At 65.7% G+C, this 55,723-nt stretch carries 54 protein-coding genes and 1 tRNA gene (2 of these 55 only partly in view); 26 read left to right on the forward strand and 29 right to left on the reverse strand.

The features are described 5' to 3' along the window. A protein-coding gene (locus tag AC0J5K_RS12240) for a FadR/GntR family transcriptional regulator (RefSeq protein ID WP_274565953.1) crosses the window boundary here: on the forward strand, positions 1-38 show its 3' end. 388 nt of this gene lie to the left of the window's left edge; only the last 38 of its 426 coding nucleotides appear in the window; its start codon lies off the left edge, out of view; its stop codon occupies positions 36-38. A gap of 4 nt (positions 39-42) precedes the next feature. Here the strand turns inward: AC0J5K_RS12240 and AC0J5K_RS12245 are convergent, their stop codons facing one another. Both AC0J5K_RS12245 and AC0J5K_RS12250 read right to left on the reverse strand, forming a co-directional pair. Continuing rightward, on the reverse strand, positions 43-972 hold the full coding sequence (locus AC0J5K_RS12245) for a DMT family transporter (protein WP_274565951.1): 930 nt from the start codon (positions 970-972) through the stop codon (positions 43-45). A 168-nt stretch (positions 973-1,140) separates the two neighbouring features. After that, entirely contained in the window at positions 1,141-1,890 is a 750-nt protein-coding gene (locus tag AC0J5K_RS12250; RefSeq protein ID WP_274565950.1) for a sulfite exporter TauE/SafE family protein, read from the reverse strand. Positions 1,891-2,102: 212 nt separating this feature from the next. Between AC0J5K_RS12250 and AC0J5K_RS12255 the strand changes: the two genes are divergently transcribed. Then, entirely contained in the window at positions 2,103-4,616 is a 2,514-nt protein-coding gene (locus AC0J5K_RS12255) for a cation:proton antiporter (RefSeq protein WP_274565949.1), read from the forward strand. Positions 4,617-4,735: 119 nt separating this feature from the next. Here the strand turns inward: AC0J5K_RS12255 and AC0J5K_RS12260 are convergent, their stop codons facing one another. From AC0J5K_RS12260 to AC0J5K_RS12270, 3 genes are all read right to left on the reverse strand, one after another. Beyond that, positions 4,736-5,905 (reverse strand): mandelate racemase/muconate lactonizing enzyme family protein, encoded by a 1,170-nt coding sequence (locus AC0J5K_RS12260; protein ID WP_274565952.1) that lies wholly within the window; start codon positions 5,903-5,905, stop codon positions 4,736-4,738. Between the two features lie 38 nt (positions 5,906-5,943). After that, positions 5,944-7,377, reverse strand: a complete 1,434-nt coding sequence (locus tag AC0J5K_RS12265; RefSeq protein ID WP_274565948.1) for an aldehyde dehydrogenase family protein — start codon at positions 7,375-7,377, stop codon at positions 5,944-5,946. 119 nt (positions 7,378-7,496) lie between these two features. Then, positions 7,497-8,924 carry a sulfatase-like hydrolase/transferase gene (locus tag AC0J5K_RS12270; protein ID WP_274565947.1) on the reverse strand — a complete coding sequence of 476 codons (1,428 nt, stop codon included), beginning with the start codon at positions 8,922-8,924 and terminating at the stop codon, positions 7,497-7,499. A gap of 295 nt (positions 8,925-9,219) precedes the next feature. Between AC0J5K_RS12270 and AC0J5K_RS12275 the strand changes: the two genes are divergently transcribed. Then, positions 9,220-9,969: a FadR/GntR family transcriptional regulator gene (locus AC0J5K_RS12275; protein WP_048532515.1), complete on the forward strand. Its 750-nt coding sequence runs from the start codon at positions 9,220-9,222 to the stop codon at positions 9,967-9,969. 80 nt (positions 9,970-10,049) lie between these two features. Here AC0J5K_RS12275 and ychF read toward each other — a convergent pair whose 3' ends face one another. After that, a complete protein-coding gene (gene ychF, locus AC0J5K_RS12280; protein WP_074838976.1) occupies positions 10,050-11,147 on the reverse strand; it encodes a redox-regulated ATPase YchF in 1,098 nt (365 codons plus the stop codon). A gap of 207 nt (positions 11,148-11,354) precedes the next feature. On the opposite strand from ychF, the gene trpA reads away from it, so the two are divergent. Continuing rightward, on the forward strand, positions 11,355-12,146 hold the full coding sequence (gene trpA / locus AC0J5K_RS12285; RefSeq protein WP_048532517.1) for a tryptophan synthase subunit alpha: 792 nt from the start codon (positions 11,355-11,357) through the stop codon (positions 12,144-12,146). A gap of 27 nt (positions 12,147-12,173) precedes the next feature. On the opposite strand, the gene AC0J5K_RS12290 is transcribed toward trpA, so the two are convergent. Both AC0J5K_RS12290 and AC0J5K_RS12295 read right to left on the reverse strand, forming a co-directional pair. After that, the gene (locus tag AC0J5K_RS12290; protein ID WP_274565946.1) at positions 12,174-13,544 is read right to left on the reverse strand and encodes an ATP-binding protein; all 1,371 of its coding nucleotides are present in this window, start codon (positions 13,542-13,544) and stop codon (positions 12,174-12,176) included. Positions 13,545-13,548: 4 nt separating this feature from the next. Beyond that, positions 13,549-14,094, reverse strand: a complete 546-nt coding sequence (locus tag AC0J5K_RS12295) for a heme NO-binding domain-containing protein (protein WP_074838974.1) — start codon at positions 14,092-14,094, stop codon at positions 13,549-13,551. Positions 14,095-14,228: 134 nt separating this feature from the next. On the opposite strand from AC0J5K_RS12295, the gene AC0J5K_RS12300 reads away from it, so the two are divergent. Continuing rightward, positions 14,229-15,395, forward strand: a complete 1,167-nt coding sequence (locus AC0J5K_RS12300; RefSeq protein WP_074838972.1) for an alpha-hydroxy acid oxidase — start codon at positions 14,229-14,231, stop codon at positions 15,393-15,395. Positions 15,396-15,500: 105 nt separating this feature from the next. Here the strand turns inward: AC0J5K_RS12300 and AC0J5K_RS12305 are convergent, their stop codons facing one another. Both AC0J5K_RS12305 and AC0J5K_RS12310 read right to left on the reverse strand, forming a co-directional pair. Beyond that, positions 15,501-16,100, reverse strand: a complete 600-nt coding sequence (locus tag AC0J5K_RS12305; RefSeq protein ID WP_274565945.1) for a GNAT family N-acetyltransferase — start codon at positions 16,098-16,100, stop codon at positions 15,501-15,503. Next, positions 16,090-17,247, reverse strand: coding sequence for an MFS transporter (locus tag AC0J5K_RS12310; RefSeq protein ID WP_274565944.1), 1,158 nt, complete (start codon positions 17,245-17,247; stop codon positions 16,090-16,092). The genes AC0J5K_RS12305 and AC0J5K_RS12310 overlap by 11 nt, the downstream gene beginning before the upstream one ends. A gap of 163 nt (positions 17,248-17,410) precedes the next feature. On the opposite strand from AC0J5K_RS12310, the gene AC0J5K_RS12315 reads away from it, so the two are divergent. The 3 genes from AC0J5K_RS12315 to AC0J5K_RS12325 all read left to right on the forward strand — a co-directional run bounded on the left by AC0J5K_RS12315 (position 17,411) and on the right by AC0J5K_RS12325 (position 19,254). Further along, positions 17,411-18,055 (forward strand): 50S ribosomal protein L25/general stress protein Ctc, encoded by a 645-nt coding sequence (locus AC0J5K_RS12315; RefSeq protein ID WP_074838965.1) that lies wholly within the window; start codon positions 17,411-17,413, stop codon positions 18,053-18,055. Between the two features lie 113 nt (positions 18,056-18,168). Next, positions 18,169-18,864, forward strand: coding sequence for an aminoacyl-tRNA hydrolase (pth, locus tag AC0J5K_RS12320; RefSeq protein ID WP_274565943.1), 696 nt, complete (start codon positions 18,169-18,171; stop codon positions 18,862-18,864). An 18-nt stretch (positions 18,865-18,882) separates the two neighbouring features. Further along, complete coding sequence (locus AC0J5K_RS12325; RefSeq protein WP_048532525.1) at positions 18,883-19,254, forward strand: DUF2237 family protein; 372 nt, start codon at positions 18,883-18,885, stop codon at positions 19,252-19,254. A 259-nt stretch (positions 19,255-19,513) separates the two neighbouring features. Here AC0J5K_RS12325 and AC0J5K_RS12330 read toward each other — a convergent pair whose 3' ends face one another. From AC0J5K_RS12330 to AC0J5K_RS12360, 7 genes are all read right to left on the reverse strand, one after another. Further along, complete coding sequence (locus AC0J5K_RS12330; RefSeq protein ID WP_274565942.1) at positions 19,514-21,397, reverse strand: acyl-CoA synthetase; 1,884 nt, start codon at positions 21,395-21,397, stop codon at positions 19,514-19,516. A 124-nt stretch (positions 21,398-21,521) separates the two neighbouring features. Beyond that, positions 21,522-23,315, reverse strand: a complete 1,794-nt coding sequence (locus AC0J5K_RS12335; RefSeq protein ID WP_048532527.1) for an ABC transporter transmembrane domain-containing protein — start codon at positions 23,313-23,315, stop codon at positions 21,522-21,524. A gap of 115 nt (positions 23,316-23,430) precedes the next feature. Next, a tRNA-Gly gene (locus AC0J5K_RS12340) sits at positions 23,431-23,504 on the reverse strand. Positions 23,505-23,587: 83 nt separating this feature from the next. After that, the gene (locus AC0J5K_RS12345) at positions 23,588-24,253 is read right to left on the reverse strand and encodes an SOS response-associated peptidase (RefSeq protein WP_274565941.1); all 666 of its coding nucleotides are present in this window, start codon (positions 24,251-24,253) and stop codon (positions 23,588-23,590) included. 5 nt (positions 24,254-24,258) lie between these two features. Continuing rightward, positions 24,259-25,455, reverse strand: a complete 1,197-nt coding sequence (locus tag AC0J5K_RS12350; protein ID WP_074838955.1) for a class I SAM-dependent methyltransferase — start codon at positions 25,453-25,455, stop codon at positions 24,259-24,261. A 121-nt stretch (positions 25,456-25,576) separates the two neighbouring features. Then, a complete protein-coding gene (locus AC0J5K_RS12355; protein WP_048532530.1) occupies positions 25,577-25,882 on the reverse strand; it encodes a DnaJ family domain-containing protein in 306 nt (101 codons plus the stop codon). A gap of 81 nt (positions 25,883-25,963) precedes the next feature. After that, complete coding sequence (locus AC0J5K_RS12360; RefSeq protein WP_274565940.1) at positions 25,964-27,523, reverse strand: bifunctional metallophosphatase/5'-nucleotidase; 1,560 nt, start codon at positions 27,521-27,523, stop codon at positions 25,964-25,966. A 186-nt stretch (positions 27,524-27,709) separates the two neighbouring features. On the opposite strand from AC0J5K_RS12360, the gene AC0J5K_RS12365 reads away from it, so the two are divergent. Both AC0J5K_RS12365 and AC0J5K_RS12370 read left to right on the forward strand, forming a co-directional pair. After that, positions 27,710-28,048 (forward strand): DUF952 domain-containing protein, encoded by a 339-nt coding sequence (locus AC0J5K_RS12365; protein ID WP_274565939.1) that lies wholly within the window; start codon positions 27,710-27,712, stop codon positions 28,046-28,048. After that, positions 28,045-29,103 carry a quinone-dependent dihydroorotate dehydrogenase gene (locus AC0J5K_RS12370; protein WP_074838948.1) on the forward strand — a complete coding sequence of 353 codons (1,059 nt, stop codon included), beginning with the start codon at positions 28,045-28,047 and terminating at the stop codon, positions 29,101-29,103. The genes AC0J5K_RS12365 and AC0J5K_RS12370 overlap by 4 nt, the downstream gene beginning before the upstream one ends. A gap of 208 nt (positions 29,104-29,311) precedes the next feature. Here the strand turns inward: AC0J5K_RS12370 and AC0J5K_RS12375 are convergent, their stop codons facing one another. After that, complete coding sequence (locus tag AC0J5K_RS12375) at positions 29,312-30,799, reverse strand: D-alanyl-D-alanine carboxypeptidase family protein (RefSeq protein ID WP_048532536.1); 1,488 nt, start codon at positions 30,797-30,799, stop codon at positions 29,312-29,314. Between the two features lie 371 nt (positions 30,800-31,170). Between AC0J5K_RS12375 and clpS the strand changes: the two genes are divergently transcribed. The 4 genes from clpS (at position 31,171) to hemF (ending at position 34,357) form a co-directional block, all read left to right on the forward strand. Beyond that, positions 31,171-31,503, forward strand: a complete 333-nt coding sequence (clpS, locus tag AC0J5K_RS12380; protein WP_139211506.1) for an ATP-dependent Clp protease adapter ClpS — start codon at positions 31,171-31,173, stop codon at positions 31,501-31,503. Positions 31,504-31,528: 25 nt separating this feature from the next. Continuing rightward, the gene (locus AC0J5K_RS12385; RefSeq protein WP_274565938.1) at positions 31,529-32,503 is read left to right on the forward strand and encodes a class I SAM-dependent methyltransferase; all 975 of its coding nucleotides are present in this window, start codon (positions 31,529-31,531) and stop codon (positions 32,501-32,503) included. 38 nt (positions 32,504-32,541) lie between these two features. Next, the gene (locus AC0J5K_RS12390) at positions 32,542-33,342 is read left to right on the forward strand and encodes an SDR family NAD(P)-dependent oxidoreductase (RefSeq protein ID WP_048532540.1); all 801 of its coding nucleotides are present in this window, start codon (positions 32,542-32,544) and stop codon (positions 33,340-33,342) included. Positions 33,343-33,463: 121 nt separating this feature from the next. Then, positions 33,464-34,357 carry an oxygen-dependent coproporphyrinogen oxidase gene (gene hemF / locus AC0J5K_RS12395; RefSeq protein WP_274565937.1) on the forward strand — a complete coding sequence of 298 codons (894 nt, stop codon included), beginning with the start codon at positions 33,464-33,466 and terminating at the stop codon, positions 34,355-34,357. 152 nt (positions 34,358-34,509) lie between these two features. Here hemF and AC0J5K_RS12400 read toward each other — a convergent pair whose 3' ends face one another. Next, a complete protein-coding gene (locus tag AC0J5K_RS12400; RefSeq protein WP_074838938.1) occupies positions 34,510-35,058 on the reverse strand; it encodes a pseudouridine synthase in 549 nt (182 codons plus the stop codon). Continuing rightward, positions 35,055-35,504: a nucleoside deaminase gene (locus AC0J5K_RS12405; RefSeq protein WP_274565936.1), complete on the reverse strand. Its 450-nt coding sequence runs from the start codon at positions 35,502-35,504 to the stop codon at positions 35,055-35,057. The genes AC0J5K_RS12400 and AC0J5K_RS12405 overlap by 4 nt, the downstream gene beginning before the upstream one ends. A 51-nt stretch (positions 35,505-35,555) precedes the next feature. Between AC0J5K_RS12405 and AC0J5K_RS12410 the strand changes: the two genes are divergently transcribed. The 12 genes from AC0J5K_RS12410 (at position 35,556) to dtd (ending at position 47,198) form a co-directional block, all read left to right on the forward strand. Beyond that, positions 35,556-36,341: a pseudouridine synthase gene (locus AC0J5K_RS12410; RefSeq protein ID WP_274565935.1), complete on the forward strand. Its 786-nt coding sequence runs from the start codon at positions 35,556-35,558 to the stop codon at positions 36,339-36,341. A gap of 95 nt (positions 36,342-36,436) precedes the next feature. Beyond that, positions 36,437-37,255, forward strand: coding sequence for a TerC family protein (locus AC0J5K_RS12415; RefSeq protein WP_074838933.1), 819 nt, complete (start codon positions 36,437-36,439; stop codon positions 37,253-37,255). A gap of 52 nt (positions 37,256-37,307) precedes the next feature. After that, a complete protein-coding gene (locus AC0J5K_RS12420) occupies positions 37,308-37,490 on the forward strand; it encodes a hypothetical protein (RefSeq protein ID WP_048532548.1) in 183 nt (60 codons plus the stop codon). Next, the gene (locus AC0J5K_RS12425) at positions 37,490-38,368 is read left to right on the forward strand and encodes a 5-bromo-4-chloroindolyl phosphate hydrolysis family protein (protein WP_048532550.1); all 879 of its coding nucleotides are present in this window, start codon (positions 37,490-37,492) and stop codon (positions 38,366-38,368) included. The genes AC0J5K_RS12420 and AC0J5K_RS12425 overlap by 1 nt, the downstream gene beginning before the upstream one ends. 34 nt (positions 38,369-38,402) lie before the next feature. Continuing rightward, positions 38,403-39,602, forward strand: coding sequence for a toxic anion resistance protein (locus AC0J5K_RS12430; RefSeq protein ID WP_274565934.1), 1,200 nt, complete (start codon positions 38,403-38,405; stop codon positions 39,600-39,602). A 4-nt stretch (positions 39,603-39,606) separates the two neighbouring features. Next, positions 39,607-40,569, forward strand: a complete 963-nt coding sequence (locus AC0J5K_RS12435; protein ID WP_053083368.1) for a DUF2927 domain-containing protein — start codon at positions 39,607-39,609, stop codon at positions 40,567-40,569. A gap of 43 nt (positions 40,570-40,612) precedes the next feature. After that, a complete protein-coding gene (locus tag AC0J5K_RS12440) occupies positions 40,613-41,731 on the forward strand; it encodes an SPFH domain-containing protein (protein WP_274565933.1) in 1,119 nt (372 codons plus the stop codon). 541 nt (positions 41,732-42,272) lie between these two features. Then, positions 42,273-42,662 (forward strand): hypothetical protein, encoded by a 390-nt coding sequence (locus tag AC0J5K_RS12445; protein ID WP_048532554.1) that lies wholly within the window; start codon positions 42,273-42,275, stop codon positions 42,660-42,662. 93 nt (positions 42,663-42,755) lie between these two features. Beyond that, complete coding sequence (locus tag AC0J5K_RS12450) at positions 42,756-44,363, forward strand: hypothetical protein (RefSeq protein ID WP_274565932.1); 1,608 nt, start codon at positions 42,756-42,758, stop codon at positions 44,361-44,363. Between the two features lie 79 nt (positions 44,364-44,442). Beyond that, a complete protein-coding gene (locus AC0J5K_RS12455; protein WP_274565931.1) occupies positions 44,443-45,561 on the forward strand; it encodes a TFIIB-type zinc ribbon-containing protein in 1,119 nt (372 codons plus the stop codon). Between the two features lie 285 nt (positions 45,562-45,846). Beyond that, positions 45,847-46,758, forward strand: a complete 912-nt coding sequence (locus AC0J5K_RS12460) for a carbohydrate kinase family protein (RefSeq protein WP_074838916.1) — start codon at positions 45,847-45,849, stop codon at positions 46,756-46,758. Then, entirely contained in the window at positions 46,755-47,198 is a 444-nt protein-coding gene (gene dtd / locus AC0J5K_RS12465; RefSeq protein WP_074838914.1) for a D-aminoacyl-tRNA deacylase, read from the forward strand. Before AC0J5K_RS12460 ends, dtd begins: the two co-directional genes overlap by 4 nt. A gap of 39 nt (positions 47,199-47,237) precedes the next feature. Here the strand turns inward: dtd and AC0J5K_RS12470 are convergent, their stop codons facing one another. The 9 genes in view from AC0J5K_RS12470 to AC0J5K_RS12510 are tightly spaced (at most 55 nt apart) and all read right to left on the reverse strand, a layout consistent with a single transcriptional unit that may run on beyond the window. Then, complete coding sequence (locus tag AC0J5K_RS12470; protein WP_274565930.1) at positions 47,238-48,827, reverse strand: alkaline phosphatase family protein; 1,590 nt, start codon at positions 48,825-48,827, stop codon at positions 47,238-47,240. A gap of 4 nt (positions 48,828-48,831) precedes the next feature. Next, on the reverse strand, positions 48,832-50,127 hold the full coding sequence (locus AC0J5K_RS12475) for a TRAP transporter large permease (RefSeq protein ID WP_274565929.1): 1,296 nt from the start codon (positions 50,125-50,127) through the stop codon (positions 48,832-48,834). After that, a complete protein-coding gene (locus AC0J5K_RS12480) occupies positions 50,127-50,645 on the reverse strand; it encodes a TRAP transporter small permease (protein WP_048532564.1) in 519 nt (172 codons plus the stop codon). The genes AC0J5K_RS12475 and AC0J5K_RS12480 overlap by 1 nt, the downstream gene beginning before the upstream one ends. Further along, positions 50,645-51,661 carry a type 2 periplasmic-binding domain-containing protein gene (locus tag AC0J5K_RS12485; RefSeq protein ID WP_274565928.1) on the reverse strand — a complete coding sequence of 339 codons (1,017 nt, stop codon included), beginning with the start codon at positions 51,659-51,661 and terminating at the stop codon, positions 50,645-50,647. Before AC0J5K_RS12485 ends, AC0J5K_RS12480 begins: the two co-directional genes overlap by 1 nt. 55 nt (positions 51,662-51,716) lie before the next feature. Continuing rightward, positions 51,717-52,529 (reverse strand): glutathione S-transferase family protein, encoded by an 813-nt coding sequence (locus AC0J5K_RS12490; protein WP_274565927.1) that lies wholly within the window; start codon positions 52,527-52,529, stop codon positions 51,717-51,719. 12 nt (positions 52,530-52,541) lie between these two features. Next, entirely contained in the window at positions 52,542-53,477 is a 936-nt protein-coding gene (gene kce, locus AC0J5K_RS12495; protein WP_274565926.1) for a 3,5-dioxohexanoate:acetyl-CoA acetone transferase, read from the reverse strand. A 10-nt stretch (positions 53,478-53,487) separates the two neighbouring features. Further along, positions 53,488-54,504, reverse strand: a complete 1,017-nt coding sequence (locus AC0J5K_RS12500; protein ID WP_048532568.1) for a branched-chain amino acid ABC transporter permease — start codon at positions 54,502-54,504, stop codon at positions 53,488-53,490. Next, positions 54,501-55,364 carry a branched-chain amino acid ABC transporter permease gene (locus AC0J5K_RS12505; protein WP_048532569.1) on the reverse strand — a complete coding sequence of 288 codons (864 nt, stop codon included), beginning with the start codon at positions 55,362-55,364 and terminating at the stop codon, positions 54,501-54,503. Before AC0J5K_RS12505 ends, AC0J5K_RS12500 begins: the two co-directional genes overlap by 4 nt. A 1-nt stretch (position 55,365) precedes the next feature. Continuing rightward, positions 55,366-55,723, reverse strand: the 3' portion of a protein-coding gene (locus AC0J5K_RS12510) for an ABC transporter ATP-binding protein (RefSeq protein WP_074838895.1). The gene runs 350 nt beyond the window's last position; the window shows 358 of its 708 coding nt (coding positions 351-708); its start codon lies beyond the right edge, outside the window; its stop codon occupies positions 55,366-55,368.

Raw genomic sequence — 55,723 nt, forward strand, 5'->3', positions numbered from 1 at the left:
GACAGGCGATCAGGGCCGCCTCTTCCGGCCCGGACTGAGCGATCAGCGGGCGCGGATGCGGCGGCTGCGGCGGCGGCCCGGCGCGATGCCGGGGCGGTTGGCCGGCAACCGCTCGCGCCAGAAGACATAGAGCCCCGAGCCCAGGATGATGGCAATCCCGACCCAGGTCCAGAGGTCGGGGAAATCGCCAAAGACCAGATAGCCCGCAGCCGTGGCGCCGACGATCTCGAGGTACTGGAACGGCGCCAAGGTGCCGGCCTCGGCCCGGCGGAAGGCCTCGGCGATCAGAACAAAGCTGGTGGCGGCAAAGGCCCCGGCGCCGAGGATCGCCATCCAGCCGGCGGGCGGCAGGGCCGCGAAACTCGCCGTGACCGCCCCTGCGGACCCGAAGACAAGCGTCAGCCCGCCCATACCGAGACAGGCATAGAAGGTGGCGCCGCATTGCACCGTCAGGGCCGAGCGCAGCTTCGAGGCGCGGCGCAGCACGATCATGTTCAGCGCATAGGCGACGGCGGCCAGAAGCGGCAGCAGGGCCGCCGCGCCAAATCCGCCTCCGGGGCGGATCACGATCACCGCGCCAATCAGCCCGATGCCCACCGCCGCCATCCGGCGTGCGCCGACCTTTTCGCCCAGAAGCGGCCCGACCAGCGCGGTCAGGATCAGCGGCTCGACAAAGAAGATGGCAATCGCCGTGGCGATCGGCATCACCGAGAAGGCCCAGATCAGGCTGCCCAGCGTCACCATCACCAGGCCGCCGGACAGGGCGACAACCGGCGAAAACATCGGCCCGCGCAAGCGGTGGCGCAGCAGCAGCGCCGCCGGCACGAGAAACAGCGCCTGCGCCAGCAACCGCGCCAGCGTCACTTCGGCCGGGTGCAAATCGGCGGTCAGCACCTTGGCAAAGGTGTCGCCAATGGGCAGCAGCAGCATGGCCAGGGCCATGAAGATCATCCCGAGTGTCGAGTCGGACATGGATCACCTCACGAATGACAGGCCCGCAAGCGGGCCGAATGTCCGGGCGTTCAGGACGGAGAATACGGGCTTTGGACGCGCGACTGCGGCGGCGACGCCATCGCGCGCCTCGCGGCTTTCTGTCTGTCTAGGGGCCGCGGCGCGACGGATCAACCCGCGCGGCCGCTGTCATAGCGCAAAGAACACGACGGTCAGCACCGCGCCGATGGCGACGATCAGCAGCCGCAACAGATCCATGCGCCGGATGCGCCGTGCCTGGCGCGCGCCGATATAGCCACCCAGCGTCGTCGCCAGCGCCAGCACCACGGCCGATTCCCAGGCGATCAGCCCGGCGGTGGCATAGGTCGCCACCGACACCAGCGACAGCACGGCCGACAGCAGGTTTTTCAGCCCGTTCATGTTGTGCAGGTTCTCGAAGCCGATCAGGCTGAAGGCGGCGAGCAGCATGATCCCCAGCCCGCCGTTGAAATAGCCGCCATAGCCCGCCACCAGAAGCAACGCCGCGGCCGACACCAGCGGGCCGATCACCGCGTGGCCCCGCGCCCGCACCGCCGCCACCAGCCGCGGCCCCAGTGCAAAGAGCAGCGTCGCGGTGAGCAGCAGCCAGGGCACGATGCCGACAAAGGCGTCGCCAGGCGTGATCAGCAACAGCCCCGCCCCGGCCAGGCCGCCCAGAGCCGAGACCAGCACGATGGCCCGCAACGGCAGGCTGCCCTCGGCGCGGATGTCGTGCCGGTAGGCCCAGGCGCTGCCGATATAGCCGGGCAGCGCCGTCAGGGTGGCGGTGGCATTGGCCATGATCGGCGGCACCCCCAGCCAGACCAGCGCCGGAAAGCTGAGCAGCGTTCCACCGCCGGCGATGGCGTTGATCATCCCGGCCAGAAGGCCCGCGATGACAAGTACGGCATAAGACAGCATTCCAGGCTCCTCGCGTCGACGTTTCCGCCCTATGCCGCAGATGGGATTGGTCTGCAAATTGGTTCGTTCGCGACCACGGGGCCCCGCCCTCATTTTCCGGCTCTGCCATTCGATGAACCACGCATGCCGGTTTTCTCGCTGAAGACGCCAGTGCCGGGCAGAAATGCCAAAATCTCGCGTGCGCCCCGGAATGCTTCTGATATTCCATAGACATGGATATCGTATTGATCACCACCATTATCGCATCGCTGTTCCTGGTCATCGGCGCGGCCGAGCCCTTGGCGGCGCGATTGCGCCTGCCCTACAGCGTGATCCTCGCGGTGCTCGGGGTGATGATCGGCCTTGGTGCCACGTTTTTCCTGCGCACCCAGCTCACCGATGCGCTCAATCCGGTGGCCGAGGCGATCCTCGGGCTGCCCATCCGCTCGAATGTCTTTCTTTATGTCTTTCTGCCGACGCTGCTGTTTCAGGCGACGCTGGGGATGAACCTGCGCCGGATGCTGGACGACTGGGTTCCGATCCTGGTGCTGGCGGTGGTGGCGGTGGTGGTGGCCACCTTCAGCGTCGGATACGCGCTGGCTTGGGCCAGTTCCCTGCCGCTGGCGGCCTGCCTGCTGATCGGCGCCATCGTCTCGACTACCGACCCCTCGGCGGTGGTCTCGATCTTCCGCTCGATCTCGGCGCCGCGCCGGCTGGCGCGGATCATCGAGGGCGAGAGCCTGCTGAACGACGCCGCCGCCATCGCGCTCTTCGGGCTGTTCATGGGCTTTGTGATGCTGGGCCTGCCCGATCCCGAACTCGGCGAGGCGCTGGCCCGGTTTCCGATGCTGATCGCCGGCGGTGCCTTTACCGGCTGGTTCGCGGCGCGGGTCGCGGTCTGGGTCATGGCGCTGTTCAGCCGGCACGAGCTGGCGCAGATCTCGATCTCGGTCGCCCTGCCCTACCTTGCCTATATCGGTGCCGAACAGATCGTCGGCGCCTCCGGGGTGATCGCCGTGGTTGCCGCCGGGCTGACAATGAACCTGACCGCCCCTGGTCGCCTGCCGCCGCAGGCCTGGGCCAACCTGCGCGAGCTCTGGGACGTGCTCGCCCATTGGGCCGGGGCGCTGATCTTCATCCTTGCCGCGCTGCTGATCCCGCGGCTGCTGGAAGAGGTCAGGTTCGCCGATTTCCTGCTGGTCGGGGTGGTGATCCTCGCCGCCATCGCCGCGCGTGTGGTGATCCTGTTCGGGCTGCTGCCGCTGCTGTCGCGGCTCAAGCTGTCGCCGCCGGTCGACCGGCCCTACCGGGTCGCGATCCTCTGGGGCGGGCTGCGCGGCGCGGTGACCCTGGCGCTGGCGCTGGCGGTCACCGAAAGCTTCCGAGTGCCCGACGGCATCCAGCGGGTGGTGGGTATCCTCGCCACCGGCTTCACGCTCTTTACCCTGATCGTGCAGGGCACGACCCTGCGCTGGATCATCGGCCGGCTCGGCCTCGACCAGTTGTCGCCGATCGATCAGGCGCTGTCGCGGCAGGTGGTCGCCGTGGCGCTTCAGACCGTGCGCGAGGACGTGGCGCGCACCACCGAGAACTACGACCTGAGCCGCGACATCGTGCGCTCGGAAGCCAAACGCTTTGGCGAACGGCTCGACGCGGCGGTCAGGACCGCCGAGGACAGCGCCGACATCCTCGACCGCGACCGGATTGCCCTGGGCCTGATCGTTCTTGCCGGCCACGAGCGCGACACCATCCTGCACCGGATGCGCGAACGGACGATCTCGGCCAGGATGGCGGAAAAGGTGCTTTCCGATGCCGACCGGCTGATCGAGGGCGCGCGGTCACAGGGCCGCAGCGGTTACCAGCGCGCCGCGCGGCGCAGCGTTGCCTATGGCCTGGCGTTCCGCGCCGCGGTCGCGCTGAATGCCCGGATCGGCCTGGCGGCGCCGCTGGCCAGGATGACCGCCGACCGCTTCGAGCTGCTGCTATCGCAACGGCTGATCCTGCGCGATCTCGGCGGCTTTATCGATGGCCGCATTCGCCGGATTCACGGCCGCCGCGTGGCCGAGTTGCTGAACGAGCTGCTGTCCCGGCGGATCGAATCGGTGGAAACCGCGCTCGAGGGGTTGCGCCTGCAATATCCCGGCTATGCCGAAAAGCTCGAGCGCCGTTTCATCCGCCGCACCGCGCTGCGGCTCGAAGAGCGCGAATATATGATGATGCGCGAAGACGGGCTGATCGGCGCCGAGGTCCATACCGCGCTGATGCAGGAACTCGCCGCACGCCGGGCCGCCGCCGAAACCCGCCCCCGGCTCGATATCGCGCTGCAAAGGACGACGCTGGTCCGGCAGTTCCCGCTGTTCGCCGAGTTCGAGGAAAGCGCGGTAAAGCGGCTCGGGCGGGTGCTCGAGACCCGCTATGTCAATGCCGGCGAAGTCGTCATCCACAAGGACAGCGCCGCCAAACGGGTGTTCTTCATCGCCTCGGGCGCGGTGGAGTTGAAGTCCGCCGGCCAGTCCTGGCGGCTGGGGCGCGGCGAGATGTTCGGCCAGATGGCGATCCTGACGCAGAGATCAATCCGCGCCGAGGCCCATGCCATCGCCCCCACCACGCTGCTGGTGCTGGACGAGGACCGCTTTCGCCGGCTGATCGTGCGCAGCAAGGCGCTGCGCAAGGCGGTGCGCGCCAGCGCCGAAAAACGCGGCATCGAACCGGCGGGACTGTTGCCGGACGCGGACAAAGGCTCCTAAGTCGTTTCGGGGAATACCTGAGCCATTAAGCATCACCAAAAGCCCGAGAGCGCCGAAGGCGTGGCAGGGTTTTGGTGATTCAAGGTTTTCCCGAAACGCTCTAGCCGTCGGGCCGGCGGCTACCCTTCAATCTCGTAGGCCTCGATGAAGCCGCGGTCGGGCTCCACCCCCAGCCCCGGCCCGGTGGGCACCGCAATCAGCCCGTCGTTGCGTTTGACCTGTCCCTGAATATCCAGCGGTTCCGCCAGCAGGTGATCGCGAAAGCGGTTCTCGGTGGTGTCGAACTCGAGCCAGGGCTCGCGCGGGAACAGCCCGCCGGGCATCGGCGGCATGGCCGCCAGCAGGTGCAGGTTGGTCGCCACGGCGATGGCCGAGCCCCAGACGTGGTTGAACACCGGCGTGAAATGCGCATGGCACAGCGCCAGCACCCGCAGGTATTCGGTGATGCCGCCCAGCGCGCAGACTTCGGGCTGCGCAATGTCCAGCCCGCGGCTCTCCAACAGCGCCCGCCAGCCCCAGCGGTTGAACTCGGCCTCGCCGCCCGAGATGTTGACCTTGAGCCCGGCGCGCAGCTCGCGGTAGCCATCGAGATCCTCGGGGGCGATCGGCTCTTCGAACCAAAAGGCGCCCAGCTCGTCCAACGCCCGGCCGACGTAGAAGGCGTCAGAGGTTGTATAGGCGTGGTTGGCGTCGGCCATGAAATCGAAATCTTCACCCACCCCGCGCCGCACCGCCTCGGCCAGTTTCACATCGTCCTTGGCGCCAAGGCCGATCTTCATCTTGGTGGCGGCAAAACCCATGTCGCGGATCGCCGCCGCCTCATCGACAAAGCGCGCGACGTGATCGGCGGTGCTCTCGCGTTTCAGCATCATGCCGTAGCCATAAGACCGCACATGGCTGCGATGCGCGCCGCCGATCAGCTTGTGGATCGGCTGGCCCGTCACCTTGCCGGCAATGTCCCAGAGCGCGATATCGACGCCCGAGAGCGATTGTAGCGGCATCCCCTTCTGTCCGTGATCGCGCAGCAGGTTGTAGACCCGGTGCCAGATCACGTCGCGGTCCATCGGATCCATGCCCAGCACCAGCGGCTGGATCACCTCTTCCACGATCGCCTTGTTGGCCAGCGCGACATTGCCCGGGCCAAAGCATTCGCCCCAGCCGGTGATCCCCTGATCGGTCTCGACCTCGACGATATGGGCGGTGCGTTTCGAATAGTATTGCTGCGAATAGCCCAGCTCCTCGGGCATATCACATTGAAGAACGTGGCTGGTGATCCTGGTGATCTTCAGCGGGCGGGCGATTGTTTCGAGTTTCATGAAATCCTCCATCAGATCAGCCCCCGGCTGATACGCTTGACGACGAGATAGTCGTTCAGGGCAAGCCGCGAGCAATCGTGCCCGATGCCGGATTGCCCGATCCCGCCATGCGGCAGGTAGATGTCGTATTTGACGCCGTTGATCTGCACCTCGCCATAGCGCAGGCGCTTGGCGACCGCCTCGGCCAGCGCCAGATCGGCGGTGAAGATGTAGGAGGCCAACCCGCCCTCCTCGCCGTCATTGGCGCGGTCGAGCACCGCCTCGCGGTCGTCGAAGGGGATCAGGCTGACCACCGGGCCAAAGATCTCGTCCTGGTAAATCCGCATCTCGGGGGTGACCTGATCGAGCACCGTGGGCGCCAGAAAATGCCCCGTCTCCAGCCCCTCGGGCCGGTCGCCGCCGGCCAGCAGCGTCGCGCCCTTTTCGACCGCCTCGTCGATCAGCCCCTTGACCCGGGCCCAGGCCCGGCGGTCGATCATCGGGCCAGTGAGGATATCGGCCTCTCTGTCAAAACCCACCTTGGCGGCCCTGGCCCGCGCCACCACCTTGTCGCGGAAGGCGTCATGGACCTCGCGTTCCACGAAGACCCGGTTCGGGGTCACGCAGATCTGGCCCGCGTTGTTGAATTTTAGCGTGGTGACGATCTCTGCCGCCAGGTCGAGGTCGGCGTCGCGATAGATCAGCACTGGTGCATTGCCACCCAGCTCCATCGAGAATTTCTTGATCGAGGTCGCGCCCACCTTCATCAGATGCCGGCCCGTCTTGGTCGAGCCGATCAGGGTGATCAGGTTGGGAATGGTCGAGGCGGCCAGCGCATCCGAAGGCCCGTAGCCATCGGTTGTCAGGATATTGACCACCCCCGCCGGCAGGCCGATTTCCTGGCACAATTCCCCCACCGCATAGGCCGAGACCGGGGTCGCGGCCGAGGGGCGGATGATCACCGGACAGCCGGCGGCCATTGCCGGGGCGATCTTGTAGGCGAGGTTCAGGAGCGGGAAGTTCCACGCCAAATAGGCCACCGCCACGCCGACAGGCTCATAGACGATGCGATGTTCGTGAGTGCCGTCGAGATCGCGCAGCGTTTCGTCGTGAACGCGCTGGAATTCCTCGGCATAGAATTTCAGCGACCGCTCCAGCAGGTCGAAATCCTCCTGCGTGCCGCCCCAGGGCTTGCCCATCTCCTGATGGATGCACTCGCGCAGCATCTCTTGATTGGCGATCACCGCGCCGCGCAGTTTCAGCATCCAGCGCTGGCGCTCGGCCACCGGCGTCGCGGCCCAGCCGGGCGCGGCGGCCCGGGCGGCCTTCAGGGCCTTGTTCACGTCGTCCAGCCCGGCAGCGGCGACCGTGGCCACGCAATCCTCGGTGGCCGGGTTCACCACGTCGAGGCGGGCCTGCCCCTCCACCAATTCACCGCCGATATACATCTTCTTGTGCCGGACCATGGGCGTCTCCGCAGGCTGTAAGTACATTCATAATATGTTTAACATTCGCCGACACAGGAGTCGACCCCGATCCCGCGTCGCCGGACGATGATGCATGCAAGTCCTGATTTCGGTGATTGTCATTGCCTCAACGCCGGATTGAGATGTTGCTGATGGTCGTGTTGTTCCTGCGCCGGGCGACCGTCGATATAGCTGCCTACCGGCAGGTGATAGCCGCCAAAGGCCAGCGCATCGCCCTCGGCCTGCATCCAGTCGAACAGCCGGGTTTTCAGCCGCGCCTTTTCCGCCTTCAGCGCCGGATCCTCCGCCCGGTTGATGCGCTCCTGCGGGTCGGTCTCGAGATCGTAGAGCTCTTCGAGGTCATGCGGGCTCCAGGCGTATTTGTAGCGCGCTTCGCGGATGCCACGGAATTTGAACTGCCGGCCCTGATAGGCGTCGTAGCCATAAGTCGCGTGGTCATGCGCGGTGGCGTCAAAGCTGCGCCCGGCCTCCTCCGGCGTCAGCAGACCGGCCGCATCACTTTCGGCCAGCAGCGTCGGAAAGAGGTCACGGAAGCCCACGAACCCGGCGTTGACGGCACCGGCCCCCTGCCCCGCCTCGCGGATCAGCATCGGGATGCGCATCACCTCCTCGTAAAAAAACGGCCCCTTGTCGAACCAGCCATGCGCGCCCAGCATCTCGCCGTGATCGGCGGTGAAGGCGAGGCTGGTGGTCTCGTCCAGCCCCAGCGCCGTCATCTCGCGCCGGAACCGGCCAAAGAGATCGTCGATGAAGGAGCAGAAGCCAAAGTAATGCTGCGCGGTGCGGCGCCAGTCCTGCTGGTCGAGGCCACGGGTGTCCTGACAGGGCCAGTAATGCGCGCCTTGGGCCTGCGGCTTGCCCGCTTCGGTGAATTGCGGAACGAAATTCTCGGGCATGTAGTCGTCGGGCAGATCGTCATACATCCCCACCCATTCCGCCGGCACGTGATGCGGGAAATGCGGCCCGGGGAGCGACACGATCAGGCAGAAGGGCTTGCCGCTGGCCGAGAGGCTCTCGAGCTTTTCAATCCCCGCCATCACCCGCTTTTCGTCCATGTGGGTGCCTTTGGTGATCGTGCCGTAGAACGGCGTCTTGCGCGGCGTGGCGAACTCCAGATCATTGGCCGGGATCAGCGGCTCGCTGCCGCCGTCCGACAGTTGGGCGTCGATGCCGCGATCCGACAACGTGCCGGCGCCAAGATGCCATTTGCCGATGAAGGACACGTCGTATCCCGCCTCCTGCAACCGCTCCATATAGGTCTTGTGGCTGGGGTGGAGCTTGCCCTGCGGATAGAAGGAGGAGCCCTGCACATTGTCCATGGTGCCGGTCTGATGCGGCCATTTTCCGGTAAAGAGACTGCCGCGCGCCGGCGTGCAGAGCGGCACCGAGGTGAAGGCGTTGACGTGGTTCGTGGCCTCGTCACGAAACGCCTGAAGATGCGGCAGCTTGCAGGGATGGCCGGGCTGGTTCAGCGTGTCCCAGCGCCATTGATCGGTGATGAAGAGGATGATGTTTTTCGCGGTCATGCGGATACTTTCAAAGTGGTTTCAGGGGGTCGCGCGCGGGCGTTCGATCCACCAGATCGCCAGGCCCGAGGCCGCCACGCCCTGTTTGAAATTCGTCATCCTGTCCTCCCTCCGGTTAACGTTGTCTCTGGTACTGCCGCGGGGCCATAAAGTCAAACATATTATGTTTGTGCAAGTTTCGGTCGGGCAGGATTGAGATGCAAGTTTTCGGGCTCGCCGCGCCAAACGCGGCGCAAACTCGCGTTGAACTCTGCAACAAACGTATTATGATTAATCAAAAAGGAGTATCCGCATCGTGCCCGCCTCTGACACAGACGTCCTGAACCCCGCGTCGGCCACCCTGTCCCGTTCGCTCTCGGGCCAGATCTCGCGCAAGCTGGGCGAGCGCATTCTCGACGGCCAGCTCTTGCCCGGCCAGCTCCTGCCGGACGAGAACGCGCTTTGCGATGAATTCGGAGTCAGCCGGACGGCGGTGCGCGAAGCGGTCAAGATGCTGGTCGCAAAGGGGCTTCTGGAGGTGCGCCAAAGGATCGGCACCCGGGTGCAGGACGTCAGCCACTGGCAGATGCTCGATCGCGACGTGCTGATGTGGCACCAGTCGCTGACCATCGAGGACGAGCGGCTGATCAGCCTGATGGAACTGCGGCAATCGATCGAACCCGACGCCGCCTATTACGCCGCCAGCCGGCGCAGCGCGGCGCAGCTCGCGGCGATCCGCGACGCGGTGGACCAGATGCAAGCCCATACCGGCGAGAACAGCGAATATGTCCTGGCCGACGCGCGATTTCACATCGCGGTGCTGCGCGCCACCAACAACCGCTATCTCGAAGCGCTGGAAAACGCGATCTTTGCCGGGCTCATGCTGTCGATCCGGCTGACCAATCCCGAGGAGCGGCTGAACCGCCAATCGGTGCCGCTGCACCGCGCCATTGCCGAAGCCATCGAGGCGCAGGATGCGGAGGCGGCGTATGACAGGATGAAGGACCACCTGGCCGATGCCGCAAAGCGGCTCTCGGCGGTGGTGAAGCTCGACCCGCCGGCCTGAGCACGCCGCGCCGGCCGGGCCGTCTTTCGGCGGAAACAGCGCGGACCGGGTGTCCGTGCTCGCCCGTCAGATGACGGGGGTCAGGTGTTGAACAGGAAATGCATGACGTCGCCGTCCTGCACCACATAGGTCTTGCCCTCGGCGCGCATCTTGCCCGCCTCCTTGGCCCCCTGCTCGCCATTGCCGGCGATGTAATCGTCATAGGCGATGGTCTCGGCGCGGATGAAACCCTTTTCGAAATCACCGTGAATGACCCCGGCGGCCTGCGGCGCACGGGTGCCTTCGCGGATCGTCCAGGCACGGGCCTCCTTGGGACCGACGGTGAAATAGGTTTCGAGGTGCAGCAGGTCATAGCCGGCGCGGATCAGGCGGTCGAGGCCGGCCTCTTCGAGACCCATCTCCGCCAGGAACATCTCGGCCTCTTCGGCGTCGAGCTGGCTGATTTCCTCTTCGATCTGGGCCGAGATGATGACATGGCCGGCGCCCTGCGCGGCGGCCATCTCGGCCACCTTGGCGGAATGTTCGTTGCCTTCGGCGGCGCTGCCCTCGTCGACATTGCAGACATAGAGGATCTTCTTGGCGGTCAGAAGCTGAAGATTCTTCCAGGCCTTGCGGTCTTCATCATCGACCTCGACCAGCCGGGCCGGCTTGCCATCCTCGAGCATCGCCTGGGCGGCGGCCAGCAGCCGCTCCTGCTGGGCGGCCTCCTTGTCACCGCCCTTGAGCTTGCGCACCAGACCGGCGCGGCGCTTCTCGACGCTTTCGAGATCGGCGAGCATCAGCTCGGTCTCGATCACCTCGGCATCGGCCACCGGATCGACGCGGCCCTCGACATGGGTGACGTCGCCATCCTCGAAGCAGCGCAGCACATGGGCGATGGCATCAACCTCGCGGATGTTGGCGAGGAACTGGTTGCCAAGCCCCTCGCCCTTGGAGGCGCCTTTGACCAGGCCGGCGATATCGACAAAGGTCATCCGCGCCGGGATGATCTGCTTGGACTGGGCGATCCCGGCCAGCGTGTCGAGCCGCGCGTCGGGCACCGCCACATCCCCCACATTGGGTTCGATGGTGCAGAAGGGAAAATTCGCGGCCTGTGCGGCCGCGGTGCGCGTCAGCGCGTTGAATAGCGTCGATTTGCCCACGTTGGGCAGCCCGACAATCCCCATCCTGAAGCCCATGGGAGCCGCTCCTTTGTCTCATGTCGGGGCGCTTCTATTGGCGCTGCGGGTCAAAGGCAAGCGGTGGCCGGCGCCGGTGGGTTGCAAACCCACCCTACACGCGCCCGTAGGGTGGGTTTGCAACCCACCGCCCGGCCGGACCCGATCCCCATTGCCAAGACGGCGTAAATTCGGCACATGGCTAGGACGGAAACGAAGGACAGCCCCATGACCCGCATCGACGCCAAATTCGCCGCTCTGAAAGACCAGAACCGCAAGGCTTTCGTCGCCTATGTCATGGCCGGCGATCCCGATTTCGACACCTCTCTGGCCCTGGTGCGCGGCATGCCGGGCGCCGGCGTCGACGTGATCGAGCTCGGCCTGCCCTTCACCGACCCGATGGCCGACGGCCCGACGATCCAGCTGGCGGGGCAGCGCGCGCTCGAAGGCGGCATGACGCTCGACCGCACGCTCGAGCTGGCCCGCCGCTTCCGCGAAGACGACGACACGACGCCGATCGTGATGATGGGCTATTACAACCCGATCTATTCGCGCGGCGTCGATACCTTTCTGGAGCAGGCCCGCGCCGCCGGCATCGACGGGCTGATCGTCGTCGACCTGCCCCCCGAAGAGGACGAGGAGCTTTGCCTGCCGGCACAGGCCGCCGGGCTCAACTTCATCCGCCTCGCCACGCCGACCACCGATGACAAGCGGCTGCCCAAGGTGCTGACCAACACCTCGGGCTTTGTCTATTACGTCTCGATCACCGGCATCACCGGCGCGGCCGAGGCCCAGGCGGCCGATGTCGGCCCCGAGGTGGCGCGGATCAAGGCGGCCTCGGATCTGCCGGTGATCGTCGGCTTCGGCGTGAACTCGCCGGACAAGGCGCAATCGGTGGCCTCGGTGGCCGATGGCTGCGTCGTCGGCTCGGCCATCGTCAAGCGGATTGGCGACGGCGAAAGCGTCGACGACGTGCTGGCCTATGTGGCGACCCTGGCCGCAGGTGCGCACCGGGCCTGATGGCCGCCTTGCTCCCGGGCGAGCCCCTCACCCCGCCGCACCCCCGGCGCGCAGCAGATCGGCCATGCGCTGCACCAGCACCTCGCGTTTGACCGGCTTGGCGACATGGCCATCGATCCCGCGCCGCAGATATTCCTCGACCTGATGAGTCATGGCATTGGCGGTCAGGGCGATGACCGGGCATCGGGCACGCCCGGTTTCGGCCTCATGCGCGCGGATCAGCGCCACCGCCTCGAGCCCGCCCATCACCGGCATGTTCACATCCATCAGCATCAGGTCGAACCCGCCGCCCCGCCCCTCTGCAACCGCCTCGGCGCCGTTCCCGACCATGGTCAGCTCGAGCGGATAGGGCTTGAGCAGATGGTGCAGCACCAGCCGGTTGGTCCTGTTGTCCTCGGCCGCGAGAACCCGCCAGGGTCGGGCGCGCAATACGGCCTCGGCCTCGCGCGGGCCGAGCAGGCCGGTGGTCTCGGGGGCATCGGCGGCGACAAGACGGAACGAAGCGACAAAGACGGCACCGCCGTCCGGCGGGCTGTCAAACACCAGGTCGCCCGCCATCAGCGCGCAGATTCGCCGGGCGATCCACAGGCCCAGCCCGGTGCCGCCATGGCGGCGGGTGATCGAGGCATCGGTTTGCGAGAACGGCTGGAACAACCGGTCGCGCTTGTCGGCCGGCACCCCGGGACCGGTGTCGCTGACCCGCACCTCGAGCCGCGCGCACGCTTCCGCCGATGACAGCACCCGTGCCTCCAGCCGCACGCTGCCGCGCAGGGTGAATTTGACGGCATTGGACACCAGGTTCGAGATCACCTGCCGCATCCGCGTCGGATCGGACACCACCCGCCGGTCGCTGCCGAACTCGAAGCTGCGCTCGAAGCTCAGCCCCTTTTCCTCGGCCTTGAGCGCATGGAGCCGGCAGACCCCTTCCAGCAGCTCGTGCAGGTTGAAGGCGATCTCCTCGATCTCCATCTGCTCGGCCTCGATCTTGGTGAGGTCGAGAATGTCGTTGACGATCGACAGCAGTGCCTGGCCCGAGGCGGTCATCACGTCGAGCATGTCCTTCTGCGCCAGTTCCAGCCCGGTATCGTTCAGCGCCTCGGCCATGCCGAGCACACCGTTGAGCGGCGTGCGGATCTCATGGCTGATCATTGCCAGAAAGGCGGTCTTGGCGGCATTGGCGCGCTCGGCCGCGGCGGTGGCGCGGGTCAGCTCGGCGGTGCGCGCGCGCACCTGATCCTCCAGCGTGGCCGCCTGCTCGCGCAGCGCCGCATTGGCGACAAAGAGTTCGCGGCTTTTCTGGTCGAGCAGGGATTCCGCCTCTTCGCGGGCCTTGCGCTCGCGCAGGTAGCGCCGGCGCGAGACCGGCGCGGTGTCCGATCTGGGCGGATCGCCGTCCACCCGCCTACCCGGTCAGTTGCACGTGAAAACGTGCCGCGCGGGCGTGATCATCGCCGATCTCGGTCACCGTGATCTCGGCCGGCTGCCTGAAATGCGCTACGCAGGCCTCGATCATGCCATGGCAGAAGGGCACCAGCGGCCGGTCCGAACGATAGGTCATGGTCAGCGCGCGCATCCCGTGCCACTCGGTCTCGAACGTCGGAAGCTCGGCATCGGGGTAGAGCTTGCGCACCTCGACATGCACCTCGTTCTCGATCGCGTCGAGCATGGCCAGGGCATTGGGTTTGTCGGCGAAAAACGCCGGATACCCTTCAACGAACCTTCCATGAACCCATTGGCCGAAGCGGCGTTGCAACTCCGGCACCGGAATCGCCGTATGGTCGCTGATCGCGCCGACAATGCGCATCAATTCGCCACAGGAATAATTGCCCACCGCGCTGTAGGCGCCGTCATTGTCCAGTGCCAGCCCGTCGAGGATATCGTCGACCGCCGCTTCGCCGAGCGCATGCTCCGCCATGCTCAGCAATTCGGTGAAAACCATGCCTTTCATCTGCCGTCTCCTTGGCTGCTGGATCCGGTCTAGCCCAGAGAAGTAAAAAGGCGCTTAAACTCCGTCGCAGGCCACTTGCGAGAAAATCGGCAAACTGGTAAGGAAAATTTACCAATCCAGCAAATGAGCCGCTCATGCCCGTGATCACCTCCATCGACGACCTCAAACGACTCTACAAATCGCGGGCGCCGCGGATGTTCTACGACTACTGCGAATCCGGCAGCTGGACCGAGCAGACCTTTCGCGAAAACAGCTCGGACTTCGACCAGATCCGCCTGCGTCAGCGGGTGGCGGTGAGCATCGACAACCGCGCCACCGCCAGCCGGATGATCGGCGAGGATGTGGCGATGCCGGTGGCGCTGGCGCCGGTGGGCATGACCGGCATGCAACATGCCGACGGCGAGATCCTGGCTGCGAAAGCCGCCGAAAAATTCGGCGTGCCCTTCACCCTCTCGACCATGTCGATCTGTTCGATCGAGGATGTGGCCGAGGCCACAAGCAAGCCTTTCTGGTTCCAGCTCTACACCATGAAGGACGAGGATTATGTGCGCCGCCTGGTCGAACGCGCCCGGGCCGCAAGGTGCTCGGCGCTGGTGATCACCCTCGATCTGCAAATCCTCGGCCAGCGCCACAAGGATCTGAAGAACGGCCTGTCGGCCCCGCCCAAGTTGACCCCGGCCGTGATCGCCGATCTGGCGACCCGCTGGCGCTGGGGGCTGGGCATGTTGCAGACCCGGCGGCGCGAGTTCCGCAATATCGTCGGCCATGTCAAGGACATCTCCGACCCCGCTTCGCTCATGGCCTGGACCAACGAGAATTTCGACCTCACGCTGGACTGGGGCAAGATCGCAAAGCTCAAGGAGCTGTGGGGCGGCAAGGTGATCCTGAAAGGCATTCTCGATGCCGAGGACGCCCGGATGGCGCTCAAGGTCGGCGCCGATGCCATCGTGGTGTCGAACCATGGCGGACGGCAGCTCGACGGGGCGCTGTCCTCGATCCGGGTGCTGCCGGAAATCCTGGATGCGGTGGGCGACGAGATCGAAGTGCATCTCGACAGCGGCATCCGCTCGGGCCAGGACGTGCTCAAGGCCGTCGCCATGGGCGCCAAGGGCACCTATATCGGCCGCGCCTTCATCTATGGTCTCGGGGCCATGGGCGAGGCCGGCGTGACCCGGGCGCTGGAGGTGATCCACAAGGAGCTCGACGTCTCGATGGCGCTCTGCGGCAAACGCGACATCAAGCAGGTGAACCGCGATATCCTGCGGGTGCCGGAGGATTTCGGCGGCCGCTGGCAGCGCTGAGCGCCACCGGGGTTGATGGCCGCCCGAAGCGGAAAAAGGGGGCGCTGCCCCCGCCGCCTGCGGCGCCTCGCCCGCGGGTATTTGTGAACAGAAGAAGACCGGGGATCAGGGGCGGAAAATCGGCACATGCGACCCGGCCTCGGGCGGCAGATCGCCGGTGAGACGGGGGTCGTCGCTGACCTCGACGCTCTGGCGGACCGGAGTAAAGCCCGCGCGGCGATAGAACCCTAGCGCCTGCGGGCTGTCGAGCTGGCAGGTGTGGACGTGGAACCGGGTGATGGGCCGGGAAAAGGCCCGCTCGATGGCGAAATTCATCAGGGCGCGGCCGACGCCCTGGCCGATCAGCGCCGGGGTGAGGCCGAAATAGGCCAGTTCGCAGCTCTCCCCGTCGCGGCTGTCGAGTTCGAGCAGGCCTTCGGCACGGCCCTGGCATTCGACCGCATAGACCTCGACACCGGGGTCGGTGATCGCGGCGGCGAGCGCGGCCTCGGACAGCCGCAGCCGCGAAAACCACAACCAGTCCGCGCCGCCGACGCGCAGAAACAGAGCGCGATACCAGGCTGGATCGGGATCGGTGACGTGGCGGATGGTGCAGCCCTCGGGCATGGCACCGCCGCGCGCGGGCGGCGGCCGGCGCATTTCCAGATAGGTGGTGACCTCGACCACCTTGCCGGGGGGAATGTCGTGGGAACCGTCAGCCAGCATGGCCTCTCCTGTGATGGGTTGCGAGCAGCGGCGCGAGGACGAAGGTGATGACCAGCAGCGCCGCGCCCATCGCCGCGAAGGACCAGCCGAGGCCGATGGCCTCGGAGACGAAGCCCATGACCGGCGGCCCGATGAAAAATCCGGTATAGCCGATCATGGAAATCTGCGCGATGACACCTGTGCGGGCGCGGTTGCCGACATTGCGGCCGACATAGGAAAACGCCATCGGCGCCACCACCGAGACACCCAGCCCCAGCACGGCAAATCCGGCATAGGCCATGGCGAGGCTCTCGGCAAAGGCGGCCGCAAAGGCACCCGTCGCCGACAGCGCCGCGGCCAGCGCCAGAACGGTAACCTCGCTGAACCGGGTCACCAGCGCCTGACCGCCCAGCCGCCCCAGCGCCATGGTTCCGCCGAGGATCGCCGGGCCCATCGCGCCTTCGGCCGCGCCACCGCCGAGAGACCGTTCGAGGTGCAGGGCCGACCAGCCTTCGGTGGCGTTTTCCGCCATGAAGCCGATCAGGATCACCAGTCCGCCGAGCCAGATCAGCCCGCCCGCCGCCGGTGCCCCTGCGCCGGCCGCCTCGTCGAGCGGCGCGGCGCGGTCGCTGAGCGCCACGCGTACCAGCGCGAGGATGGCCAGCGCGATCAGCGCAAAGACCGCCACCGGCGGCCAGCCGGCTTCGCGCAGCAGCCCGGCGGTCAGGGCCGAGACCGCATAGGCCATGGAAAACACCGCATGGGCAAAGTTCATCAGCGGCCGGCCGCGCCGCGCCTCGACCCCCGAGATCCGCGCATTCATCACCACGTCGAGCGCGCCGGTGGTGCCGGCCGCGACCAGAAGCAGCGGCGCAAAACCCAGCGGCCCGGTCGCCAGCCCCGGCAGCAGAAACAGCACCGCGGCCGCCAGCGCCAGCGCCGGCAGGGTGCGCTGCTCCAGCCGCGCGTCGAGACGCGGCGCCAGCCACATCGCGACGATAGTTCCCAGCGCCGCCACCAGCAGGCAGAGGCCGAAGACGCCGTCATTGACGTCGATCCGTGCCTTGATGCCGGGCACCTGCGCGGCAAAGGCGCCCCAGAGCAGACCCAGCGTCAGAAAGCAGGCCAGGGGCGCGCGCGCGGCGCGGATATCGTCACGTGAAATCATCGCCAAGCCGTGCCATGACACGGCCGCGCTGGCAATCGGCAAAAACGCAGGCCCGGCTCTGCCGGAAATGGGGTTTCCAAACTTCGCAATCCGGTCTATACGCGCGCCTTCACGCGGGGATACAGCCTTGGAGGATTCCCGCCTTGTTTTAGGAGAAAATGACATGGCTGGTGAGATCCCAGATCTTATTGCCCAGGAACGCACGGGGACAGGCAAGGGCGCCGCTCGTCAGGCACGCCGCGACGGCATGGTTCCGGGTATCGTTTTTGGTGGCGACGTTGATCCGCTTCCGATTCAGGTTCCGTTCAACGAGCTGTTCAAGCGCCTGAAGGCAGGCCGCTTCAAGTCGACCCTGTTCAACCTCAAGGTTGACGGTCATGACGACGTTCGGGTGATCTGCCGCGACGTGCAGCGCGATGTGGTCAAGGACCTGCCGACGCACCTCGACCTGATGCGCCTGCGCCGTACCACCAAGATCAACCTCTTCATCCACGTCGATTTCGTGAACGAAGACGCGGCCCCCGGCATCAAGAAGGGCGGCGTTCTGACCGTCGTTCGCCCCGAGGTCGAGTTGGTGGTGACCGCCGGTGACATCCCCGATCACATCACCGTCGACCTGACCGGGATGGAAATCGGCGACATCGTGCACATCTCTGACGTGACCCTGCCGGAGGGCGCCAAGCCGACCGTCGAACGGGATTTCGTGATCTGCAACATCTCTGCCCCCTCCGGCCTCAAGGCCGCCGACGAAGAGGAAGAGGATGTGGATGCCGACGAGGTTCCGGCGACCGAGCAGACCGAAGACTGATCTTCGCTGCCCCAGAATTGATGGAGAGCCCCGGGCGCAGGTCCGGGGCTTTTTGCATTGAAGCCCGGGCCGGAAAGCGGGCACAAGGAAACAGAGCCAGAGGAGCGGAGCAGATGCAGATTTTCGTGGGTTTGGGCAATCCCGGCGGGCAATATGCGGGCAACCGGCACAACATCGGCTTCATGGCGGTCGACCGGATCGCCGAGGCGCACGGCTTCGGCCCGTGGAAATCCCGCTTTCAGGGGCGTGTCGCCGAAGGCCGGCTGGGCGGCGACAAGCTGCTGCTGCTCAAGCCCGACACCTTCATGAACCGCTCCGGCCAGGCGGTGGGCGAGGCGATGCGGTTCTACAAGCTCGCGGCGGAGGACGTCACCGTGTTTCACGACGAGCTTGACCTGGCGCCGGGCAAATGCCGGGTCAAGACCGGCGGCGGCCATGCCGGCCACAACGGGCTGCGTTCGATCCACGGCCATATCGGCGAGGCCTATCACCGGGTGCGGCTGGGGATCGGCCATCCCGGCCGCAAGGAGCTGGTCTCGGGCTATGTGCTGCACGATTTCGCCAAGGCGGATGGCGACTGGCTCGAGCCGTTGCTGACCGGCATCGGCCAGGGCGCCGACGATCTGGCGCGCGGCGATCGGTCGAAGTTTCTCAACGCCGTGGCGCTTCAGGTCGCGCCGCCGCGCAGCTCCACTTCATCCGCGTCCGGGGCGAAGACGCCCCCCCCGGCCAAGGCCGCAGGGCCGGCTGCCGCGCCGGAGGAAGACAGCCGGTCGCCGTTGCAGAAGCTGGCCGACAAGTTTCGCTGAGGCGGGAAAGGACACATCATGGACAAAGACCCTGCGATCAACGTGCTGGGAGAGACCCTTGCGCCCTGCTCCACCCGGCCGCTCACCGGCTATTTTCGCGATGGCCATTGCAACACCTGCGCCCAGGACCGCGGCAACCATACGGTCTGCGCGGTGATGACGGCCGAGTTCCTGGCCTTTTCGAAATATGTCGGCAACGATCTCTCGACGCCGCGCCCGGATTTCGGCTTTGCCGGGCTGGCCCCGGGCGATCACTGGTGCCTCTGCGCCGGCCGCTTCCTTCAAGCGCATGACGAGGGCTGCGCGCCCAAGGTCAACCTGGCGGCAACCCACCGCAAGGCGCTGGAGATCGTCTCGCTCGAGGTGCTGCGGGAGAACGCGCTCGGCTGACGCCCCGCCCTCCGCGCCGGGGCCGCGCGGGCGGCGCTATTCGGGCCAAAACTTCCGGCAATGCGACCGGCCCGCCAAGAGGCCCCGGGTCACGCCCGGGGCGCGGGGACGCGTGAGGCACGCCGCAAGCCACCCCCCGTCCCGGCCACCGGCGCCGGGACCTCCCGGCTCGCCCACCACGCCCCAGAATGAACGGCAGCGCCACAGGCCCGCCAAGAGGCCCCGGGTCAAGCCCGGGGCGCGGGCCGGTTCTGGCGGCTTACTCGGCCCATTCCCAGGGCCGGGTATAGGCGCCGAGAACATGGCTCACGTCCTCCTCCCTTGCCGTGCCAGATTTGGAAATACGCGCCACCAGGCCGCGTTTCTTGTCGTCGATCACCTCGGCGACATGGGCATCCACCCCGCGTTCGGCCAGCGCCGCGTCATAGACCCGGGTGATCGCCATCTTGCGCAGGTCGGGTTTGAACACCTTGCCCACCGCGGTCTTCGGCAACTCGTCGAGGATCGTCAGATGCTTGGGGATCGCCGCGCGTTCGTGCACATTGGCGCGGCAATGCTCCATCAGCGCCTCCTCGGTGACATTGCCTCCCGCCACCAGCTCGACAAAGGCGCAGGGCAGCTCGCCGGAATGCGCGTCGGGTTGGCCGATGGCGCCTGCCATGGCCACCGCCGGATGCGACAGCAGCGCATCCTCGATCTCGGCCGGATCGATATTGTGACCGCCCCGGATGATCAGATCCTTGGCGCGGCCGGTGATCCAGAGATAGCCATCCGCATCGACCCGCCCGAGATCGCCGGTGCGCAGGTAGATGTCCTCGTGGAACAGCTCGTGGTTCTTGTCTTCCTCGGTATAGGTCGAGCCGGCATAGACGCCGGGGTTGGCCACGCAGATCTCGCCGATCTCGTCGACCGCGCATTCCTCGGGGCCGTTGCCCGCGTGTTTGACGATCTTGACGTGGCAATAGGGCAGCGGGATGCCGACCGAGCCGACCTTCTTTTCGCCCTCGGTGGGATTGACCGACACCAGGCAGGTTGCCTCGGTCAGCCCGTAGCCTTCGATGATCTGCACGTCCGAGGCGCTCTCGAACCGCTTGAACAGCTCCAGCGGCATCGGCGCCGAGCCGGAAAAGGCGGTCTTGACCGAAGAGATATCGGCATCCACCGGCCGTTGCATCAGCGCCGAAACGGCGGTTGGCACGGTGATGATGAAGGTGATCTGCCAGCGTTCGATCAGCTTCCAGAAATTGTCGAAGACACCTTCGCCGCGATAGCCCTGCGGTGTCGGAAAGACCACCTGCGCCCCGGAACTGAGCGCCGCCATCAGGATCACATGCACCGCAAAGACATGGAACATCGGCAGCGGGCACATGATGCTGTCGGTCTCGTCGAACAGCAGCCGGTCGCCCAGCCAGCCATTGTAGATCATGCCGGAATAGAGGTGCTGCGCCACCTTGGGCATGCCGGTGGTGCCGCCGGTGTGGAAATAGGCGCCGACGCGGTCCTTCTGCACGTCCTCGAAATCCAGCGACGTGTTGTGGCGTGCCAGTTCGGTGACAAAGTTCCGCACCGTGGCGCGGTGCTGGACCGGGTTCTTCGGCCGCACCAGCGGCACGATCCAGCTCTTGGGCGGCGTCAGATAGCGGTTGAGGTCGATCTCGAGCACATCGGTCACCTCGGGCGCGTGGCGCACCGCCTCGGCCACCTTCTGCGCCACCTCGGTCTTGGGAAAGCTTTTCAGCGTGACCACGACCTTGGCCTTGGTCTCCCGCAGGATGGCGGCGATCTGCTCGGGTTCGAGCAGCGGGTTGATCGGGTTGACGATGCCGGCGACCATGCCGCCGAACAGCGCATAAGAGGTCTCGAGGCAGTTGGGCAGCACGAAGGCCACCACATCGGTCTCTTTCACCCCGAGGCCGCGGAACAGGTTGGCAGCCTGGCAAACCTTGCCGTGCAGCTCGGACCAGGAGACCGTCTGCGCCGGATCACCGGACCCCGACATCAGCTGATAGCTGATGGCCGGCCGCTCCGGAAAGCGTGTCTTTACCTTGTCGAGCAAGCCATAGATCGTGACCGGCACGTCGCGGTCGCTCCACGGCATTTCGTTTTCGATCGCGTCGCGGTCGGCAACCGATGCAAATCCCATAAATCTCTCTCCCCTGACCCGTCTTCTGCGGGTTTTTGACATGGCCGACAGGATGCGGGCGAAGCGCGGTTCACGCAAGAGTGACGCACGGTAGCATCAGGCTGAACGCTGCGTCCTTTTGGTGTTATTCTGCCGCGATCCCGTCGGTGAACTGCATCCGCGCCAGCCGCGCATACAACCCGTCCTGCGCCACAAGCTGATCATGTGGTCCGATGGCGACAATGCGGCCCTGGTCCATCACCACGATCCGGTCGGCCTTTTTCACCGTCGCCAGCCGGTGCGCCACGATCAGCGTCGTGCGGTCGCGACTGAGCGCATCGACCGCCTGCTGCACCGCCCGCTCGCTTTCGGCATCCAGCGCCGAGGTCGCCTCGTCCAGCAGCAGCACCGGCGCGTCGCGCAGGATGGCGCGGGCAATGGCGATGCGTTGTTTCTGCCCGCCCGAGAGCATCACGCCACGTTCGCCCAACCCGCTGTCATAACCCTCGGGCAGTTTCGAGATGAAGTCATGCGCGGCGGCGGCGCGGGCGGCGGCCTCGATCTCGGCGTCGCTGGCCTCGGGGCGGCCAAAGCGGATGTTCTCGCGCGCCGAGGCGGCAAAGATCACCGGATCCTGCGGCACCAGGGCGATGGCACGGCGAAAGGCGTCGCGGCGCATGGCCGCAATATCCACCCCGTCCAGGGTGATCCGTCCCGAAGCCGGATCATAGAAGCGCAGCAGCATCTGGATGATCGTCGTCTTGCCGGCGCCGGAAGGGCCGACCAGCGCAACCGTCTCGCCCGGTGCGATGTCGAGCGTGACGTGATCCAGCGCCGAGACATCGGGGCGCTGCGGATAGGTAAAGCTGACCGCGTCGAAGGAGATCGCTCCGCTGACCTTTTCCGGCAGCGGCAGCGGGTCTGCGGGATCGCTCACCGCGTCCTCGGCGTGCAGCAGTTCGACAAGCCGTTCGGTCGCCCCGGCGGCGCGTTGCAACTCGCCGAAGATCTCCGACAGTGCCGCCACCGATCCCGCAACCATCACCGCGTAGATCACGAATTGCACCAGGCTGCCGGCGCTCATCTCGCCGGCGCGCACGTCGCGGGCGCCGATCCAGAGCACGCCGACCACGCCGGTAAAGACCAGAAAGATCACAATGGCCGTCATCAGCGACCGGGTGGTGATCCTGCGTTTGGCCGCGTCGAGCGATTTGTCGGTCACCTCGGAAAAGGCCCGCCGGGTCAGCACCTCATGGGTAAAGGCCTGCACCGTCTGCACCGCGCTCAGGCTCTCCGAGGCGCTGCCCGAAGAGGCGGCGATCCAATCCTGGTTTTCGCGGCTCAGCACCCGCAACCGGCGGCCGAGCGTCAGGATCGGCACCACCACGGCGGGCACGATCAGCAGCACCAACCCGGTCAGCTTGGGTGAGGTCAGCAACATCAGCCCCATGCCGCCAAAGAAGATCAGCACGTTGCGCAGGGCGATCGAGATCGACGAGCCGATCACCGACAGGATCAGCGTGGTATCGGTCGTGATCCGGCTGACCACCTCGCCAGTCATGATCTTTTCGTAGAACGCCGGCGACAAGCCCATCACCCGGTCAAAGACCGCCTTGCGGATGTCGGTCACCACCTGTTCGCCCAGCCGGGTGACCAGCGCATAGCGCAGCGCCGTGCCGATGGCGAGCGCGGCGGCAATGCCCAGCGCCGCACCGAAATAGAGATCGAGAAGCGCGCCATCCTCGGCGCGGAAATTGTCGACCACCCGGCGCACGGCGAGCGGCAGCGTCAGCGAGATGCAGGCGGTGGCCACCAGCGCCAGGATCGAGGCCAGAAGGAGCCCGCGATAGGGCCTGAGAAACGGCCAGAGCGCGCCCAATGCGCCGATGCGTTTCGACTTGTCCCGCTCTTCCTGCGGCTGGCCCAATCCACGCGGCATGTGGCGCTCCTAGCTGTTCCGGCAAGGGTGTATTGAATAGCACGACAAGGGGCAAGAGAGCCCGGGCGATCTGTCGCGCCTGGCAGGACGGGTCCGGAGCGTGTCGGGAATTCTTTGGAGCGGGCGACGGGAATCGAACCCGTATCTCTTGCTTGGAAGGCAAGGGTCTTACCATTACACAACGCCCGCTCGGCAGGAGTGGTGATTAAATCACCCCGGCAGACAGGTCAACCGGAACCGGCAAGAATATCTCGCGCCCGGCCACGGGCCGCTCAATCGTCAAACGGCTCGATCAGCTCCGGCCCGCTGGCGCGGTTGGAATTGACCTTCGGATCAATGCGATAGAACTCCAGCATCGCGTCATCGGCCGGCTGCATCAGCGGCGCCGCACCCTTGCCCGCCTCGCCCAGCCAGAGCGGCCAGTCGGCCGGCTCGAGCACCACCGGCATCCGGTGATGGATCGCCTGCATCTTGGTATTGGCGGCGGTTGTCACGATGGCGCAGGTCCGCAAGGCCTCGCCGTCGCGCGCCCAGTCCTGCCAGATGCCGGCAAAGGCCAGCGTGTCGCCATCGGCCCGCCGGATGTACCAGGGCAGCCGGTTGCCGTCGCCGTCCTTGGTCCATTCATAGAAACCGGTGGCCGGGATCAGGCAGCGCCGCGCACGACAGGCGGCACGAAAGGCCGGCTTGTCGGCGATGGTCTCGGCGCGGGCGTTGATCAGCAGCGGGCCGTCGGTCGGGCTCTTGTACCACTGCGGCAGGAAGCCCCAGCGCATCGGCGCCAGCCGCCGCTGGCCTTCTTCGGCCCGCACCGTGGCGATCCGGGTCGTCGGGCAGACGTTGTAATCGGGCACCTCGGGCAGGTCGTTCGCCGGCAGAGCATCGAACAGCTGCGCCATGGCATCGGTCGGAAGGGTCACGGCGAAACGGCCACACATCGCGGCTACCTCAGGAAATTGGAATAGAGCAGCAGGCCCCAGCGCGTCAGCCCCTCGGTTGCCCGCGCCCAGAGCGCCGCGAACCGCGCGTCGTCCAGCCCCGCACTGCCGGCGATCTCGCCCAGGGCCCGCTTGCCGTTGATCTGCGCCAGAAGCTGCGCCGCCTCGCGCGGCAGCTTCAGCTCGGTCCGCGCCCCGCCGGACGTCACCGGCACCGGTCGCCCCGCGGCCACCGCCTTGGCCAGGGCCCCGGGCGCCACCCCGATCAGATGCGGCACCAGCGCCGGGTCACGGCCGTCCGCCACCCGGCCCGCGGCCGTGCCCGCGGCCACCGCATAGGCGATATGCACCCGCATGGTGCCCGCCAGCTTCTCGGCCAGCGCCATCCGCGCCACCGGGTCCATCGCCTTGGGCACCGGCGCGAACCGCCCTGGATCATAGGCCGCCGGCGGCGTGAAGGACGACAGCGCCCAGCCGGTCCGCTCCAGCGTCGCCACCAGTTCGGCGACGTCATAGGCCCGATCCTGCCCATGCAGCAGCAGGTCGTAGAACCCGGCGTCCGACGCCCGGTGATCACCCAGATGCGGGTTTCGTTTGAACGGATGGCCCTCGGGCAGCCGGTCAAAGGCCGCCCGGGCTGCCTTCAGCCGCTTTCTCGGCGGCAGATCGGCAAAGAGCGCCGCAAAGGCCTCTTGCAGGGGGTACACCCCGGTTCGGCCGTAAGGCGCATAGACCATGAAGCCCATGCCGCCCCCAGGTGCCAGCGCCGCGCGCAGGGCGCGAAAGCCGGCATCGGGATCGGGCAGATGGTGCAACACCCCGCAGCAATCGATGTAGTCGAAGGCGCCAAACTCTGCCGCATCGAGCAGGCTGCCGGTGTGAAAGGTGATCGAGGTCAGCCCCCGCACCCTGGCCCGCGCCTCGGCCACCCGGCGCGAGGCTGTCGAGAGATCGAGGTAGACGATCTCATGCGGGCGCCCCAGCAGCTTCAGATAATGGCCGATCTGGATCAGCCCGTCGCCGGTGCCGCCGCCCGCCACCAGCACCCGCAGCGGCTGACGCCAGTCGCGCTTGCCGGCAAAGACATAGTGATCCAGCTCCACCGGATGCGATGGCGATCCGGTGATCAGCCTTGTGCGCTCTTCCGCCGGGTCCCGTTCGGGATAGGGAAAGGCCTCGTATTGCTCTTTGACGGTGACCATGTCTGCCCCTGCTTGCCCGCACGTCCCGGTTTGCCCCGCCACAGAGATTTTCTCAAGCCCGCTTCGACGGGCGCCCAGGCCGGCGACCGGGGTTGGCAGTGTCTTTGAAAGGGACGCCCGCCTAGCGATACGCCTTGCGGGCCAGCTCGATGCGGGCTTCCATCATCGACATCTCCTTGAGGATGTCCTGCCGCCGGCTGCGGTCGCCGGTGTCGCGCAGTTCCGCGCGCAGCCGCGACAGCTCGCGCGAGAGATTGACGAATTCCGGCGCGCCGCCGCTTTCCTTCACCAATCGATTGAGCAGTGCGTTTTCGGGATCGTCGCAGGGCGGTAAGGGCTTGCCCGCGCCCGGCAGGTTGTCGAAGGCGCCCTGCGCCTCGGCCTCGCGGATGCGGGCGGAAATCAGATCGATCAGCGGATGGTCCATCACCGAAGTTTCGCCCATCCGGCAGGCCCCCGCAAGAGGGCACGGCAAGGGGTGGCGCCGGTGAGGGCGCCACCCCGAGGCTCATTTCGCCGTGATACGCCCGTCGGTATAAGGCGTGTAAGGGCCCTGCTCCGCCAGGTACTCCGCCGTCACGTCGGCCAGGTCGGGGCCGTAGTCATAGGCATTCTCGGCATCGACGAACATCCGATAGCCGTCGCCGCCATTGCGCACGTAGTTGTTGGACACCACGCCATAGGTCTTGTCCAACTCGATCGGCGCGCCGCCGACCATCACGTCGGACACCCGCTCGCCCGCCGGGGCGGCAGCGTCGAAGGCAAAGGTCAGCCCCGCAACCTGCGGGAAGCGGCCGGCGCCTTCCTCGATCTGGCTCACGCCGTTTTCCAGCGCCTCGACCATAGTCGCGCCGGTGACCTGGAAGGTCGACAGCGTGTTCTGGAACGGCAGCACCGTCAGCACCTCGCCCATGGTCACCTCGCCGGCGTCGATCGAGGCCCGCAGTCCGCCACTGTTGGCAATGGCGATCTCGATGCCCTGATCAGCCACCCGGTCCAGCATCGCATCGGCGACCAGATTGCCCATCGGGCATTCCATCGCGCGACAGACCGACCGGTCGCCCTCGATGGCCTCGGCGGCCTCGGCCACCACCTTGTTGCGGATTTCCTCCAGCGGCAGGGCGGCCTCGGCGATGCGCGCCGCCACCGCCTCGTCGGCGGTGACCGAGGCATCCATCAGCAGCGGGTTGCCGCTGGCCTCGGTGACATTGCCCGCGTCGTCGAAGGTCACGTTGAGCTCGCCCAGGTATTTGCCATAGGCATAGGCCTGCACGATCTGCACCCCGTTGACGACCGTGGGGTACGGCCCGTCTGCATTCTCGTCGTCATTGGCGAGATAGGTGTTCGAGTGGCCGCCGACGATCACATCGACGCCGGTGGTGTTCTCGGCCACCTGCTGGTCGACCTTGTAGCCCGAATGCGACAGGACGATGATCTTGTTCACGCCCATCTCGGTCAGCTTGTCGACTTCGCCCTGGACCGCATCGGCGGGCGGGGTGAAGGTGATGTTCGGGCCGGGGCTCGCCAGTTCGTGGGTATCCTGCGGCGTCAGGCCGATAAAGCCGATCTTCTCGCCGCCCTGCTCGATCACCGTGGATTTCTGCAAGACATCGGCCAGCAGCGGCTCGCGGCTGACATCGGCGTTGGACATCAGGATCGGAAAGTCGATCGCGTCCATGAAGCCGCGCAGCACCTCGGGACCGTCATCGAACTCGTGGTTGCCCACGGTCATCGCGGTATAGCCCATCTGGTTCATCATCTCGGCGGCGAGCTTGCCCTTGTAATAGGTATAGAACAGCGTGCCCTGGAACTGGTCGCCGCCATCCACCAGCACCCAGTTGTTGCTGCGCGCCTTGGCGTCGTTGATCGCGGTCATCAGCCGCGCCGAACCGCCGAAGCATTTGCCCTCGGCGTCATCCTCGGCCGAACAGCCGCTGTCATACTTGCTGATCGGCTCGAATCGGGCGTGGAAATCGTTGGTGTGCAGGATGGTCAGCGCATATTCCGCGCTGGCGACACCTGCGCTCAGGGCAAGCGCGGCGGCGCTTGTCAAAAGACGAACAGACATGACTTGGAACCTCTCCGTTGGTTTTATGCGATGATGCTGCATCGGGACCGGGGCCTTGTCAAAGCCTACGCAGGGCCACCCGGTTACGGCAGCACCGGATGGCGCATCCATTGCGCCGAAATGCGACAGGCGGATGACAGCGCGAGGCTCTTGACCCGGCGCACCCGGCGCGGGATATGAGCGGCCATGCTGATCTATAAAATCTTCCGGGCCGATGAATGGGCCGCTCTGGTGCGCGACGGAGAGACCTCCGGCGCGCCCATCGATGTGGCCGACGGCTACGTGCATTTCTCGACCGCCCGGCAGGTGCAAGAAACCGCTGCCAAACATTTCTCGGGCGAGCAAGGCCTGCTTCTGCTGGCTTGCGACAGCGCCGCGATGGCCAAGGATATCACCTGGGAGCCGTCCCGCGGCGGCGCGCTTTTCCCGCATCTTTACAGAAAGTTGCGCCAATCCGACGTGCTCTGGCACCGCGATCTGCCCTGGCGCGACGGCGGACATGTCTTCCCGGAGGACCTGGCGTGAGCCTGCTCGAGACGCTGGGCCTTCGGGCGCTCTACCGGCTCGATCCGGAAACCGCCCACGGGCTGGCGATCCGCGCGCTGCAACTGGGCGTGACGCCCGCCCCCGGGCCGCTGAGCGCGCCGCGCCTGCGCACCGAGCTTGCCGGGCTGGCGCTGCCCAACCCGCTGGGCCTCGCCGCCGGATTCGACAAGAACGCCACCGCGCTGGCCGGGCTCGCCCGCGCCGGCTTCGGCTTTGTCGAGGTGGGCGCCGCAACCCCCCTGCCCCAGCCCGGCAACCCCAAGCCACGGCTGTTTCGCCTGACCGAGGACGGCGCGGCGATCAACCGCTTCGGGTTCAACAATGACGGTATGGAGGCCATTGCCGCGCGGCTTGCGAAACGGCCGCAGGGCGCGGTGATCGGCCTCAACCTCGGCGCCAACAAGACCTCCGAGGACCGTGCCGCCGATTTCGCCAAGGTGCTGGGCCATTGCGGCCCACATGTCGATTTCGCCACCGTCAATGTCAGCTCGCCCAACACCGAACGGCTGCGCGATCTGCAAGGCCGCGCGGCGCTGATGGCGCTGCTTGCCGGGGTGATGGAGGTGCGGGCCGCGCTGGCGCGCCCGATCCCGGTGTTCCTCAAAATCGCCCCCGATCTCGACGATGCGGCACTGGCCGAGATTGCCGACGTCGCCACCGCCTCGGGAATCAGCGGCATCATCGCTACCAATACCACCCTCGATCGCGATGGGCTGCGGTCGCCGCATCACGGCGAACAGGGCGGTCTTTCCGGTGCGCCGCTGTTTGCCAAATCCACCCGCGTTCTGGCGCGGCTGGCCGATCTGACCGAAGGCACGGTTCCCCTGATCGGCGTCGGTGGCGTCGCCTCGGCCGAACAGGCCTATGCCAAGATCAAGGCAGGCGCGAGCGCGGTGCAGCTTTATACCGCGCTGGTCTTTGGCGGGCTGTCGCTGGTGCAGGAGATTGTCACCGGACTGGACCGGTTGCTCGAAAAAGACGGCTTCGGCAATGTCTCGGAGGCCGTGGGCAGCGACATTAAGACCTGGCTGTAAATTCTGTGAGTAAGTCGCATATGATGTCCGAATAAGACAAGCATATGGTGAAACCTGTGTGTAAAACGAATTTCTCTGTACGATATCTCTGCGCAATTCGCGCGTTGCAATCCGTATATCCGCCGATATCAATTGCTTAAAGCCCTGTCACAACAGGGCTTTGCAAACCTCTGAAATCAAACCTGTATCCCGCCCTGGAAAAAGTCCGTCAGGACGGGCCGATCATGAAGCAGGAGATATTGCGCGCTTGCAGCCGCCGGCAGGCAAGATCGGCGGTTTCACGCGAGAGCCCCATGAAGTTGGCGTCAAAGCCGGAGCTCCGCCGCACCACCTTGCGCAGCGCGCCGTCGAGAGTGGACATTTCGGTCAGCGCGGTTTTCAGCAAGACCTTTTCCGCCGCAAAACTCGAGCCGTAGCGGCCGATGTTGATGCCCCAGTGCCGGCCGCCCGAGGTCGAAACGCGGGTGATGATCTCCTGCACCTGTTCGCGCACCACCGGATCAGGGGCCGGGGCGGCGACGGCGCCTGCGCTGGCCAGGACAACCGGCCGCGGTTCGGGGCGCACGGCGGGCGTCTCGGCGATATCGGCCAGTGACGCCTTGGCTACCTTGGCCGCGGTGGCTTCGGCAACCGCGTCGGCCACCCCCTCCTTGACCGCGGCGACGATGGTCGCCTCGGGGATCTTGATCGCCGCGCCGGGCCGCGCCCGGGGCCGCAGGCTGCGCACCACGGCGAGCTTGACGGCAATGGTCTTGCCGGCGGCGGGCCGCGCGCCATTGCCAAGCGAGGCGACGGCGACATCGTTGCCGCCGGTGACCAGCCCCTGATTGCCGCGATATTGCGGTCGTCTGGGTTTGTTCAGCGCCACACGGGTCGGCGCGCGATTGAACCCGAGGTCCAGCAGCTCGGCAACGCGGGCGTTGCGCGTCGTGGTCGAGCGGCCGCCAAAGACCGTGGCGATCACCCGTTCGCGGCCGCGTTCGGCCGAAGCGACAAGGTTGAACCCGGCGGCGCGAGTATAGCCGGTCTTGATGCCATCGGCGCCCTTGTAGGCCGACAGCAGGCGCGAGTTCGTGTGGCTGACGTTCCGCACGCCTGCATCCGCCGTCTTGCGGCTGAACAGATTGTAATACATGGGAAAATCATAGATCACATGCCGCCCGAGGATGGTCATGTCGCGGGCGGTGCTCAGGTGGCCGTCTTCGGTCAGCCCGTGGGCGTTCTTGAAGGTGGTGCGGGTCATGCCCATGGATTTCGCCGTGCGGTTCATCCGCAGCGCAAAAGCCGCCTCGGAGCCCGAGATCGCCTCGCCGATCGCGGTGGCCGCGTCATTGGCGGATTTGACCGCCGCCGCGCGCACCAGATAGCGCAGCTTGATCTTCTGCCCGGCCCGAAGGCCCAGTTTCGACGGCGGTTCCGACGCCGCCTTGCGCGAGATCGTCACCACGGTGTCCATCGAGATTTCGCCGTTCTGCACCGCCTCGAAGGTGACATAAAGAGTCATCATTTTGGTCAGCGAAGCGGGATGCAGACGGGTATTGGCATTTTCGGAATGCAGGACCTTGCCGGACCGGGCATCCATCACCATCGCGGCATAAGGCGCCGCGGCAAGGCTGAGCGGGAGCACCACGCACAGCCAGATCAATGCAATACACAGGACGCCCAGGCGGGCGGACTCGACGTTCCGGACCTTCACGATAAAACTGCCTTTTGCCTCGTGCCGCCAGTATTCTGTCAGTCTGGTCAGCTTTTTATTAACCGTAGCTTATCATATGAAGTTCTTTCTTTAAACCCTTAACTATCAACGGATTTTACCAAAAGCGCTTTCATTTCCTCATATATCTTGGGGGTACTTGCGATGCGGTTACTAAACCAGCCATTGTGGCGGGAATGTGGCGAATCCTGTCATTGTCCGGCAAGGCGCGCGGCTCCGGGGGTCCGCTATCGAAATCGCGGAAAGCGCCGCCGCCCTCTTTTCTATAACGCCCAGCGCGTTATATAGAGGGACCGACCCGATCTGCACCAAGCTGGACGCGACCGACAGATATGATCACATCGCCCGTATTGATGGCACGCCCCACCGTGTCTCAGGACAAGGACGACGATGCCGACACCGGTATCGCGGTCCAGACGCGTCCCAAGACCAAGCGGCCGCCACTCTACAAGGTGCTGCTGCTCAACGACGATTATACCCCGATGGAGTTTGTCGTGCATGTGCTCGAGCGATTCTTCGGTTTGAACCATGCCCAGGCCTTCGAGATCATGCTGACGGTGCACAAGAAGGGGATTGCCGTGGTCGGTGTCTTCAGTCACGAAATCGCCGAAACCAAAGTGGCCCAGGTGATGGATTTTGCCCGCCGGCACCAGCATCCGCTGCAATGCACCATGGAAAAGGAATAGCCGCGCCCCGCTGCGCGCCGCTGACATGGCTTCCTCCCGTCTCTCCCTAGCGCTGGCCGAGGCCGCGATGCCCGCCGACGGCCGCATCGCCGTCTTTGCCCCCACGGCGGATACCGATCTCTCTGCCCTCCCCCGCGACCGGATGCAGGTGATCAGCCGCGCGGCCGAGGTGCATGACGCGCTGACCGGCATCGATTGCGTGACGCGGGCCGAGGGGCCCTACGCCGGGGCCGTGGTGATCGTGCCGCGCGCCAAGGCCGAGGCGCGCGCGCTGCTGGCCGAGGCGGTGCGCCACTGCCCCGAGGGGCCGATCCTCGTTGACGGGCAAAAGACCGACGGCGTCGACAGCCTGTTCAAGGCCTGCCGTGGCCGGGTCGCGATCACCGGGCAGATGACCAAGGCACATGGCCGGGCCTTCTGGTTCGCGGCGGCGCCGGTGCTCGACGACTGGCAGGCCGCGCCGGGCAGAGCCGATGGCTTTCGCACCCTGCCCGGCGTCTTCTCAGCCGACGGGGTCGATCCGGCTTCGGCGCTTCTGGCCGCGCATCTGCCGGTAAAGCCGGGGCGGCACGTGGCCGATCTCGGCGCCGGCTGGGGCTTTCTGGCGGCAAGGTCGCTCGAGTCTCCCGCGATCGAAGAGCTGCATCTGGTGGAAAGCGACGCGGCGGCGCTGGACTGCGCGCGCCACAATGTCACCGATCCCCGGGCGCGGTTCCACTGGGCCGACGTGCGCCGCTGGGAGCCGCCGGTGCTGTTCGACACGGTGATCACCAATCCGCCCTTTCATCAGGGGCGCAAGGGAGTGCCGGAACTGGGCCAGAGCTTTATCGCCACCGCGCGCCGCATCCTGCGGCCCGCCGGGCGGCTGGTGCTGGTGGCCAATCGCCACCTGCCCTACGAGGCCACGCTTGACGCCGCTTTCGGCAAGGTCGAGGAAGTGGCAGGCGATGGAAAATTCAAGATATTGCAGGCGTCACGCCCCGCTCGCGGCCACCGCTGAGACGGATTAGGCTGGCGCAAGGGAATCAGGAGCGACACATGGGTTTCTCGATCGAAGGCAAGACCGCCATCGTGACCGGGGCGGCCAATGGCATCGGGCTGGCCATCGGGCGGCATTTCATCGACAAGGGCGCCAATGTGGTCTTTGCCGACATGGACGAAGCCAAGCTGGCCGACGAGGTGGGCGAAACCAAGGATGACGGCCCGGCGCGCTATTTCGCCGGCGACCTGCGCGAAAGGCTGACGCTGGCCAATCTGCTCTCGGCCACGCTCGACGCCTTTGACCGGGTGGATATCCTGGTCAACGGCAGCCGGCAGATCCTCTCGTCCGATCCGCTCGACATGGACGACGAAACCGTCGAAACTTTGTTGCAGCAGAACCTTTTGACCTCGCTCCGGCTGTCGCAGCTGGTTGCCCGGCGGATGATCAAGCAGGGCGAAGGCCAGGAAGAGGGCCAGCTCGGTTCGATCGTCAATGTCTCGTCGATTGCGGCGCGGCGGACGCATCCCGAGCTTCTGGCCTATTCGGTCTCGACCGCCGCGCTCGACCAGATGACCCGCTCGCTGGCGGTTGCGCTGGCGCCGCATCGCATCCGGGTCAACGGCGTGGCCTTCGGCTCGGTGATGTCGGCCAGCCTCAAGGGCGCGCTCAAGGAAAACCGAGAGTTCCGCAGCGAGATCGAGGACAACACGCCGCTGGGCCGCATCGCCTCGCCGGGCGAACTGGCCGAGGCGACGCAATTCCTGGCCTCCGAGGGCGCCGGATTTGTCACCGGGCAGATCATGACGGTGGATGGCGGGCGCACGCTGGTTGACCCGGTGACCGCGCCGGCGCATTGATCCCGACAGACGAGATCGGCGGATCGGGCTGACGGGCGCGCCCTGCCTCCGTGGCCCCGCGCGCGGCTGCGGCCCTGCGACAACCAGACAAGAGACCCGGGCAGGACGAAGGGAAGAGGCGATGACGGAAGACTTTGCAGCCGAAAAGGCGCAGGCCTCGGCCTGGTTTCGCGATCTGCGCGACGGGATCGTGGCTGCCTTCGAGGCCCTGGAAGAAAGCCATGAGAACGGCCCCTTTGCCGATCTGCCGGCCGGGCGGTTCGAGGTGACGGAAACCACCCGGGCGTCCGACGATGGCTCGGATGCCGGGGGCGGGCTGATGAGCGTGATGCGCGACGGCCGGGTGTTCGAGAAGGTCGGGGTCAATGTCTCAACCGTCTATGGCCAGCTTGGCGCGGCGGCGCAGGCGTCGATGGCGGCGCGCAAGGGGCTGCCCGGCATGGCCGAGGACCCGCGGTTCTGGGCATCGGGGATCAGCCTGGTTGCGCATATGCGCAACCCGCATGTGCCGGCAGTGCATATGAACACGCGGATGTTCTGGACCCCGCATGCCTGGTGGTTCGGCGGCGGCTCCGACCTCAATCCTTGTATCGAATATGTCGAGGACACGGCGCATTTCCACGCCGTGCAAAAGGCGCATCTCGATCCGCATGGCGAGGGCGAATACCCGTGGCTCAAGGAATGGGCGGACGAGTATTTCTACATTCCCCATCGCAAGCGGGCGCGGGGCGTCGGCGGCATTTTCATGGATGACCGGTGCAGCGGCGACTGGGCGGCGGATTTCGCGCTGACGCAGGATATCGGGCGGGCGTTTCTGCCGGCCTATCTGCCCCTGGTCGAAAAGCGGCGCGAGATGGCCTTCGGCACGGCGGAGCGTGAGCAGCAGCTCATCCATCGCGGGCTTTATGCCGAATACAACCTGGTCTACGACCGCGGCACGAAGTTCGGGCTGGCCACCGGGCACGACCCCGATGCGGTGTTGATGTCGCTGCCGCCCTTGGCGAAATGGGTGTGAGGGGCGTTCGGGCTGTGCCGGGCTGAAGCCCGGCCGACCAGCGCGTGACGCCGGGCCCGACGTGACCCCGTCCCGGGGGTGCCCCGGGACCTCACGGTCAGCTCTGCCGCGAGAGGCCCCGGCGCGGGGGCCGGGGCGCGGCTCTCTGCCACTCACGCGTCGCGCCATTCCCCCGGCCGCAATCCACCCAGATGCCAGGGGCCGATCTGCGCCCGGATCAGGCGCAGCGTGGGGTGGCCGACATGGGCGGTCATGCGGCGCACCTGGCGGTTCTTGCCTTCGGTGATGGTCAGCTCGAGCCAGCAATCGGGCACCGATTTGCGAAACCTGACCGGCGGGTCGCGGTCAAACAGTGGCTGTGGCGCCTCGATCCGGCGGGCCTTGGCCGGCCGCGTCTTGCCGTCCTTCAGCGTAACACCCCGGCGCAGCGCTTCGAGCGCCTCGGGCTCCGGCAGGCCTTCGACCTGGACCCAGTAGGTTTTCGGCTGCTTGGCCCTGGGATGGGCGATGCGGTGTTGCAGCTTGCCATCGTCGGTCAGCAGCAACAGCCCTTCGCTGTCGCGATCCAATCGACCGGCGGGATAGACCCGGGGCACATCGACAAAGTCCGAGAGCGTCGGGCGCGTCGTGCCTTCGGTACCCTTGTCGGTGAACTGCGACAGCACGCCGAAAGGTTTGTGAAACAGGATCAGCCGCGTCATCGCCGCTCCGCAAAGAAGGATTTGAGCAGGGTTTCCGCCGCCTCGGCGGCAATGCCGTCATACACCTCGGGCGCGTGATGCGCCTGGGGATGCGAGAACACCCGCGCGCCATGCGCCACGCCGCCCGATTTCGGGTCCGAGGCGCCGTAATAGACCCGGGCGATTCGCGCCGCGGCGATGGTGCCGGCGCAGATCGCGCAGGGCTCCAGCGTCACATAAAGCGCATGGCCCACCAGCCGTTCCGAGCCCAGCGCGGCACAGGCGGCGCGAATGGCCAGCACCTCGGCATGGGCGGTTGGGTCGCAGAGCTCGCGAGTGCGGTTGCCGGCACGGGCCACCACCGTGCCGTCGGGCGCCACCACCACCGCGCCCACCGGCACCTCGCCGCGCCGGGCGGCGGCACGCGCCTCTTCGAGGGCCAGGTCCATATGGGAACGGAAGGTCATGGCCTCTCTTGCCCGCTTGCGTGCAAAGGCGCAACTGACTAAGGCTGCGGCATGGCTCAGAAACCCCCTGAAGGCGACCGGATCGCCAAGGTTCTTGCGCGCGCGGGCATCGCCTCGCGGCGCGAAGCGGAACGCATGATCGAGGCCGGCCGCGTGCGCGTGAACGGCGAGATCATCGCCCGGGCCGCGCTCAACGTCACCGGCAAGGACAAGATCGAGGTCGACGGCAAGCCGCTGGATGCGCCCGAGCCCGAGCGGCTCTGGCTCTATCACAAGCCGGCCGGGCTGGTGACCTCGCACAAGGACGACCAGGGGCGGGCGACGATCTTTGACGAGCTGCCGGAAGACCTGCCGCGCGTGATGTCGGTCGGCCGGCTCGACCTCAATTCCGAAGGCCTGCTGCTGCTGACCAATGACGGCGGCATCAAGCGCAGGCTCGAGCTGCCCTCGACCGGCTGGCTGCGGCGCTACCGGGTGCGGGTCAAGGGGCGGCCCACCGACGCGCTGCTCGAGCCGCTGCGCAAGGGCGCCCATGTCGACGGGACCGATTACCTGCCGATGATCGTCTCGATCGACCGCCAGCAGGGCGCCAACGCCTGGCTGACCGTCGGGCTGCGCGAAGGCAAGAACCGCGAGATCCGCCGCGCCATGGAAAGCATCGGCCTCAGCGTGAACCGGTTGATCCGGGTGTCTTACGGCCCGTTCCAGCTTGGCCAGCTCAAGCCCGGCGAGGTCGAGGAGGTGCGCAGCAAGATCCTGCGCGATCAGCTTGGCCTCGACGGTGCCAAACCCGACCGCCCGAAACCGCAGCGCACCCGGAGAAAGCGCATTCGCTGAGACCGCAGGGACCTTTTTCCCCCTGCCTGTCGTTGTTCATTCATGAGATTCTGCGTTATGCAGTATCGACGTTATTTTTAAGGGGTTTCAGGACCATGGCCGATCTTCTCACCATCGAGAACCTGGGCAATCTGGTGATGCTCTGCTTTTTGCAGGCGGTGCTCGGGTTCGACAACCTGCTGTATATTTCCATCGAAAGCCAGCGGGCGCCGGTGGCGCACCAAAAGGCGGTGCGCTTCTGGGGGATCATCATCGCGGTGGTTCTGCGCGTGGTGCTGCTCTTTGTGATGATCCGGCTGATCGACGGGCTCAGCGCGCCGTTTTTCGTGCTGAACTGGGAGGGCGTGCTGACCGGCGGCGTCAATTTCGCGACGCTGGTCTTTGTCCTTGGTGGGGTGTTCATCATCTACACCGCAGTCAAGGAAATCGGCCACATGCTGTCGATCGAGCATCTGACGACCGATATCGAGGGCAAATCCGGCAAATCCGCGGCTCAGGTGATCGGGCTGATCGTGACCATGAACCTGATCTTCTCCTTCGATTCCGTGCTCTCGGCCATCGCCATCACCGATGTCTTCCCGATCCTCGCCGCCGCGATCCTGTTGTCGGGTCTGGCGATGCTCGTGCTGGCCGACGGGGTGACGCGGTTTCTCGAGAAAAACCGGATGTACGAAGTGTTGGGCCTTTTCATCCTGCTGATTGTCGGCGTGGTCCTGCTGGGCGAAGCCGGTCAGGCGGCGGCGCATGCGATGCATGACGACACCCTGGCGCTCAAGGTCTTTGGTTACGAGATCATCCCGATGTCCAAGACCACCTTCTACTTTGCGGTTGTGGTGCTTTTCGCGGTGGAAATCCTGCAATCGGGCTATACCCGCAAGCTCAATGCCGAGCGGCGCACCGCGGCACGGCACTAGCGATGGCGCCTGTCATCACCTATCTTGTGAGCGAGGTTGAGGGGGTTTTTTGATGATCCGGTTTGTCACGCTGCTGATTTTGGCCGCGGTGATTGTTGCGGTGGGCGCGGTGGCGGTGGCCGTCTGGTCCTCGGGCAATCGTGGCGGCAAGCTGAACGGCGTGCAGAAGGTGGCTTATGCCTGCCTGTTCTTCCTGATGTCCGGCGTGGCCGTCGGCTGGCTGGGGGCCGAGTGATGGCGCAGAGATACGGCGGAACCTACAGCCCCAAGGGCAAGACAGATGCGGCCTCCGACCTGCGGCCGCTGAAAGCGACGGTAAGCCCCACCGGCGCCCGGTCGAACCTTCTGTTCGTGCCCGGCGCGCTTCTGGCCTTCACCGCTTTCGGCACGGGCCCCGAGGCGCTGGCGCTGGGACTTGCCGGCGCCGGCACCTGGACATTGGCGGCCTGGCTCACCCGCGAGGGGCTCAAGGCCGAGGCCGCCTATGACGCGCGCAAGGTGGCGCGCCGCCCTGCCCTGCCGCGCAAGATCCTCGGCACGCTCCTGATCGGCGCCGGCACCGCACTGGCCGGGCTGAGCCATGAGCTGGGCTTTGCCGCCAGCGGGCTCTACGGGGTGATCGCGGCGGCGCTGCATATCACCGCTTTCGGCCCTGACCCGCTGAGAAACAAATCGATCGAGGGCGTCGACGAATTTCAGCAGGACCGGGTGGCGCGCGTCATCGACGAGGCCGAGGCGCATCTGGCTGCGATGATGGGCGCGATCCGCCGGGCACAGGATCCGCGGCTCGAGGCGCGGGTCGAACGGTTTCAGCAATCGGTGCGTGAGATGCTGCGCACGGTCGAGGAGGATCCGCGCGATCTGACCTCGGCGCGGCGCTATCTCGGCGTCTACCTGATGGGTGCCCGCGACGCGACGATCAAATTCGCCGACATCTATGCCCGCGACCGGGATGTGGCGGCGAAATCTGACTACCTGATGCTGCTGACCGATCTGGAAGAGAATTATGTCGCCAAGACACGCAAGCTGCTGAGCGACAGCAACGCCGATCTGGCAATCGAAATAGACGTGCTGCGCGACCGCTTGCAGCGCGAAGGGGTGCGGCTCGACTGAGCCCGAGACAGTTTAACCGGGGAAGGACAAACCCATGTCGGACAATGTGAGAGAGAAGGCCAAACAGGATTTGGCCCTGGTAGAAGAGGTGAGCGCCGTGGTCCTGCCCGAGCCGAGACAAGCACAGGAAATCGTGTCTCTGGAGCAGGCCGATCCCACCGTGAGCAGCGAAATCCGCCAGCGCATGGACGAGATCGACATGGACGACACCAATTCCATCGTCGCGTTCGGATCGGCGGCCCAGGCCGAGCTTCAGGAAATCTCTCAGGCGATGTTGCAGGACGTGCGCAACAAGGACGTGGGGCCGGCCGGCGACTCGCTGCGCTCTATCGTGACCACGATCCGCGGCTTTTCGGTGTCGGAGCTTGATGTGCGCCGCGAACGGAGCTGGTGGGAAAAACTGATCGGCCGCGCCGCGCCATTTGCCAAATTCACGGCCCGCTTCGAAGAGGTGCAGGGCCAGATCGACCGGGTGACCGGCAATCTGCTAGAACACGAACACAAGCTGTTGAAAGACATCAAGTCTCTCGACATGCTGTATGAAAAGACGTTGAATTTCTACGACGAGCTGGCGCTCTATATCGCTGCGGGCGAGGAAAAGCTGAAAGAGCTGGATGACACGGTGATCCCGGCCAAGGAGGCCGAGGTCAAGGCGGCACCCGAGGACAGCCAGGTGATGCAGGCGCAGGAGCTGCGCGACCTGCGCGCCGCGCGCGACGATCTCGAACGCCGGGTGCACGACCTCAAGCTGACCCGCCAGGTGACCATGCAATCCCTGCCCTCGATCCGGCTGGTGCAGGAGAACGACAAGTCGCTGGTGACCAAGATCAACTCGACCCTCGTCAACACCGTGCCGCTCTGGGAAACCCAGCTGGCGCAGGCGGTGACGATCCAGCGCTCGGCCGAGGCCGCCGCCGCGGTGCGCGAGGCCAATGACCTGACCAACGAGCTGCTGACCGCCAACGCCAAGAACCTGCGGGATTCGAACAAGGTGATCCGCGAGGAAATGGAGCGCGGGGTGTTTGACATCGAAGCGGTGAAACAGGCCAATGCCGATCTGATCGGCACCATCCAGGAAAGCCTGCAAATCGCCGACGAAGGCAAGGCGCGCCGCGCCGCCGCCGAAGAGGAGCTGCAACGCATGGAACAAGAGCTGCGCGACACCCTGGCTGCGGCCAAGGCGAAAAAAACCGGGCTGGGCGACACCGCCGGCACCGCCGTTCCGGCGGCCTGAGCGCATGGTCGGGCGCCTTTTCCTCTGTGCGGTGGCTGCCGGCGCCCTGACGCTGTCGGCCTGCACCACCCCGGTCGATCCGGTGCCCGTCCCGCCTGACCGCCCCGTCACGCCTGTCTCGCCCAAGCCGCCCGAGACCGCGCGCCCGACCACCCCTTCGGACGACAGCCGAAAGCTCGCGGCCTATTATACCCAGGTCGAAACCGAGCTGGTGGCCCAGGGCCTGCTGCGCACCGATGGCGGCGGCCCGGACACCGAGTTCAGCCGCCGCATGCTGATCGACAATTTCGAACGGATCGCGTTTTTCGATGAATACGTGCGCGGCGCCGGGCTGCGCTCGGGCCGTGGCGGTGCCAGCCGGCTCAAACGCTGGGGCCAGCCGATCCGCATGTCGGTCGAGTTCGGCCGCACCGTGCCGGAGGCGCAGCAGGCAATAGACCGGGCCGAGGTTGCGCGCTATGCCGCGCGGCTGTCCCGCGTCACCGGCCATCCGATCACGATGACCGACAGGGATCCCAATTACTACGTGCTCTACATGTCCGAGGATGACGGCGATCGCCTGCCCGCCCGGGTCAAGGAGATCGTGCCCAACATCAACCGGAACGCGCTCGACATCTTTCGCAGCCTGCCGCGCTCGATCCATTGCCTTGTGATCGCCTTTTCCTCCGAGCCGGGCGGCCATGAATACGCCAAGTCGATCGCCCTGATCCGCGCCGAACACCCCTCGCTCCTGCGCAAGAGCTGCGTGCATGAGGAGCTGGCGCAGGGTCTGGGCCTGGCCAATGACAGCCCGCGCGCCCGGCCGTCGATCTTCAACGACGACGACGAATTTGCCCTGCTGACCAGCCATGACGAGCTCTTGCTCAAGATGCTCTACGACCGCCGGTTGCGGGCCGGCATGTCCTGGGACGAGGCGAAACCGATTGTCGAAACCATCGCCGACGAGATGCTCGGCGGACCGAGCTAAGCACCTGATCTGACCACTTTCGCTGAACCAAGGGAGAGACCCGATGGGCATTTTCGATTTCCTCACCGGTGAATTCATCGACGTCATCCACTGGACCGACGACACCCGCGACACCATGGTCTGGCGCTTCGAGCGCGAGGGCCATGAGATCAAGTATGGCGCCAAGCTGACGGTACGCGAGGGCCAGGCGGCGGTGTTCGTGCACGAGGGCCAACTGGCAGATGTCTTCACCCCCGGTCTCTACATGCTCGAGACCAACAACATGCCGATCATGACGACCTTGCAGCACTGGGATCACGGCTTCAGAAGCCCGTTCAAATCTGAGATCTACTACGTCAACACCACCCGCTTCACCGATCTGAAGTGGGGCACCAAGAACCCGATCATGCTGCGCGATCCCGAGTTCGGCCCCACCCGCATCCGCGCCTTCGGCACCTATACGGTGCGGGTCAGGGAGCCGGCGCTCTTCATGACGGAAATCGTCGGCACCGACGGCGAATTCACCATGGACGAGATTTCCTATCAGATCCGCAACATCATCGTTCAGGAATTCAGCCGCGTGATTGCCGGATCGGGCATACCGGTGCTCGACATGGCAGCCAATACCGCCGATCTCGGCCGGATGATCGCCGCCGAGATCAGCCAGATCGTGGCAGGCTACGGCCTCGAGATCCCCGAGTTCTACATCGAGAACATCTCGCTGCCGCCGGCGGTCGAGGAAGCGCTCGACAAGCGCACCTCGATGGGTCTCGCCGGCGATCTCGGCAAGTTCACCCAGTATTCCGCCGCCGAAGCGATGACCAAGGCGGCATCCAACCCCGGCGGCGGCGGTGGCATGGGCGCCGGTCTCGGCATGGGAATGGGCATGGCGATGGCGCAGCAGATGGCGGGCTCGCAAGGCCCCTGGGGCCAGCAGCCCGCCGCCAGTCCCGCCGCGCCGCCCCCGCCGCCGCCGGTCGAACACGTCTGGCACATCGCCGAGGGCGGCCAGACCAAGGGCCCCTTCTCCAAGGCGCGTCTTGGCCGCATGGCCCAGGACGGAGAGATCACCCGCGAGACCTATGTCTGGACTGCCGGTCAGGACGGCTGGAAACGCGCCGAAGACGTGCAGGAGCTGGCGCAGCTCTTTACCATCCTGCCGCCGCCGCCACCCGGACACTGATCCTTGCACGGCGCGGCCGGGCCCGCCCCGGAGCCTGGCCGCGCCTCTTGCGGGCGCGTATTCGCCCGTCACGCGCCCGGGAGCGACCGGCGTTGGCGCCGGAATTATTTCCCGCAGTCCATTCCCGTGATTCGACGCGCCGATTCTCATTCGCGGCCAATGGGCTTTGGAAATTCACTTTGATCGATTAATAAGCACCAAAGTCGTAGAGAGATTTATCTCTCAAAAGTTGCATAAATTGTTTACCTTTTTGAACTACCTCATTTTCCGATAATTCCGCAGACCGCGCAGACCTGCCTGAGGACATCCAGGTTACTGTTAAAAAACATGAAAATTGTGGTCGCACAAGGAAGGCGTCGCATTCCCGAGATCTTCCTACCTGAAAAGTGCCCAATTTCGCCCGATTTGAGCCGCAATTCCCCGTCCAAAATTCCCCCATAAGACGAGTTATTCCATAGTATTTGTACCATAAGGACAGAAAATGCCTTATCCCCCCCTCAAGACCCGACTTTCCAAATTTCGAAACGATGAATGCGGAAGTGTGAGTGTCGAATTCTCGATCATTCTGACCGCAATCATGCTGGTGGTCGTGATGTTTGTTTCCCTCGCGATCCATATTGCCACCACAAGCGAAGTCCAGCAGGCCGCTCATGACCTGACGCGACAATCGTTGAAATACATCGATCTTGGACTCGAGCCGGAGGCGGTCTGTGCCTGGCTCCAGGCCGACATGCTCGAGAAAGTGACCGGTCAGCTTACCTTCATCGACCCGGCCCAGGTGCAATCACTGACCTGCCAGATCGATGACGGCCGGACCCTGGGCAGGGTCACCCTGTCCTATTCGATTGACGGCAGCTTTCTCGATCGTGCGGTCCAGGTTTTCGGCGTCGAGCTGAAACAGATCGAACGTTCCGCGCAGATCGTTCTGTAAGAGGTCGCCATGCAAGGTCGTATCGCAAACGCTTCCCTCTCTCGCCCGCTTGCCCGCTTTTTCCGGTGCCAAGATGGCTTTCTGAGCGTGGTGATGGCCATTCTCCTGCCGGCAATGATCATGGTGGCCGGCATTGCCATCGACCTGTCCGACCTGAACGCGCAGCGCAAGGCGGTGCAGTCGCAGGCCGACCTTGCGGCGCTGTCGGGGGTGCGCAACCTCTCCACCGCCTCGACAACCCGCGCCGCCGCCGCGCGGACGCTGGTGCAATCCGAGATCTACGACATCCGCCCGCCGGCGGCCGATCACATCCTGTTCGGGCGTCTGGCGGCCGGGGACTTCGTCGCCAACCCGGACCAGTCGCACCTCGATGGTGTCACCGCGGTCAAGGTGGTGGCGACCTCGCCGGCGCGCTTCCCGGTTCTCGGCCGCTTCTTCCTGCGCGACGCGCCGCCGCTTGTCACCCGGTCGGCGGTGGCCGTGGTCGACCCGCGGGTCAGCTTTGCCCTGTCAAACTGCCTGCTCTCGCTGCGGCTTCTGAACGGTCTGCTCGAACCGCTGCTGGGGGCCGACATGGATCTTCTGTGTTCCGGTCACGGGCTTCGTATCAACGCCGTGAGTCTGATGAACCAATTGGCGCTCAGGGGCGAACTGCTGGCACCCGATACCACCTATGGCGACGTTCTCGACGCCGAATTGCCGCTGATCGACATTCTCGAGGCGGCTTATGGCCAGACCGGATTGGCGGCAGAGCTGGCGGCCCCGGTCTTTGCCTCGGAGCGGCTGCGGCTGGGCGACTTCCTGCACCTCGCGCCCGGGCTGCGCGAGGTGCAGGTCACCAACACGCTGCTTCCGCCGCTTGAGCTGCATATCTCGGATGTGGTCTTTGGCGCGCTGGAAGTCCTTGGCGCGCGGATCGTCGATCTCGACGCGCGGCTATCGCTTGGAACCTTTGCCGGCGCCGGGATCAGCGTGCAGATTTCCGAACCCCGCGTGATCGTGCTGGGGGCACACCCCGGAAGCCGGGACGCCCGCGCCAAGAGCGCGCAGATCCGGATTGCCGTCGACGGGCTGCACCTGTCGTCGCTGCTGCGGCTCAGTCTCGGGATCAACCTGGCCAACAGCACCGCCACGCTGGCCGCCCAGGGCCGCCAGTGCAGCCGCGTCGGTACAGACACCGCCGCCGTCTTCGCGCCGGTGACCGCCGAATTGCTGAACGTGGACGCCTCGTTGCGTCTGCTGGGCCTGCCACTCGACAGACCGCTGGCCCCGGTCAAATCGCTCAAAATGATGGAAAGCAGCGATACCCGGATCAGCTTTACCCATGACGAGGTGGCGCAGGGCAAGGTCAAGGAAATCCGCGCCGACCACTATCAGATCGATGTCCACGGCCTGCAACAGATCACCGGCGCGGTGGCCGATCTCATCGGCGCCTTCCGGGCCGAGACCGGGGGCAAGGCTTCCGACCACGCCTGCCGTCTTCTGACCGGATGCGTCCTGGCATCATCCGCCCGTGGCCTGGGCAATCTGCTGGACCCCGTCACCGAGGCGCTGGCGGTCTCGCAGGACAATCTCGGCAAGCCCGGCACGGCCGAAGGCGGATTGCTCCGGACCCTGCTCGAGGATGTCCTGGGGTTTGCCTTTGTCGAGACCCAGATCGAGGTGCTGGCGGTGAGCTGCTCTTACAAGCTGGCGCTGTGAGCAGCGGGCTGTAACACGTTGCTTCCCCGGTCGAAAATATGGCAAGTTCCGCCCTGTCATCCTTCGCGAAAGCCCCCGCATGACCGACACGCTCTCTCCTCCGCCGGCCCCCGAAGCCGAACACCGCTTTGCCTGCGATGAATGCGGCGCCGACATGCGGTTCGATCCGGCCACCGGCGGGCTGACATGCGACCATTGTGGCAACAGCGCCGAGATCGCCATCGGCCCCTGGGGCGGCGCCGCCCTGCGCGAACTGGATTTCGAAGCGGCCCTGGCGCAACGACTGCCGCAGGAGGAGATCGAGGAAACCCGCGTTTCGACATGCCCCAATTGCGGCGCCCAGGTCGAGTTCGACGCCGACGTCCATGCCCGGGAATGCCCGTTCTGCGCCACCCCCGTGGTGATCGACACCGGCACCCATCGCCACATCAAGCCGCGCGGATTGCTGCCCTTCGCGCTCGACGAACGCCAGGCGCACAAGGCGATGACCGACTGGCTGGGCAAACTCTGGTTCGCGCCCAACGGCTTGCAGCAATACGCCCGCAAGGGCCGCAGGATGGATGGTATCTATGTCCCCTACTGGACTTTCGATGCCGATACCAAATCCTCGTATCGCGGCCAGCGCGGCACGGTCTATTACGAAAGCCGCACCGTCACCCGCAACGGCAAGCGCGTCACCCAGCGGGTGCAGAAGGTGCGCTGGCGCACGGTCTCGGGCCGGGTGGCGCGGTTTTTCGACGATGTGTTGGTGCTGGCCTCGCGTTCGCTGCCCAAGCGCTATACCGACAATCTCGAACCCTGGGATCTGGCCGCGCTCGAACCCTACCGTCCCGAATTCCTCGCCGGGTTCCGAGCCGAGGGCTATGCGGTCGAGCTGGCCGATGGCTTTGCCGAGGCGCGTGTGCAGATGGACAGGATGATCCAGCGCGATGTGAAATTCGACATCGGCGGCGACCGCCAGCGCATCACCGACATCGACACCACGGTCGACGACATCACCTTCAAGCATATCCTGCTGCCGGTCTGGCTGGCCGCCTACAAATATCGCGGCCAGACCTATCGTTTCGTCGTCAACGGCCGCACCGGCCGGGTGCAGGGCGAACGCCCCTGGTCGGCGATCAAGATCGCCATCGCCGTCGTCATCGGTCTCATCCTGGCAGGAGGGCTGGGCTATCTCTGGGCAATCTCGCAACAATAGGCTGACGCACCTCCCCGGGGCACGTCAGCCCGTACCGGAAGGCCGACGCCGCCTTGCCAGCGCAAGCTCCCCTGGCCAGGCGGAAATTCGTAACGGGTCGATCCACTCCCTGACCGCACGCATTCCGTGGTCCTTCCGGTGCCCGGCACTATGCCACATCCGGCCGGAAATTTCCGCAACAGCGGTTGCGGCATGGCGTCCCACACCCCGAGAGCGCTTGCGCGCAGGGGCCGAATACGTCACAGTTAGCGCAAACAATTTGCCCCCGGATACAGGAATTGCCTCATGATCCTCTGCTGCGGAGAATCGCTGATCGACATGTTGCCGCGCACATCGACCCTCGATGAGCCGGCCTTCGCGCCACATACCGGCGGCGCGGTCTACAACACGGCGATCGCCCTTGGCCGTCTCGAGGCTCCGGCGGGCTATTTCGGCGGGCTCAGCTCGGACATGTTCGGCCAGCTGCTCGAGGCCGATCTGGTGGCCTCCAAGGTGGATACCGCGCTGGCCCCGCGCAGTGACCGGCCCACGACCCTGGCGTTCGTGACGCTGAAGGACGGCCATGCCACCTATGCATTCTATGATGAAAACACCGCCGGCCGCATGCTCGCGCAGTCTGACCTGCCCGCGGTGCCTGCGGCAGTGACGGCGCTGTTCTTTGGCGGCATCAGCCTGCCGGTCGAACCCTGCGGCGACACCTATGCGGCGCTTGCCATCCGCGAGGCCGACAGCCGCCTGATCATGATCGATCCCAACATCCGCCCCGGGTTCATCCGCGACGAGGCCCGCTATCGCGCCCGGCTCGACCGGATGCTGGCGGTGGCCGATGTGGTCAAGGTCTCGGATGAGGATCTCGTCTGGCTCACCGGCGGCACCGACCCGAAGGCGCTGACCGACAAGGGGGTGGGCCTGGTGCTGATGACCCGGGGCGGCGAAGGCGTGCTGGCGCAGAACGCCGAGGGCAGCCTCGACCTGCCCACCACCAAGGTCGAGGTGGTTGATACCGTCGGCGCCGGCGACACCTTCAACGCCGGCATGCTGGCCGGCCTGCACCAGCAGGGTCTTGCCACCAAACAGGCCTTCAAACAGGCCACGCTGGCCGACCTGGAACCGGCGATCGCGCTCGGCATGCGCGCCGCCGCGGTCACCGTCAGCCGCGCCGGCGCCAATCCGCCCTGGGCGCACGAACTGGCGTGAGGGCGCTGCTGCAACGGGTGCGCGAAGCCCAGGTGACGGTCGATGGCGACGTCCTCGGCCAATGCGGCCCGGGGCTGATGATTCTGGTCTGCGCCATGCAGGGCGACACCGAGGCCGAGGCCGGAAAGCTGGCCGCCAAAGCCGCCCGCCTGCGCATCTTTCCCGACGCGGCCGGCAAGATGAACCGTTCGGTCACGGATATCGGCGGCACGGCGCTTGTCGTCAGCCAGTTCACCCTCGCCGCGGATACCCGCCGCGGCAACCGCCCCGGCTTTTCCGCCGCCGCTGCGCCTGAAACCGGCGCCGCGCTTTACGAGGCGTTCGCCGCGGCGCTGCGCGGTGAGGGCATTGCCACCGAAACCGGACGTTTCGGCGCCAACATGCAGGTCAGCCTTGTCAACGACGGTCCGGTCACCATCTGGCTCGACACCGAGGCCTGAGCGCGCCGCGGCCAGCCTAGGGCCTGATCGTCGCGCGGTTCACGCCCCCCATTTGCCGATCATGATGCCGGATTCGTCTTCGTCGCGCCGCATCGCGCGCACCCCGGCGTCGGTCATGGTCACCCGGTTCTTGCGCGCCGTGAGCCGGTCGAGCAGCGCCGCCTGCATCCGGTCCCGCTCGGCCTGATAGGCCGGATCCCGGCCCAGATCGCGGAATTCCTCGGGATCATTCTCAAGATCGAAAAGTTGCGGCGGAAAGCCCCGGTAATATACGTATTTCCACCGCTCGCTGCGCAGCATGTAGGCGCGGGCCTCCGACAGGCCGACGTCCAGCGTCTCGCGCGCGGCATAGAAGGCATAGTCGATTTCCGACAGCACCGCGTCGCGCCAGTCTTCGGGTGTCTCGCCCTGCAAGAGCGGCATCAGCGACCGCCCCTCCAGCCGGTGATCGGCCGGCGGCGCGCCGGTGGCCTCGAGGAAGGTGGGCACCAGATCGATGGCCTCGACCAGCGCATCGCAGGCGGTGCCGCGCGTGGCATCCGCCTCGGGGCGCGGATCGCAGATGATCAGCGGCACCCGCACCGAGCACTCATGAAACAGCTCTTTCTCGCCCATCCAGTGATCGCCAAGGTAATCGCCATGGTCCGAGGTCAGCACGATCATCGTGTCGCAATCGCGCCCGGTCTCTTCCAGCCAGTCAAAGAGCCGCCCGAGATGGTCGTCGATCTGCTTGATCAGCCCCATGTAGGCCGGCAGCACAACCTCGCGCGCGCCCTGTTTCGAGAAGGTCTCGCTGACCTCCATGCCCATGAATGCCGCATAGACCGGATTGGGATCGGCGCGCTCCTCCTCGCTGCGATGGAGCGGCAGAAAACTCTCGGGGCCATACATGTCGTGATACGGCGCCGGGGCGATATAGGGCCAATGCGGCTTGATATAGCTGAGGTGGCAGAGCCAGGGCTGATCGCCCATCTCCTCGATGAATTCCCGGGCGCGCATGGTCATATAGGCGGTTTCGGAATGCTCTTCCCGGACCCGCGCCGGCAGGTTCGAATTCTTCAGATGCCAGCCCGAGAGCAGTTCGCCCTCCGGTCCCTCGGCGGAATTGGCCCAACGATCCCAGGGGTTGTCGCCCGCATAGCCCTTGTCACGCAGCCAGTCGTTGTAGCGCAGCTTGCCCCCCTTGGCCGCGAGCACGCCATCCGGGTGCAGCCCGTCGTCACGCTCGTAGGGGTCGAATCCCGGCTGGCTGACCTTGATGCCGATGTCACCGCCTGCCTCCACCCCGAGCCGCGCCATGCCTTCGCGGTCGGGCACCATATGGGTCTTGCCGACCACCGCCGTCGTCACGCCCTGCGGGCGCAGGTAGTCGCCCAGCGTCAACTCGCCCAGGGGCAGCGGCACCCGGTTCCAGGTGGCCCCGTGGCTGAACACCGTGCGGCCGGTGTAGGTCGAGGCGCGCGACGGGCCGCAGACCGGCGATTGCACATAGGCCCGGTCGAAACGCAGGCCTTTGCTGGCCAGCTTGTCGATGTTGGGCGTGTCCAAATGCGGATGGCCGTAACAGGACAGGTAATCCCAGCGCAGTTGATCGGCCATGATGAAGAGGATGTTCTTGATCTTTGTCATGTACTTATCTCATCAGTCCGGGAAGGAAGGTGGCAATCGGCGGGAACACCAGGACGAGAACCAGCCCCGCGACCAGCGCGATGATAAAGGGCGTCACGCCCCGGAAGATCGCGCCGAGGCGGACGTCGGGCAGCACCGACTTCACCACAAAGACGTTCATGCCGATGGGCGGGGTGATCAACCCGATCTCGGACACCAGCACCACGAGGATGCCAAACCAGATCATGTCGATGCCGCTGATCTGCAAGGCCGGCAGGAACACCGGCACCAGCAGCACGAGGATGCCGATCGCCTCGAACACCATGCCCATCAGGATGGCGATCACGCAGACAAACAGCACCAGCTGGAACGGCGACAGCTCCCATGCGTCCACAAGGTCGAGCAGATCATAGGGCATGCCGCTCAGATTGATGAACTGCGAAAAGACGATGGCGCCGAGCAGCACGATAAAGATCGTCGCGGTGGTCACGGTGGCGTCGGACAGGCAGTCCTTCCATTCGCCCAAGGTCCGCAGGTTGCCGCGCAGAACGGCGATCACGGCTGCCCCGAAGGCGCCGATGCCCGAAGCCTCGGTCGCAGTGAAGGCACCGGTATAGATGCCGCCCAGCACCACGAAGAAAAGGATCAGCACCGGCAGCGTGCCGCGAATGGCCGCTGTCCTGCGCGCCGGTTCCAGCGGCGGCGCCTCGGGGGCGGCCAGCGGATCGCGGCGCACCACGATGCCGACGCAGATCATGAACAGCGTGACCAGCAAGAGCCCCGGAAGGATACCGGCGATAAACAGAAGGCCGATGTCCTGCTCGGCGATCAGCCCGTAGATTACCAAGGGCACCGAGGGCGGGATCATGATGCCCAGCGTGCCGCCCGCCGCGATGGTGCCCGAGGCGAGGCGGTCCGAATAGCGATAGGTCTTCATCGGCGGCATCGCGACCTTGGCCATCGTCGCCGCCGTCGCCAACGTCGAGCCGCAGACCGCGGAAAAGCCCCCCGCCGCCAGCACCGTGGCCAGCGCCAACCCGCCGCGGAAACGTCCGAGACCGGCATAAGCCGCGTCGTAGAGATCTTTCGAAATCCGCGCATGCACGATGAAGACGCCCATCAGGATAAAGAGCGGAATGACGCTGAGATTGTAGTTCATGCTGTCTTCCAGAACCTGCTGGCCAACCATGGCCAGCGACGCCTCGAACCCGCGTTGCAAACCGAAGCCGACGAAGCCCACCACCAGCGTGGCAAAGCCCACCCGGAAGCCCAGGAAGCAGAGCCCCAGAAGGGCGGCGAAACCGATCAATGCGGTGGCCATCACAGATCCTCCAGATGATCGTCGTGGCGCCCTGCCCCGGTCATCAGGCCCAGCACCTGGCAGACCACGCTCAGCGCCGCCAGGGCCGCGACCACGCCGAAAATCGAGGACAGCGGCCATTCCAGCACGATGGTGCGCGAATTCGTTTCGGCGGCATGCAGGGCGGCCTCGAACAGCACATAGACGATCAGGCACATCACGAAGAGCGACAGCCCCTGCACCGCGATGTCATAGACACGCGGTGCCACGGCGCGGACGCGGGCGTCGATGAGTTCGACCACGATGTGCTTGTCGCGGGCATTGGCGATGCCGAGGCCGGCAAAGATCACCAGCGCCAGCATCACCGAGATCATTTCCGACGCCCCGAAGATCGGCGCGCCGAGGAGATAGCGGCCGACGACATCGACGAAAGTCAGCAGCATCATGAGCGCCAGCACGGCGCTGGAAAAGATCTCCAGCCCCCTGACGATCTGCGCGAGAACGCCCGCGCCCGCGTGTCTGTCTGTCGGCCGGGTCATCAGTTCATCGCCCCGTCAAGCTGGCTGCGGTAGAAATCGAGCGCCGCCTGCGCATCGATGCCGGTGTCGCCGGCCGCCTTGAGCCAGCCTTCGGTGACAAAGGCCGAGGCCTCCATCAGCGCCTGTTCGAAAGCCGGATCGGCCATGACCACCTGAAGGCCCGCGCCTTCATAGGCAGCCTCGCCCTGCGCCGCCGCCTCGTCCCAGCGCTTGCCAAAGGCCGCGCCAAGCACGTCGCCCGAGACGCTCATGATCGCCTGTTGATCCTCGGGCGAGATCTCGGCCCATTTGTCGCTGTTGGCAAAGACCGAGAAGGAGGTCGCGTAGATCGGCTGTGACAATCGCGTCGTCGACTTGGTGTAGGGCAAGAGCTGGAACGCCTCCACCGCCTGCGGATCAAGCCCGAGGTGGCCATCGACAACGCCGCGCGAGATGATCTCGTTGGATTTCACCGCGGGGGTCGAGACGACGCCGGTGCCCAGCTGTTTGGTGATCGCGGCCAGCGGCCCGGGCAGCACCCACATCTTGCGGTTGGCCAGATCATCCAGCGTGGTGATCGGCGTGTCGGTCTGGCTGTAGAGTTCGCCCGGCGAGATGACGAACTGCGACAGCAGCTGTACCGAGGTGATCTCGTCGGGGAAGTACTTCTGGTTGGTGGCCCAGAGCGCCCTGGACATGGTCTCGGCGTCGCGGATCGCAACAAAGGGCTGCATGGCGACCTTCGGCCCCAGCACCCCGTCGCCGAAAAAGCCGTTGAACATGACGGAGACGTCGGCGATGCCCTTTTCCACGGCGGCCAGCTGCTCGGGCGGCGGCGCCACCGATTTCGGCGGGATGATGCCCGTCACGCGGCCCTCGGTCACGCGCTCGACCTCGTCGATCCAGTTGGGCAGCACCTCGGAACAGGCGAAATGGCTCGATGGCCAGAAGCAGTTGACCAAGAGCCGGGTCTTGGCGGTGGCGGCGCTGCCGGCGACAACCAGCGCCGAGGCCACAAGTGCAAGTTTCAGTGTCATGTTCTCTCTCCCGTTTTGCGACCAGCTTGCGGTGTGGTCACACCGTCTTCAATCCTCAGTCCTCCAATCCGCCAAAGCTGCGGATATCGGTGCCCTCCTCCCGGCGTTTCGCTGTGTAGGCCGCGAAGGCCTCGACCGCCGGCGCATGCTCCCATGCCTCGAGCGCGGAGCGATAGCTCGGCCGCTGCGAGACCCTGTCAAACCAGGCTTTCAGATGCGGCCTGCGGGCGTAGGGCCAGCCCATCAGGTCCATCCGGTGCAGGTTCGGCATCCAGGCAATATCGGCCAGCGAGAAATCCGCGCCCGCCAGATAATCCCGCCCGTCCGCCAAGAGCGCGTCGAGCTGGGCAAAGCCTGCGTCGGTCCGGCGCACCGCGGCCTCGACGCGGCCCCGGTCGAAGCCGGCGGCGAAATCACGACGAAACTGCTTGAGCCAGGCGTTTTGGTGCCGTGCCTGAAAGGCCTCGGCCACTTCTGGCGGAGGCGGTGGCGCGGCACGGAACAGGAACTCGAAGGTCAGCAGCTTGAGATCGAGCTGCGCTGCATCCGCCATCTCCAGCAGCTCCGGCTTGGCGGTGGCGGCCAGCGCGTCATTCCGGCGCGCCAGGTGACGGATGATGTCGATCGACTCGATGATCAGCGCGCCATCGTCCACCAGCGCCGGCACCAGCCCCTTGGGGTGGATCTTCTGATATGCCGCGCTCGCGTGTTCGTCCTTTTCCAGATCGATCAGGTGGCTTTCAAACGCCTGCCCGGTCTCGGCCAGAACGATCCGCACCCGCTGCGAACAGCTCGACATCGGCGCGTGCCAGAGGTGCAGGCCTTGCAGGTCTTTCAGTGTCGGGTCTTGCGGGTCTATGCGCGGCATCTGTTCGCTCTCTCAGAAATTCACCCGGTCGCCGCCCTTGAGCGCGAGGATCTCGCGCGCCTCGTCCGGCGTGGCGACCTCGCAGCCCAGGTCCTCGACGATGCGGCGGATCTTGGCGACCTGCGCGGCGTTGCTCTCGGCCAGCTTGCCGCGCGACAGAAACAGGCTGTCCTCCAGCCCGACGCGCACGTTGCCGCCCATCTGGCTGGCGGTGGTGGCCAGCGACATCTGCGATCCGCCCGCGCCCAGCACCGACCAGCGGTAATCGTCGCCGAAGAGCCGGTCGGCGGTGCGCTTCATGAACACCAGGTTGTCGACCTCGGGGCCGATGCCGCCGAGGATGCCAAAGATGAACTGGATGAAAACCGGCGCCTTGAACAGCCCGATATCCATGCAGAATTTCAGGTTGTAGAGGTGACCGGCGTCATAACATTCATGCTCGAACTTGATGTCATGCGGCGCCAGCGTGTCGGCGGCCTCCTTGATGTCGCGGAAGGTGTTGCGGAAGATATTGCCGTCGGAACCCGCGACATACTCCTTCTCCCAGTCGAATTTCCAGTCGTCGTCGCCATAGCGCTTGGCCAGCGGGTGGAAGGAGAAATTCATGCTCCCCATGTTCATCGAACACATCTCGGGCGAAAACGTCTTGGCCGGGGTGATCCGGTCCTGGATCGACAGCGACAGCGAACCGCCGGTCGAAATGTTCACCACCGCATCCGTCGCCTGCTTGATGCGCGGCAGGAAGGGCTGGAAGTCCTTCACATCGACCGAGGGTGCGCCGGTCTCGTTGTCGCGGGCGTGCAGGTGCAGGATCGAGGCGCCGGCCTCGGCCGCTTCAACGGCCTGGGTGGCGATGTCGTCATAGGTATAGGGCAGCGCATCCGACATGGAGGGCGTGTGGATCGCCCCGGTGACGGCGCAGGTGATGATTGTCTTCTGGCGAGCCATGGCGGCCTCCTTAACTGTCTTTGGACCGCTCGACGCGATAGCCGAGCGGGAAGAGTTGCAGATCGAAACGGTGTCGGATGAAGCCCCAGACCCCCTGCGGCGCCTTCAACATCACCACGATGGCCACAAGGCCGAGAACCATCAGGTAAATGGTGCCCAGATCGGCCAGGGTTTCGCGCAGCAGGAAAAAGACGATGGTGCCGATGATCGGGCCCTCGATGGTGCCGATGCCGCCGATGACGACAATGAAGATGACAAAGGCGGTCCAGTCGTTGACGCTGAAGGCGGCATCGGGCGAGATCCGCAGCTTTTGCAGGAAGATCAGCGCCCCCACGATGGCGGTCAGGCCTGAGGTGACGACATAGACAAAGAACTTGGTGCGCCAGATGTCGATCCCGAGGGAGGCCGAGGCCAGTTCATTGTCGCGGATCGCGGTCAGCGCCAGCCCCTTGCGCGAGCGCAGCAGCAGGTAGACGGCCGTGACGACAATGAGCGCCGCGCCCAGAGCCAGCCAGTAAGACAGCGCCTCGCGCGCCGAACGGCCGTCAGCCATGGAACGCACGATATCGGTGGGCAGCGAGGTGCCCGATCCGCCGCCCAGCGCCGAGACCTGGGCAAAGACCAGCCGGAAGACCTCGGCCATGACCCAGGTGCCGATGGCGAAATAGGCGCCGCGCAGGCGAAAGATCAGCGCCGCGACGGGGATCGAGATCAGCGCCCCCAGCAGACCCGCCAAGGCGATGGCCACCAGCGGCGGCAGGCCCGCAAAGATGGTCAGCGCAAACAGCATGTAGCCGCCGAAACCCACATAGGCCTGCTGCCCGACCGAGACCAGCCCGGCATAGCCCGCCAGCAGGTTCCAGAGCGAGGCCAGCGCGAGGTAGAGGAAGATCTCGCCCATCAGCCGCAGGTCGGCCCGGCCCGCCCAATAGGGTGCGGCGATCAGGATCACCACGATCAGCGCGCCCAGAACGGCGGCCACTTTCGCAGCGTTGGAGGTGCGGCTTATGCGAATGTCAGTGCTCATGCCGAGATCCTCGGGAACAGGCCGTTGGGACGCACGGCAAGGATGACGAGAAAGGCGATATGGCCCGCCAGAAGCTGCCAGCCCGGGTTGATCGTCGCGCCCACGGTCTGGGCCACGCCGAGGATCACGCCGCCAACCAAAGTGCCCCAGAGGTTGCCCAGCCCGCCGATGATCACCGCTTCGAAGCCGAAGATCAGGCGCCCGCCGCCGACCGACGGGTCGAAACTGGTGCGGATGCCCAGCAGAATGCCGGCCACCGCCGTCACCGCCAGCGCCAGCGCCATGGCGAGGCCGAAGACATGGCGTTTGTTCAGCCCCATGAGCTGGGCGATGTCCTGATTGTCCGAGGTGGCGCGAAAGGCGCGGCCCAGTGGCGTGCGGTAGAAACACCATTGCAGCCCCGCGATCACCGCCACGGCAATGGCGAAGGTCAGGAGCGGCAGCACCCCCAGCGACAGCGGGCCAAGTGCCACCGAGGCGGTCTCGAGCGCGCCTGCGTCCATCTTCTGCGGGTCGGCGCTGTAGCCTTCCAACAAAGCGTTCTGGATGATGACCGACAGGCCGAACGTCACCAGCAAGGGTGGCAGGATGTCGTCGCCCAGCGTGTGGTTCAGCACCGCCCGTTGCAGCACATAGCCAATGCCCGCCATCGCCGGCACCACCACGATCAGCGCGACCAACGGATGCACCCCCAGCGCCACCGTCGTCGTCAGCCCGAGGTAGGCGGCCAGCACGATCAGGTCGCCATGGGCGATATTGACCAGCCGCATGACCCCGAAGATCAGGCTGAGCCCGGCGGCGAAGAGGGCATAAAGCCCGCCCAGAAGCGTGCCCTGAACCAGGGCGTTCACGAAATCCATGTCATTCCACTCCGAAATAGGCGCGCGCGATCTCGTCGCGCGAAACGGTGTCGGACCTGCCTTCGAGCGACACCCGGCCCTCTTGCAGGCAATAGACGCGGGACGAGACCGCCAGCGCCTTGGTGATGTCCTGCTCGACGATCACCGCCGACATGCCGCCGCCGACAATCCCCGGCAGCGCCTTGTAGATGTCGCGGATGATGACCGGCGCGAGGCCGAGGCTGATCTCGTCGAACATGATCAGATCCGGGTTCGACATCAGCGCGCGGCCGATGGCGACCATCTGCTGCTGACCGCCCGAGAGCGAGGTCGAGGCCTGCGCGCGCCGCTCTTCGAGGATCGGGAAAAGGTCATAGACA

The organism is Marinovum sp. E3, assembly GCF_055755275.1.

Bases quoted from the DNA above. Each gene is read 5' to 3' on its own strand.
- AC0J5K_RS12310 (WP_274565944.1), bottom strand. From the start codon at position 17,247: ATGATTTCACGTGACGATATCCGCGCCGCGCGCGCGCCCCTGGCCTGC.
- kce (WP_274565926.1), bottom strand. From the start codon at position 53,477: ATGGCTCGCCAGAAGACAATCATCACCTGCGCCGTCACCGGGGCGATC.
- AC0J5K_RS12360 (WP_274565940.1), bottom strand. From the start codon at position 27,523: ATGTCTGTTCGTCTTTTGACAAGCGCCGCCGCGCTTGCCCTGAGCGCA.
- AC0J5K_RS12505 (WP_048532569.1), bottom strand. From the start codon at position 55,364: ATGGATTTCGTGAACGCCCTGGTTCAGGGCACGCTTCTGGGCGGGCTT.
- AC0J5K_RS12400 (WP_074838938.1), bottom strand. From the start codon at position 35,058: ATGACGCGGCTGATCCTGTTTCACAAACCTTTCGGCGTGCTGTCGCAG.
- AC0J5K_RS12475 (WP_274565929.1), bottom strand. From the start codon at position 50,127: ATGGCCACCGCATTGATCGGTTTCGCCGCCCTTCTGGGGCTCTGCTTC.
- AC0J5K_RS12245 (WP_274565951.1), bottom strand. From the start codon at position 972: ATGTCCGACTCGACACTCGGGATGATCTTCATGGCCCTGGCCATGCTG.
- AC0J5K_RS12430 (WP_274565934.1), top strand. From the start codon at position 38,403: ATGTCGGACAATGTGAGAGAGAAGGCCAAACAGGATTTGGCCCTGGTA.
- AC0J5K_RS12345 (WP_274565941.1), bottom strand. From the start codon at position 24,253: ATGTGTGGCCGTTTCGCCGTGACCCTTCCGACCGATGCCATGGCGCAG.
- AC0J5K_RS12325 (WP_048532525.1), top strand. From the start codon at position 18,883: ATGGACAAAGACCCTGCGATCAACGTGCTGGGAGAGACCCTTGCGCCC.
- AC0J5K_RS12470 (WP_274565930.1), bottom strand. From the start codon at position 48,827: ATGACAAAGATCAAGAACATCCTCTTCATCATGGCCGATCAACTGCGC.
- AC0J5K_RS12255 (WP_274565949.1), top strand. From the start codon at position 2,103: ATGGATATCGTATTGATCACCACCATTATCGCATCGCTGTTCCTGGTC.
- AC0J5K_RS12355 (WP_048532530.1), bottom strand. From the start codon at position 25,882: ATGGACCATCCGCTGATCGATCTGATTTCCGCCCGCATCCGCGAGGCC.
- AC0J5K_RS12455 (WP_274565931.1), top strand. From the start codon at position 44,443: ATGACCGACACGCTCTCTCCTCCGCCGGCCCCCGAAGCCGAACACCGC.
- AC0J5K_RS12420 (WP_048532548.1), top strand. From the start codon at position 37,308: ATGATCCGGTTTGTCACGCTGCTGATTTTGGCCGCGGTGATTGTTGCG.
- AC0J5K_RS12500 (WP_048532568.1), bottom strand. From the start codon at position 54,504: ATGAGCACTGACATTCGCATAAGCCGCACCTCCAACGCTGCGAAAGTG.
- AC0J5K_RS12295 (WP_074838974.1), bottom strand. From the start codon at position 14,094: ATGAAAGGCATGGTTTTCACCGAATTGCTGAGCATGGCGGAGCATGCG.
- AC0J5K_RS12460 (WP_074838916.1), top strand. From the start codon at position 45,847: ATGATCCTCTGCTGCGGAGAATCGCTGATCGACATGTTGCCGCGCACA.
- AC0J5K_RS12480 (WP_048532564.1), bottom strand. From the start codon at position 50,645: ATGACCCGGCCGACAGACAGACACGCGGGCGCGGGCGTTCTCGCGCAG.
- AC0J5K_RS12485 (WP_274565928.1), bottom strand. From the start codon at position 51,661: ATGACACTGAAACTTGCACTTGTGGCCTCGGCGCTGGTTGTCGCCGGC.
- AC0J5K_RS12265 (WP_274565948.1), bottom strand. From the start codon at position 7,377: ATGGTCCGGCACAAGAAGATGTATATCGGCGGTGAATTGGTGGAGGGG.
- AC0J5K_RS12405 (WP_274565936.1), bottom strand. From the start codon at position 35,504: ATGACCTTCCGTTCCCATATGGACCTGGCCCTCGAAGAGGCGCGTGCC.
- AC0J5K_RS12390 (WP_048532540.1), top strand. From the start codon at position 32,542: ATGGGTTTCTCGATCGAAGGCAAGACCGCCATCGTGACCGGGGCGGCC.
- AC0J5K_RS12350 (WP_074838955.1), bottom strand. From the start codon at position 25,455: ATGGTCACCGTCAAAGAGCAATACGAGGCCTTTCCCTATCCCGAACGG.
- AC0J5K_RS12410 (WP_274565935.1), top strand. From the start codon at position 35,556: ATGGCTCAGAAACCCCCTGAAGGCGACCGGATCGCCAAGGTTCTTGCG.
- AC0J5K_RS12250 (WP_274565950.1), bottom strand. From the start codon at position 1,890: ATGCTGTCTTATGCCGTACTTGTCATCGCGGGCCTTCTGGCCGGGATG.
- AC0J5K_RS12270 (WP_274565947.1), bottom strand. From the start codon at position 8,924: ATGACCGCGAAAAACATCATCCTCTTCATCACCGATCAATGGCGCTGG.
- hemF (WP_274565937.1), top strand. From the start codon at position 33,464: ATGACGGAAGACTTTGCAGCCGAAAAGGCGCAGGCCTCGGCCTGGTTT.
- AC0J5K_RS12440 (WP_274565933.1), top strand. From the start codon at position 40,613: ATGGGCATTTTCGATTTCCTCACCGGTGAATTCATCGACGTCATCCAC.
- AC0J5K_RS12305 (WP_274565945.1), bottom strand. From the start codon at position 16,100: ATGCTGGCTGACGGTTCCCACGACATTCCCCCCGGCAAGGTGGTCGAG.
- ychF (WP_074838976.1), bottom strand. From the start codon at position 11,147: ATGGGCTTCAGGATGGGGATTGTCGGGCTGCCCAACGTGGGCAAATCG.
- AC0J5K_RS12335 (WP_048532527.1), bottom strand. From the start codon at position 23,315: ATGCCGCGTGGATTGGGCCAGCCGCAGGAAGAGCGGGACAAGTCGAAA.
- trpA (WP_048532517.1), top strand. From the start codon at position 11,355: ATGACCCGCATCGACGCCAAATTCGCCGCTCTGAAAGACCAGAACCGC.
- clpS (WP_139211506.1), top strand. From the start codon at position 31,171: ATGGCACGCCCCACCGTGTCTCAGGACAAGGACGACGATGCCGACACC.
- pth (WP_274565943.1), top strand. From the start codon at position 18,169: ATGCAGATTTTCGTGGGTTTGGGCAATCCCGGCGGGCAATATGCGGGC.
- AC0J5K_RS12385 (WP_274565938.1), top strand. From the start codon at position 31,529: ATGGCTTCCTCCCGTCTCTCCCTAGCGCTGGCCGAGGCCGCGATGCCC.
- AC0J5K_RS12330 (WP_274565942.1), bottom strand. From the start codon at position 21,397: ATGGGATTTGCATCGGTTGCCGACCGCGACGCGATCGAAAACGAAATG.
- AC0J5K_RS12415 (WP_074838933.1), top strand. From the start codon at position 36,437: ATGGCCGATCTTCTCACCATCGAGAACCTGGGCAATCTGGTGATGCTC.
- AC0J5K_RS12490 (WP_274565927.1), bottom strand. From the start codon at position 52,529: ATGCCGCGCATAGACCCGCAAGACCCGACACTGAAAGACCTGCAAGGC.
- AC0J5K_RS12450 (WP_274565932.1), top strand. From the start codon at position 42,756: ATGGCCATTCTCCTGCCGGCAATGATCATGGTGGCCGGCATTGCCATC.
- AC0J5K_RS12365 (WP_274565939.1), top strand. From the start codon at position 27,710: ATGCTGATCTATAAAATCTTCCGGGCCGATGAATGGGCCGCTCTGGTG.
- AC0J5K_RS12435 (WP_053083368.1), top strand. From the start codon at position 39,607: ATGGTCGGGCGCCTTTTCCTCTGTGCGGTGGCTGCCGGCGCCCTGACG.
- AC0J5K_RS12315 (WP_074838965.1), top strand. From the start codon at position 17,411: ATGGCTGGTGAGATCCCAGATCTTATTGCCCAGGAACGCACGGGGACA.
- AC0J5K_RS12425 (WP_048532550.1), top strand. From the start codon at position 37,490: ATGGCGCAGAGATACGGCGGAACCTACAGCCCCAAGGGCAAGACAGAT.
- AC0J5K_RS12300 (WP_074838972.1), top strand. From the start codon at position 14,229: ATGCCCGTGATCACCTCCATCGACGACCTCAAACGACTCTACAAATCG.